This window comes from Micromonospora sp. LZ37, assembly GCF_059359015.1.
Genome location: NZ_JCADBL010000002.1, coordinates 287,500 through 342,689, shown reverse-complemented (window position 1 = coordinate 342,689; position 55,190 = coordinate 287,500). Strand labels below are relative to the sequence as shown.

55 protein-coding genes and 1 riboswitch (2 of these 56 only partly in view) are annotated in these 55,190 nt (G+C 72.4%); of the genes, 30 read left to right on the top strand and 25 right to left on the bottom strand.

The genetic code is table 11. The features are described 5' to 3' along the window. The 5 genes from AC5L3Z_RS05675 to tatC all read left to right on the top strand — a co-directional run. A protein-coding gene (locus AC5L3Z_RS05675; RefSeq protein ID WP_494840067.1) for a helix-turn-helix transcriptional regulator crosses the window boundary here: on the top strand, positions 1 to 458 show its 3' portion. Its footprint begins 541 nt before the window's first position; only the last 458 of its 999 coding nucleotides appear in the window; its start codon lies beyond the left edge, outside the window; the stop codon is at positions 456 to 458. Next, positions 455 to 1,477, top strand: coding sequence for a helix-turn-helix transcriptional regulator (locus tag AC5L3Z_RS05670; protein ID WP_494840066.1), 1,023 nt, complete (start codon positions 455 to 457; stop codon positions 1,475 to 1,477). Before AC5L3Z_RS05675 ends, AC5L3Z_RS05670 begins: the two co-directional genes overlap by 4 nt. Before the next feature lie 10 nt (positions 1,478 to 1,487). Next, the gene (locus AC5L3Z_RS05665) at positions 1,488 to 1,736 is read left to right on the top strand and encodes a hypothetical protein (protein ID WP_494840064.1); all 249 of its coding nucleotides are present in this window, start codon (positions 1,488 to 1,490) and stop codon (positions 1,734 to 1,736) included. A 212-nt stretch (positions 1,737 to 1,948) separates the two neighbouring features. Further along, complete coding sequence (gene tatA, locus AC5L3Z_RS05660) at positions 1,949 to 2,299, top strand: Sec-independent protein translocase subunit TatA (protein WP_494840062.1); 351 nt, start codon at positions 1,949 to 1,951, stop codon at positions 2,297 to 2,299. A gap of 20 nt (positions 2,300 to 2,319) precedes the next feature. Next, positions 2,320 to 3,273, top strand: a complete 954-nt coding sequence (tatC, locus tag AC5L3Z_RS05655) for a twin-arginine translocase subunit TatC (protein WP_494840061.1) — start codon at positions 2,320 to 2,322, stop codon at positions 3,271 to 3,273. A gap of 137 nt (positions 3,274 to 3,410) precedes the next feature. On the opposite strand, the gene AC5L3Z_RS05650 is transcribed toward tatC, so the two are convergent. Continuing rightward, a complete protein-coding gene (locus tag AC5L3Z_RS05650; RefSeq protein ID WP_494840059.1) occupies positions 3,411 to 4,175 on the bottom strand; it encodes a DUF4253 domain-containing protein in 765 nt (254 codons plus the stop codon). A gap of 94 nt (positions 4,176 to 4,269) precedes the next feature. Here AC5L3Z_RS05650 and AC5L3Z_RS05645 point away from each other — a divergent pair, with 94 nt between their 5' ends. Beyond that, positions 4,270 to 4,689, top strand: a complete 420-nt coding sequence (locus AC5L3Z_RS05645) for a hypothetical protein (RefSeq protein ID WP_494840057.1) — start codon at positions 4,270 to 4,272, stop codon at positions 4,687 to 4,689. Positions 4,690 to 4,710: 21 nt separating this feature from the next. Here the strand turns inward: AC5L3Z_RS05645 and AC5L3Z_RS05640 are convergent, their stop codons facing one another. The 3 genes from AC5L3Z_RS05640 to AC5L3Z_RS05630 are packed head-to-tail and all read right to left on the bottom strand — an operon-like array spanning position 4,711 to position 7,131. Further along, positions 4,711 to 5,457, bottom strand: a complete 747-nt coding sequence (locus AC5L3Z_RS05640) for an amino acid ABC transporter ATP-binding protein (RefSeq protein ID WP_494840055.1) — start codon at positions 5,455 to 5,457, stop codon at positions 4,711 to 4,713. After that, positions 5,454 to 6,233 (bottom strand): amino acid ABC transporter permease, encoded by a 780-nt coding sequence (locus AC5L3Z_RS05635; protein WP_494840053.1) that lies wholly within the window; start codon positions 6,231 to 6,233, stop codon positions 5,454 to 5,456. The genes AC5L3Z_RS05640 and AC5L3Z_RS05635 overlap by 4 nt, the downstream gene beginning before the upstream one ends. A 43-nt stretch (positions 6,234 to 6,276) precedes the next feature. Then, entirely contained in the window at positions 6,277 to 7,131 is an 855-nt protein-coding gene (locus AC5L3Z_RS05630) for an ABC transporter substrate-binding protein (protein ID WP_494840052.1), read from the bottom strand. A gap of 283 nt (positions 7,132 to 7,414) precedes the next feature. After that, positions 7,415 to 7,525: riboswitch (SAM riboswitch) on the bottom strand. A gap of 191 nt (positions 7,526 to 7,716) precedes the next feature. Between AC5L3Z_RS05630 and AC5L3Z_RS05625 the strand changes: the two genes are divergently transcribed. Beyond that, entirely contained in the window at positions 7,717 to 9,183 is a 1,467-nt protein-coding gene (locus AC5L3Z_RS05625; RefSeq protein WP_494840051.1) for a pyridoxal phosphate-dependent decarboxylase family protein, read from the top strand. Here the strand turns inward: AC5L3Z_RS05625 and AC5L3Z_RS05620 are convergent. After that, on the bottom strand, positions 9,152 to 9,496 hold the full coding sequence (locus tag AC5L3Z_RS05620; RefSeq protein WP_494840620.1) for a transposase: 345 nt from the start codon (positions 9,494 to 9,496) through the stop codon (positions 9,152 to 9,154). The two genes, AC5L3Z_RS05625 and AC5L3Z_RS05620, sit on opposite strands and share 32 nt — an antisense overlap. Before the next feature lie 60 nt (positions 9,497 to 9,556). Between AC5L3Z_RS05620 and AC5L3Z_RS05615 the strand changes: the two genes are divergently transcribed. Both AC5L3Z_RS05615 and AC5L3Z_RS05610 read left to right on the top strand, forming a co-directional pair. Continuing rightward, entirely contained in the window at positions 9,557 to 10,828 is a 1,272-nt protein-coding gene (locus AC5L3Z_RS05615; protein ID WP_494840050.1) for an RNA-guided endonuclease InsQ/TnpB family protein, read from the top strand. Beyond that, complete coding sequence (locus AC5L3Z_RS05610) at positions 10,822 to 10,944, top strand: hypothetical protein (protein WP_494840049.1); 123 nt, start codon at positions 10,822 to 10,824, stop codon at positions 10,942 to 10,944. The genes AC5L3Z_RS05615 and AC5L3Z_RS05610 overlap by 7 nt, the downstream gene beginning before the upstream one ends. Positions 10,945 to 11,119: 175 nt before the next feature. On the opposite strand, the gene AC5L3Z_RS05605 is transcribed toward AC5L3Z_RS05610, so the two are convergent. After that, positions 11,120 to 12,349 carry a trypsin-like serine peptidase gene (locus tag AC5L3Z_RS05605; RefSeq protein WP_494840048.1) on the bottom strand — a complete coding sequence of 410 codons (1,230 nt, stop codon included), beginning with the start codon at positions 12,347 to 12,349 and terminating at the stop codon, positions 11,120 to 11,122. 374 nt (positions 12,350 to 12,723) lie between these two features. On the opposite strand from AC5L3Z_RS05605, the gene AC5L3Z_RS05600 reads away from it, so the two are divergent. Beyond that, complete coding sequence (locus tag AC5L3Z_RS05600) at positions 12,724 to 12,873, top strand: hypothetical protein (protein WP_494840047.1); 150 nt, start codon at positions 12,724 to 12,726, stop codon at positions 12,871 to 12,873. A gap of 135 nt (positions 12,874 to 13,008) precedes the next feature. Here the strand turns inward: AC5L3Z_RS05600 and AC5L3Z_RS05595 are convergent, their stop codons facing one another. Then, on the bottom strand, positions 13,009 to 13,998 hold the full coding sequence (locus tag AC5L3Z_RS05595) for a sigma-70 family RNA polymerase sigma factor (protein ID WP_494840046.1): 990 nt from the start codon (positions 13,996 to 13,998) through the stop codon (positions 13,009 to 13,011). Between the two features lie 104 nt (positions 13,999 to 14,102). On the opposite strand from AC5L3Z_RS05595, the gene AC5L3Z_RS05590 reads away from it, so the two are divergent. Both AC5L3Z_RS05590 and AC5L3Z_RS05585 read left to right on the top strand, forming a co-directional pair. After that, complete coding sequence (locus AC5L3Z_RS05590; RefSeq protein WP_494840045.1) at positions 14,103 to 14,732, top strand: maleylpyruvate isomerase family mycothiol-dependent enzyme; 630 nt, start codon at positions 14,103 to 14,105, stop codon at positions 14,730 to 14,732. 117 nt (positions 14,733 to 14,849) lie between these two features. Continuing rightward, positions 14,850 to 15,386: an RNA 2'-phosphotransferase gene (locus AC5L3Z_RS05585; RefSeq protein WP_494840043.1), complete on the top strand. Its 537-nt coding sequence runs from the start codon at positions 14,850 to 14,852 to the stop codon at positions 15,384 to 15,386. On the opposite strand, the gene AC5L3Z_RS05580 is transcribed toward AC5L3Z_RS05585, so the two are convergent. The 3 genes from AC5L3Z_RS05580 to AC5L3Z_RS05570 form a co-directional block, all read right to left on the bottom strand. Continuing rightward, positions 15,374 to 16,627, bottom strand: a complete 1,254-nt coding sequence (locus tag AC5L3Z_RS05580) for a hypothetical protein (RefSeq protein WP_494840042.1) — start codon at positions 16,625 to 16,627, stop codon at positions 15,374 to 15,376. The two genes, AC5L3Z_RS05585 and AC5L3Z_RS05580, sit on opposite strands and share 13 nt — an antisense overlap. Before the next feature lie 3 nt (positions 16,628 to 16,630). Beyond that, the gene (locus AC5L3Z_RS05575) at positions 16,631 to 17,707 is read right to left on the bottom strand and encodes a HesA/MoeB/ThiF family protein (RefSeq protein ID WP_494840041.1); all 1,077 of its coding nucleotides are present in this window, start codon (positions 17,705 to 17,707) and stop codon (positions 16,631 to 16,633) included. A 435-nt stretch (positions 17,708 to 18,142) separates the two neighbouring features. Beyond that, entirely contained in the window at positions 18,143 to 18,661 is a 519-nt protein-coding gene (locus AC5L3Z_RS05570; protein ID WP_494840040.1) for an STAS domain-containing protein, read from the bottom strand. Positions 18,662 to 18,962: 301 nt separating this feature from the next. Here AC5L3Z_RS05570 and AC5L3Z_RS05565 point away from each other — a divergent pair, with 301 nt between their 5' ends. Then, positions 18,963 to 19,673, top strand: coding sequence for a GAF and ANTAR domain-containing protein (locus AC5L3Z_RS05565; RefSeq protein ID WP_494840039.1), 711 nt, complete (start codon positions 18,963 to 18,965; stop codon positions 19,671 to 19,673). A gap of 9 nt (positions 19,674 to 19,682) precedes the next feature. On the opposite strand, the gene AC5L3Z_RS05560 is transcribed toward AC5L3Z_RS05565, so the two are convergent. Then, positions 19,683 to 20,441 carry a GAF and ANTAR domain-containing protein gene (locus AC5L3Z_RS05560; RefSeq protein ID WP_494840038.1) on the bottom strand — a complete coding sequence of 253 codons (759 nt, stop codon included), beginning with the start codon at positions 20,439 to 20,441 and terminating at the stop codon, positions 19,683 to 19,685. 499 nt (positions 20,442 to 20,940) lie between these two features. On the opposite strand from AC5L3Z_RS05560, the gene AC5L3Z_RS05555 reads away from it, so the two are divergent. Together AC5L3Z_RS05555 and AC5L3Z_RS05550 are read left to right on the top strand one after the other, a co-directional pair. Then, the gene (locus AC5L3Z_RS05555) at positions 20,941 to 21,774 is read left to right on the top strand and encodes a SigB/SigF/SigG family RNA polymerase sigma factor (RefSeq protein WP_494840036.1); all 834 of its coding nucleotides are present in this window, start codon (positions 20,941 to 20,943) and stop codon (positions 21,772 to 21,774) included. Between the two features lie 220 nt (positions 21,775 to 21,994). Then, entirely contained in the window at positions 21,995 to 26,512 is a 4,518-nt protein-coding gene (locus AC5L3Z_RS05550; protein WP_494840034.1) for a HAMP domain-containing protein, read from the top strand. 45 nt (positions 26,513 to 26,557) lie between these two features. Here AC5L3Z_RS05550 and kynU read toward each other — a convergent pair whose 3' ends face one another. After that, positions 26,558 to 27,820: a kynureninase gene (gene kynU, locus AC5L3Z_RS05545; protein ID WP_494840033.1), complete on the bottom strand. Its 1,263-nt coding sequence runs from the start codon at positions 27,818 to 27,820 to the stop codon at positions 26,558 to 26,560. A 768-nt stretch (positions 27,821 to 28,588) separates the two neighbouring features. Here kynU and AC5L3Z_RS05540 point away from each other — a divergent pair. Continuing rightward, positions 28,589 to 29,728: a tryptophan dimethylallyltransferase family protein gene (locus AC5L3Z_RS05540; protein ID WP_494840618.1), complete on the top strand. Its 1,140-nt coding sequence runs from the start codon at positions 28,589 to 28,591 to the stop codon at positions 29,726 to 29,728. A gap of 19 nt (positions 29,729 to 29,747) precedes the next feature. Beyond that, positions 29,748 to 31,175: a tryptophanase gene (locus AC5L3Z_RS05535; RefSeq protein ID WP_494840032.1), complete on the top strand. Its 1,428-nt coding sequence runs from the start codon at positions 29,748 to 29,750 to the stop codon at positions 31,173 to 31,175. Between the two features lie 88 nt (positions 31,176 to 31,263). Here AC5L3Z_RS05535 and AC5L3Z_RS05530 read toward each other — a convergent pair whose 3' ends face one another. From AC5L3Z_RS05530 to AC5L3Z_RS05500, 7 genes are all read right to left on the bottom strand, one after another. Next, entirely contained in the window at positions 31,264 to 31,824 is a 561-nt protein-coding gene (locus AC5L3Z_RS05530) for a GTP-binding protein (protein WP_334613848.1), read from the bottom strand. 13 nt (positions 31,825 to 31,837) lie between these two features. After that, positions 31,838 to 32,203, bottom strand: coding sequence for a DUF742 domain-containing protein (locus tag AC5L3Z_RS05525; protein ID WP_494840031.1), 366 nt, complete (start codon positions 32,201 to 32,203; stop codon positions 31,838 to 31,840). Next, the gene (locus AC5L3Z_RS05520; RefSeq protein ID WP_494840030.1) at positions 32,200 to 32,634 is read right to left on the bottom strand and encodes a roadblock/LC7 domain-containing protein; all 435 of its coding nucleotides are present in this window, start codon (positions 32,632 to 32,634) and stop codon (positions 32,200 to 32,202) included. Before AC5L3Z_RS05520 ends, AC5L3Z_RS05525 begins: the two co-directional genes overlap by 4 nt. Next, positions 32,631 to 35,012: a sensor histidine kinase gene (locus tag AC5L3Z_RS05515; RefSeq protein WP_494840029.1), complete on the bottom strand. Its 2,382-nt coding sequence runs from the start codon at positions 35,010 to 35,012 to the stop codon at positions 32,631 to 32,633. Before AC5L3Z_RS05515 ends, AC5L3Z_RS05520 begins: the two co-directional genes overlap by 4 nt. A 486-nt stretch (positions 35,013 to 35,498) precedes the next feature. Further along, positions 35,499 to 36,878: a glycosyl hydrolase family 18 protein gene (locus tag AC5L3Z_RS05510; protein ID WP_494840028.1), complete on the bottom strand. Its 1,380-nt coding sequence runs from the start codon at positions 36,876 to 36,878 to the stop codon at positions 35,499 to 35,501. 568 nt (positions 36,879 to 37,446) lie between these two features. Further along, entirely contained in the window at positions 37,447 to 38,151 is a 705-nt protein-coding gene (locus tag AC5L3Z_RS05505; RefSeq protein WP_494840026.1) for a TetR/AcrR family transcriptional regulator, read from the bottom strand. Then, a complete protein-coding gene (locus AC5L3Z_RS05500) occupies positions 38,148 to 39,362 on the bottom strand; it encodes an acyl-CoA dehydrogenase family protein (RefSeq protein ID WP_494840024.1) in 1,215 nt (404 codons plus the stop codon). The genes AC5L3Z_RS05505 and AC5L3Z_RS05500 overlap by 4 nt, the downstream gene beginning before the upstream one ends. 97 nt (positions 39,363 to 39,459) lie before the next feature. On the opposite strand from AC5L3Z_RS05500, the gene AC5L3Z_RS05495 reads away from it, so the two are divergent. The 6 genes from AC5L3Z_RS05495 (at position 39,460) to AC5L3Z_RS05470 (ending at position 45,367) form a co-directional block, all read left to right on the top strand. Next, positions 39,460 to 40,236 carry an SDR family NAD(P)-dependent oxidoreductase gene (locus AC5L3Z_RS05495; protein WP_494840023.1) on the top strand — a complete coding sequence of 259 codons (777 nt, stop codon included), beginning with the start codon at positions 39,460 to 39,462 and terminating at the stop codon, positions 40,234 to 40,236. A gap of 227 nt (positions 40,237 to 40,463) precedes the next feature. Next, the gene (locus AC5L3Z_RS05490; protein ID WP_494840021.1) at positions 40,464 to 41,285 is read left to right on the top strand and encodes an ABC transporter ATP-binding protein; all 822 of its coding nucleotides are present in this window, start codon (positions 40,464 to 40,466) and stop codon (positions 41,283 to 41,285) included. After that, positions 41,282 to 41,998 carry an ABC transporter ATP-binding protein gene (locus AC5L3Z_RS05485; RefSeq protein ID WP_494840020.1) on the top strand — a complete coding sequence of 239 codons (717 nt, stop codon included), beginning with the start codon at positions 41,282 to 41,284 and terminating at the stop codon, positions 41,996 to 41,998. Before AC5L3Z_RS05490 ends, AC5L3Z_RS05485 begins: the two co-directional genes overlap by 4 nt. Positions 41,999 to 42,031: 33 nt before the next feature. Next, positions 42,032 to 42,910, top strand: coding sequence for a branched-chain amino acid ABC transporter permease (locus tag AC5L3Z_RS05480; protein ID WP_494840018.1), 879 nt, complete (start codon positions 42,032 to 42,034; stop codon positions 42,908 to 42,910). Then, positions 42,907 to 44,046: a branched-chain amino acid ABC transporter permease gene (locus AC5L3Z_RS05475; protein ID WP_494840016.1), complete on the top strand. Its 1,140-nt coding sequence runs from the start codon at positions 42,907 to 42,909 to the stop codon at positions 44,044 to 44,046. Before AC5L3Z_RS05480 ends, AC5L3Z_RS05475 begins: the two co-directional genes overlap by 4 nt. A 49-nt stretch (positions 44,047 to 44,095) precedes the next feature. Further along, complete coding sequence (locus tag AC5L3Z_RS05470; protein WP_494840014.1) at positions 44,096 to 45,367, top strand: ABC transporter substrate-binding protein; 1,272 nt, start codon at positions 44,096 to 44,098, stop codon at positions 45,365 to 45,367. A gap of 51 nt (positions 45,368 to 45,418) precedes the next feature. Here the strand turns inward: AC5L3Z_RS05470 and AC5L3Z_RS05465 are convergent, their stop codons facing one another. Beyond that, positions 45,419 to 45,871: a MaoC family dehydratase gene (locus AC5L3Z_RS05465; RefSeq protein WP_494840012.1), complete on the bottom strand. Its 453-nt coding sequence runs from the start codon at positions 45,869 to 45,871 to the stop codon at positions 45,419 to 45,421. Positions 45,872 to 46,043: 172 nt separating this feature from the next. On the opposite strand from AC5L3Z_RS05465, the gene AC5L3Z_RS05460 reads away from it, so the two are divergent. The 3 genes from AC5L3Z_RS05460 (at position 46,044) to AC5L3Z_RS05450 (ending at position 48,433) form a co-directional block, all read left to right on the top strand. Further along, positions 46,044 to 46,670, top strand: coding sequence for a TetR/AcrR family transcriptional regulator (locus AC5L3Z_RS05460; protein ID WP_494840010.1), 627 nt, complete (start codon positions 46,044 to 46,046; stop codon positions 46,668 to 46,670). Between the two features lie 11 nt (positions 46,671 to 46,681). Next, the gene (locus tag AC5L3Z_RS05455) at positions 46,682 to 46,906 is read left to right on the top strand and encodes a hypothetical protein (RefSeq protein ID WP_494840008.1); all 225 of its coding nucleotides are present in this window, start codon (positions 46,682 to 46,684) and stop codon (positions 46,904 to 46,906) included. A gap of 123 nt (positions 46,907 to 47,029) precedes the next feature. Further along, the gene (locus AC5L3Z_RS05450) at positions 47,030 to 48,433 is read left to right on the top strand and encodes an FAD-dependent oxidoreductase (RefSeq protein WP_494840007.1); all 1,404 of its coding nucleotides are present in this window, start codon (positions 47,030 to 47,032) and stop codon (positions 48,431 to 48,433) included. Between the two features lie 187 nt (positions 48,434 to 48,620). On the opposite strand, the gene AC5L3Z_RS05445 is transcribed toward AC5L3Z_RS05450, so the two are convergent. Then, a complete protein-coding gene (locus AC5L3Z_RS05445; protein ID WP_494840005.1) occupies positions 48,621 to 49,007 on the bottom strand; it encodes a winged helix-turn-helix transcriptional regulator in 387 nt (128 codons plus the stop codon). A gap of 101 nt (positions 49,008 to 49,108) precedes the next feature. On the opposite strand from AC5L3Z_RS05445, the gene AC5L3Z_RS05440 reads away from it, so the two are divergent. From AC5L3Z_RS05440 to AC5L3Z_RS05430, 3 genes are read left to right on the top strand one after another with little or no spacing between them, the layout of a single operon-like run. Further along, the gene (locus AC5L3Z_RS05440) at positions 49,109 to 49,732 is read left to right on the top strand and encodes an NAD(P)-dependent oxidoreductase (RefSeq protein ID WP_494840003.1); all 624 of its coding nucleotides are present in this window, start codon (positions 49,109 to 49,111) and stop codon (positions 49,730 to 49,732) included. Then, on the top strand, positions 49,732 to 50,202 hold the full coding sequence (locus AC5L3Z_RS05435) for a nitroreductase family deazaflavin-dependent oxidoreductase (protein WP_494840002.1): 471 nt from the start codon (positions 49,732 to 49,734) through the stop codon (positions 50,200 to 50,202). The genes AC5L3Z_RS05440 and AC5L3Z_RS05435 overlap by 1 nt, the downstream gene beginning before the upstream one ends. A 59-nt stretch (positions 50,203 to 50,261) precedes the next feature. Then, positions 50,262 to 50,396, top strand: a complete 135-nt coding sequence (locus AC5L3Z_RS05430; RefSeq protein ID WP_494840000.1) for a hypothetical protein — start codon at positions 50,262 to 50,264, stop codon at positions 50,394 to 50,396. 128 nt (positions 50,397 to 50,524) lie between these two features. Here AC5L3Z_RS05430 and AC5L3Z_RS05425 read toward each other — a convergent pair whose 3' ends face one another. The 4 genes from AC5L3Z_RS05425 to AC5L3Z_RS05410 form a co-directional block, all read right to left on the bottom strand. Continuing rightward, positions 50,525 to 52,162, bottom strand: coding sequence for a copper resistance CopC/CopD family protein (locus AC5L3Z_RS05425; protein WP_494839998.1), 1,638 nt, complete (start codon positions 52,160 to 52,162; stop codon positions 50,525 to 50,527). A gap of 32 nt (positions 52,163 to 52,194) precedes the next feature. Next, positions 52,195 to 52,662: a Rieske (2Fe-2S) protein gene (locus AC5L3Z_RS05420; protein ID WP_494839997.1), complete on the bottom strand. Its 468-nt coding sequence runs from the start codon at positions 52,660 to 52,662 to the stop codon at positions 52,195 to 52,197. 23 nt (positions 52,663 to 52,685) lie between these two features. Continuing rightward, positions 52,686 to 53,156 (bottom strand): DUF6529 family protein, encoded by a 471-nt coding sequence (locus tag AC5L3Z_RS05415; protein WP_494840616.1) that lies wholly within the window; start codon positions 53,154 to 53,156, stop codon positions 52,686 to 52,688. 203 nt (positions 53,157 to 53,359) lie between these two features. Then, a complete protein-coding gene (locus tag AC5L3Z_RS05410) occupies positions 53,360 to 54,103 on the bottom strand; it encodes a hypothetical protein (RefSeq protein ID WP_494839995.1) in 744 nt (247 codons plus the stop codon). A 265-nt stretch (positions 54,104 to 54,368) separates the two neighbouring features. Between AC5L3Z_RS05410 and AC5L3Z_RS05405 the strand changes: the two genes are divergently transcribed. Further along, positions 54,369 to 55,190: the 5' portion of an ROK family protein gene (locus AC5L3Z_RS05405; RefSeq protein ID WP_494839993.1), read on the top strand. It continues 441 nt past the right edge of the window; 822 of the gene's 1,263 nt are visible here — the first part of the coding sequence; it begins with the start codon at positions 54,369 to 54,371; the stop codon falls past the right edge of the window.

The window sequence follows — 55,190 nt, the reverse complement described above, 5'->3', positions numbered from 1 at the left end:
AGCCGTGGGGCGTGGTCTGCTGGCGCGGCCGCTGGTACGTGGTCGGGCACGACCTGGACCGCGAGGCCACCCGCTGCTTCCGGCTGTCCCGCGTGGTGGGCACGGTCCGGGTGACCGGCGAGCCGGGTGGGTACGCCCCGCCGGAAGGCGTCGACCTGATCAGCCACGTGGCCCGCTGGTCCGGGCCGGTCGAGCGGACCGGCCGGGCCACCGTGCTGGCCGCGCCCGGACGCGCCGCCGGCCTGCGCCGCTGGGCCGTGCGGACCCTGCCCGGCCCCGACGGCGACCGGCTGGTGCTGCCCTACGCCGATGCGGACCACCTCGCCGGCCAGCTCGTCGGGTACGGCCCGGACGTGCGGGTGCTCGACCCGCCGGAGGTACGCGACGCGGTGATCCAACGGCTCAAGGAGATCGCCGCCCGGCACGACGACCTGGCCGTGGCCGGGGGTGCCCGGTGACCCGGCCGGCCGCCCGGGGCGGCTCCCGCACCTCCGCCGACCGGCTGGCCCGGCTGCTGAACCTGGTGCCGTACCTGCTGGCCCGTCCCGGCATCGAGATCGCCGAGGCCGCCGGTGACCTCGGCGTCACCGAACGGCAGCTCCGGGAGGACCTGGAGCTGCTCTGGGTGTGCGGGCTGCCCGGGTACGGCCCGGGTGACCTGATCGACATGGCGTTCGACGGCGACCGGGTGACGATTACCTACGACGCCGGCATCGACCGTCCGCTGCGGCTCACCCCGGACGAGGCGCTCGCCCTGGTGGTGGCGCTGCGGATGCTCGCCGAGACCCCCGGGGTCGCCAACCGGGAGGCCGTCGAGCGGGCCCTGGCGAAGATCGAGAACGCGGCCGGCGACCTGGTCGGCGCGCCGGTCGAGGTCCGGCTGCCCGGCGAGACGCGCCGGGTGCGGGAGTTGCGCGCGGCCGTGGAGGGGCGCCGGGCGCTGCGGATCACCTACTACACCGCCGCCCGGGACGAGAGCACCGAGCGGACCATCGACCCGCTGCGGATGCTGATGGTCGACGGCCGGGCGTACGTGGAGGCCTGGTGCCGCCGGGCCGAGGCGGTTCGGCTGTTCCGGGCCGACCGGATCGACGCGGTCGTCGAGCTGGACGAGCCGGCCGTGGTGCCGCCGCAGGCGCGCCCGCACGACCTCACCGCCGGGGTGTTCCGGCCCTCGCCCGACCTGCCGCTGATCACCCTGCGGATCGGCCGGGGCGAGCGGTGGATCACCGAGTACTACCCGTGCGAGCGGATCGAGGTCGACGGGGACCACTGGCTGGTCTCGCTGCGGGTGACCGACCTCGGCTGGGCCCGCCGCTTCGTGCTGGGGCTCGGACCGGACGTCACCGTGGTCGCGCCGGCCGAGCTGGCCGATCAGGTACGCGCCCAGGCCGCCGCCGCGTTGGAGGCGTACGCGACGCCGGCGCCCGGCGCGGCGCCGTCGGCCGACCCGGCGGTGGCGGCGGTCACCCAGTAGGCTGACCGCCGTGGTGAAGTGGATCGTTCTCGCGGTGGTGCTGTTCGCGCTCGTCGTGCTGGCCCTGGCGGTCCGGCCGGTGCTGGCGCGGCTGCCCCGGCTGCGGCGGGCGGCGCTGGCGCTTCAGCGGCGTCAGGCCGACGCGGAGGCGCTGCGCGAGGCCGCCGAGGCGCTCTCCGAGCGGGCCGAGACGCTCCAGCGGCAGGTCGAGACCACCACCCGGCGGGTGGAGCTGATCAAGGCCAAGCGGGACAGCTGATCGACCTCGGTCGGTGGACCGCTCGCCGGCTGCGCGATCGGTGCCCCTTTCGCGCACGGACGAACGCCCTAGGTGGTTGACGGGACACGCGAGGGTGGTCGAGACTTCACCGGCCGGACGCGTCACCAGCGGACCGGCGGGTGGCAACGGCCCTCGACAGACGTACGATGGGCTGCGACCCACCCCTCGACACAGAGCGACTGGAGCTTCCCATGGGTGCCCTCAAGCCGTGGCACATCGCCGTACTCGTGGTCGTGCTGATTCTGCTCTTCGGCGCGAAGCGGCTCCCCGACGCGGCCCGCTCGCTGGGCCGCTCGCTGCGGATCATCAAGGCGGAGACCAAGAGCCTGCAGGACGACGACCGCGACCTGGCCGAGAAGGCCGACGCGCAGGCCGGCTACCAGCCGCTGCCGCCGTACGCGGGTCAGCAGCCGCCGCAGCAGCAGCAGCCCTACGGGGGGCAGCCCGCCGCCCAGCCGCAGCAGCAGTACGCCCCGCAGCAGGCTCCGCAGCAGCCGGTCGCCCCGCCGGTCGACCCGGTGCAGCGCGTCCGCGACAACTGACCTGAAGGGGCCCGAGCACCGTGGCCTTCGCGCTTCGCAAGCGCGGCCCGAGCGAGTTCGAACGGGCCGCCGACGGCTCCATGACGCTCATGGAACACGTCCGTGAGCTGCGTACCCGTCTCTTCCGCGCCTCGCTGGCGATCGTCGGCGGGCTGATCGGCGGGTTCTGGCTCGCCCAGCCGGCGTTCGACCTGCTCAAGGAGCCGTACTGCCGGTTGCCGGGCGCCACCGACGCCCTCGGCAAGTGTCAGCAGTTCCTGCTGCTCTCGCCGGCGGACGGCTTCATCCTCAAGTTGAAGCTGGCGCTCTGGATCGGTCTGATCATCGGCGCGCCGGTCTGGCTGTACCAGCTCTGGGCGTTCATCGCGCCGGGCCTGCACCGGCACGAGCGCAAGTGGGCGTACGTCTTCGTCTCCATCGCGGCGCCGTTGTTCGCCGGCGGCGCGGTGCTGGCCTACCTGGTGGTGGACAAGGGCCTGGCCTTCCTGTTGGAGGCCGGTGTCACCGGCACCTCCACCCAGCTCGAGGTCACCCGGTACATCTCGTTCGTCACCAACATGATCCTGCTGTTCGGGGTGGCGTTCGAGTTTCCGCTGATCCTGCTGATGCTCAACTTCACCGGGGTGGCCAGCGCGAAGCGTCTGCTCAGCTGGTGGCGCGCGGTGATCTTCATCTGCTTCGCCTTCGCCGCCGTCGCGACCCCGGACCCGGGCCCGTTCGGCATGACGCTGCTGGCCCTGTCCCTGTCCCTGCTCTACTTCGTCGCGGTCGGGGTGGCGTTCCTCAACGACAAGCGGCGCGGGCGGGGCAAGGAGGTCTACGCCGGCGTCGCCGACGACGAGGTGTCACCGCTGCAACTCGACGACGAACCGGTTGTGGCGACCCCGGCGGTCGAGTTCTCCGGGCCGGTCGGCGCCCCGGCGCCGGTGGCCGCGCCCGCCCCGATCGACCGGCGCTACGACGACATGACCTGACCGCGCCGGTCCCGCGCCTCCGACGCCGTCCCCGCTCACCCGGGGGCGGCGTCGTGGCGTTGCCGGGCCGGTGCGGCATCGAGCCGACGGGTGTGCGGCACCGGGACCGGGGTGTCGGCGTCACCGCCGGGAGTCGTTCAGTCCCACCAGAACGCCCAGCCGCGGGTGCCCAACAGGGCCTGCGCGTACTCGCCGAGCGTCGAGTGGTTGCCCTGCCAGACATTGTCGGGGCAGAACGCGAGGTGTTCGGCGGCCACCAGCAGCGTGTCCTCGGTGGTGATCGGGGGAGCGGCGACGCTGACGTACAGGGTGTCGGGGCCGAGCGCGACGACCCGGACGCCGAACCGGGACTGCCAGTCGCGCAGCACGGCGGTGAACCGGGCGGTGTCGTCGTCGTGGTTGAGCGGCCCGGTCCAGGCCAGGGCGGTCAGCGCGTCCGCGCCGGTGGGCGCGGGAACGAGCGCGAGGCGGGTCTCGTCGTCCCGCAGCTGATCGGCGAACCAGTCGGCGATCTCGTCGGCCGGGTCGTGATGAACCTGCGGCGGGGCGGTGCCCGGCCAGGTCGTGCCCACCGGGTCGAGAAAGCGGCGGCGGGACGAGTCGTCCTCCTCGGGCAGGAACTGGTGCCACCACCGGCTGAGCACCGTCGCCGCGTCGTGGTCGTCCGGCGACGAGATTCCCAGGTGGTCGTCGACGAACAGGGACGACGGGTCCGCGAGACCGGTGTCGGGGACGGTGAGCAGGGGCCACAGCCCGGTCTGGCGATGACCGGCCCGCCGGCGGGCCCACTGCCCGGGTCGGGCCGGCGCGGTGCTCAGCCAGTAGCGGGGGCGGTCACCGTCGGTGGGCGTGATCAGCTGGCCCTCGGGAAGGTCGGCCGGCAGTTGGCGCGTCCAGGACATGCCGGCGACTGTAGTGATCACCTGTGACGGTCCTCGGTCGACGCAATCGTCAGGTCGGCTTGACGTCAGGGCGACTTGACGACATGCTGGGGTCATGCACACACCCGACAGCATCGAACGCCAGTTCACACTCCTGACCGCCGCCGCCCGGTACGAGGAGCTGCGCGTGCGGGACGCCCTCGCGCCGGCCGGCCGGGACGGGTCCGACGCGGGCGAGCCGGACGCGGTGTCGCTGAGCGCGCCCGAGGCGCTGGAGCTGCTGGCACTCAGCGAGGTGATCGCGCGCAAGGCCGGCTACGGCCGGCAGTTGGCGGTGCGCACGGCGCGAGCCACCGGTGCCTCCTGGTCGCAGATCGGCGCGGCGTTGGGCACCAGCAAGCAGTCCGCCTGGGAAGCGCATGCCCGGTGGATCGAGGACCAGGCCGAGCAGCAGCGCCGCATCGGGGATGACGACGCCTGGGCCGAGGCCGCCCGGGACCTCGCCGGCCCGCCCGACGAGGTCCGGAACGTCTGAGGGCCGGCGGTCGACCCGGGCTCAGAGCACCTGGGACAGGAAGCGGCGCAGCCGCGGGTGCTCCGGCGCCTCGAAGACCGCGGCGGGTTCGCCGGCCTCGAGGACCACGCCGTGGTCCATGAAGGCGACGGTGTCGGCGACGGAGCGGGCGAAGCCCATCTCGTGGGTGACCACCACCATGGTCATCCCGCCCGCCGCCAGGTCCGCCATCACCCCCAGCACGCCCTTGACCAACTCCGGGTCCAGCGCGGAGGTGGCCTCGTCGAAGAGCATCACCTGCGGTTGGAGCGCCAGCGCCCGGGCGATCGCCACCCGTTGCTGCTGCCCGCCGGAGAGCTGCGCCGGCCGGGCGTCGGCCTTGGCGGCCAGCCCGACCAGCTCGAGTTGCGCCCGGGCCACCTGGACGGCCTCGTCCTCGGAGAGCTTTTTGATCTTCCGCAGCGCCAGGGTGACGTTGCGCAGCACGCTCATGTGCGGGAAGAGGTTGAACTGCTGGAACACCATGCCCACCCGCTGGCGCAGCGCGTCGGGGTCGTCGCGCAGCACGCTGCGGCCGTCCAGCAGCACGTCGCCGGAGTCCGGCTCGATCAGCCGGTTGATGGTGCGCAGCAGGGTGGACTTGCCGGAGCCGGACGGGCCGATCACGCAGGCGGTGCCGCCCCGGGCGACGTCCAGGTCGGCGCCGCGGAGCACCTTGTGCGCGCCGAAGGCCAGGTGCACGTCGCGGACACCGAGGCTGACCGAGGTGGTGGTGGCGGTGACCGTCATCGCGGGTCCTTCCGGGTCGGGTGCTTCGGTGGCAGGGCGGTCTCGCCGTCGTCCTCGGGGGGTACGGCAGCGGCGCGGCCCTGCCGCAGGCGTCGGTCGATCCAGTTCACCGCGTGGGTGAGCGGCACCGTCAGCGCCAGGTAGAACAGACCGGCCAACAGCAGCGCGGACTGGTTCCCGGTGTTCGCCGCGTAGTCCTGCCCGATCCGGAACAGTTCCCGCTGACTGGCCAGGAGTCCGAGGAAGTAGACCAGGCTGGAGTCCTTGATCAGGGCGATCAGCTGGTTGACCCAGGCGGGCAGCACCCGGCGTACGCCCTGCGGGACGATCACCAGGCGCATCGCCTCGCCCCAGGAGAAGCCGAGCGCCCGGGCCCCTTCCAGCTGGGCGGCCTCCACGCTCTGGATACCGGCGCGGAAGATCTCACCGATGTAGGCGGCGGCGATCAGCGACAGCGCCAGGATGCCCAGCGGGTACGGGTTGGGTCCCCACAGCCGCATGCCCAGCGGCGCCAGGCCGACGCCGATCAGCAGGATGGTCGCCGCGGCCGGCAGGCCCCGGAAGATGTCCGTGTAGACCCGGGCCGGCCAGCGCAACCACCGGGTACGGGAGATGCCGGCGATGGCCAGCAGCATCCCGAACACCGAGCCGAGCAGGGCGGCGGTGACCGCCAGGATCAAGGTGTTGGGCAACCCGACGGTCAGCATCTCGGGCAGCGCCTCGCGCATCGAGTCGCCGTCGAAGAAGGTTTCCCACAGCGTGCTCCACGTGTCCATCAGGCCATCACCGTCCGCCCCGCTCGCTGGTCATCCGTACCGGTCAGGAGGCGGCCGACGCCGACGGCGCGGCCACCGTGCCGCTGCCCGGGGTGAAGTCCGCCGGGATCGGCCGGCCCGGGTAGTACCGCGCCTGGAGCTTCGTCCAGGTGCCGTCGGCGATGACCTCGTCGAGGCCCTTGTTCAGCGCCTCGCGCAGCTTGTCGTCGCCCTTGGCGAACGCGTACGCGGTCGGGGCGGGGCTGAGCTCCTTGGCCGCCACCTTGATCTTGCCGTTGCTGTCGGCGGCCGACTTCTCGCCGATCTCGGCCGGGGCGATCCACGCGTCCGCGGTGCCGGCCTTGAGCTGGTTGATCGCGGCGTTGTAGTCGGGCACCCGCACCGGGTCCAGACCCTTGCCGGTGGCGTAGTCGTCCTGCACCGTGCCCTGCACGACCACGACCCGCTTGCCGGCGAGCTGGTCGAAGCCGCTGATCGGGGAGCCGGCGGGCACGTCGAGGCCGAAGTAGCCGAAGTCGTAGCCGTTGCCGAAGTCGACGGTCTTCTTCCGCGCCTCGGTGATGGTGATCGAGGAGCTGCCCACGTCGAACTTGCCGTTGTTGACCTGGGACAGCAGCGCGGAGAAGTCGGTGCCGACGAACTCCACCTTCAGGCCGGCCTTCGCGGCGACCGCGGTGAGCAGGTCGTTGTCGAAGCCGGTGAACCGGCCGTCCTTGAGGTACACGTTCGGCGGCGCGTCGGTGAGCGTGCCGGCGCGCAGCACACCCGGCTGGAGCAGGCCGTACGGGTTGGCGGCGGTCGGGGCGGAGTCGTCGGCGCAGGCGGTCAGCGTGGTGGCGGCCAGCACGGCGGCGGCGCCCAGGGCGGCCACCTTGGACAGGGCAGGAAGGAATCGCACAGGTGTCTCCGGGTTGATCGGCGGCGGGCGCGCGGGCACGCCGGGAGACGGCGCGCCCGCGCAGGGGGCGCACCGCTGAAGTGGTACGGGGAAGAGGGTTCGGTTACCGCGTGGCGGGGCGGCGACAGCCGTCGCTGCAGACCCGCATCAGGTCGACGTGCCGCCGCCGGACCAGCGCGACGCCGGTCGGTCGCCCGGACGACGCCTCGGGGGCGCCCACGACGGGCGGAGCGGGACGATGAGCAGACATGGTTCTCCCTCGGCCGGAAATGACCTGGGAACCAGGCCACGCTTGCACCGACGACTACCGGTGCCTGGTCCTCACCCGGAGCACCCCACCGTGGAGGAGGGTTGCCGGCCAGCGAGCCGGGGCTTGACGCTGGCGCTCATGACCTGGACAGAAGGCTAGCAGCAACCCCGGCCGGATCGTCCAGCCGTTATGACGGCCCTCACGTCCGCCCCTTACCCGGCCGGACGGGGGAGGTCCACGACGACGGAATTGGCCGCCGCGCGGTGGCGCACCGGGATGCCAGGGTGGGATGCCGTGCGCCGCCGGCGTCCGGTCGCCCAGCCGAGGAGGACCCGATGACCGATCCGCTGCGGGACACCGGCGGGGACGACGCGCTGCGCCAGGTGTACGAGGCGGCCGGGCCGTACCTGTCGTCGCTGGCGGACCGCCCGGTGCTCGATCCCGCCAGCCTGGCGCTGCTGGGCCAGCTGTGGGAGCCGGCCGCCGGCGGGCCGCTGCCCGAGCACGGCGACGGCGCGGCGGCCGCGCTGGACCGGCTGCTGCGCGTCGGCACGGCCGCCGCCACCGGATCGGCCGGTCCGCGCTTCTTCCACTTCGTCGTCGGCGGGGTCACCCCGGCTGCCCTCGCGGCCGACTGGACGGCCGCGCTGCTCGACCAGAACGCCGCGTTCCGCGCCTCCTCACGGCTGGCCAGCGAGGTGGAGACCATCGCGCTGACCTGGCTGCGGGAGCTGTTCGGGCTGCCCACCACCTTCGGTGGCGCACTGGTCGCCAGCGCCACCTTCGCCAACGTCACCGGCCTGGCCGCCGCCACCCACTGGTGGGGCGAACGGCACGGCGTGGACGTCGCCGCCGACGGGCTGGCCGGGCTGCCCCGCATGCCCGTGCTCTCCGGCGGCTACCTGCACCCCAGCGACCGCAAGGCGTTGCAGCTGCTCGGGCACGGCCGTGACGCCGTCGAGGTGCACTCCCGCGACGCGGCCGGCCGGGTCGACCTGGCGGCCCTGGACCGGCGCCTCGGCGAACTCGCCGCCCCCGCCGTGGTGATCGCCATCGCCGGTGAGGTGGACACCGGGGACTTCGACCCGGTGGCGGAACTGGCCGACATCGCCGAACGGCACGGCGCCTGGCTGCACGTCGACGGCGCGTTCGGGATCTTCGCCGCGCTGTCGCCGCGGACCGCCGGGCTGGTCGCCGGCATGGAGCGCGCCGACTCGATCGCCGGGGACGGACACAAGTGGCTCAACGTGCCGTACGAGAGCGGCTTCGCCTTCCTGCGGGACCCGGCGCGTCTGCCGGCGGCGTTCGGCATGCCCGGGGCGGCGTACCTGCCCGGGCAGGGCAGCGCCCTGCCGACGCCGGGGGAGGGCGCGGACTACGCCCTGCTCGGCCCGGAGTCGTCCCGCCGGGCCCGGTCGCTGCCGATCTGGGCCACCCTGGCCGCGTACGGCCGGCAGGGGTATCGGACCATGGTGGAGCGTCACCTGGACCTGGCCCAGCGCCTGGCCGGCCGGGTGGACGAGGCGCCCGAGCTGGAGCGGCTGGCCGAGGTGCCGCTCTGCGTGGTCTGTTTCCGCGCCCGCCCCGCCGGTCTGGCCGAGGAGGCGCTCGACGAGGTCAACCGGCGGCTCGGCGCGGCGCTGCTCGCCGACGGCCGGGTCTACGTCGGCACCACCATCCACGCCGGACGGGTCGCGCTGCGACCGGCGATCGTCAACTGGCGTACCACCGAGGCCGACGTGGACCTGCTGGTCGACGTGGTCCGGGAACTCACCGCGAAGGTGGTCGCCGAACTGGGCTGAGAACGGTGCATCCGCCGGGCGGAGTCGGTGCGAAGCAATTGGTCGTGACGACAGTCACGGATCTGGACGCACCGACGAAGGGTTCGCCGCGATGACACGCCTTTGAGGCTTTGACGAGCTTCGTCAGGGCAACCTTCGGTGGGAAGCTGATCAGCAGATGGACGTGCTGGCCTTCACCGTTGCGCTCAACCAGTTCGCACTCGAAGTCGGCGCGCATCGCCGGCATGATTTCCTCCGGGCGGGTCAGGTGCCGGTCGCTGGACACCTTTGTGTCGGAACTTCGCCACGAAGACCAGGTAGGCGTCGGAGACATGGTGCCTGCCGGTCCGGATGCCCTCAGTCTCACCCATAGACCAATGGTAATTTGTCCGGTGTGCAGCTCCGGTACAACTACCGCGTCTACCCGACGCCCGCGCAGCAGGAGGCGCTGGCGCGGGCGTTCGGGTGTGCGCGGGTGGTGTTCAACGACGGGCTGCGCGCACGCCGGCAGGCCCATGAGGCGGGCGAGCCCTACCTGTCCGACGGTGAGCTGTCGAAGCGGCTGATTACCGAGGCGAAGAAGGCGCCCGAACGGGCATGGCTTGGCGAGGTGTCGGCAGTTGTTCTCCAGCAGGCCCTCGCGGACCTGAGCATCGCGTACCGGAACTTCTTCGCCTCGGTTAGCGGCCAGCGCAAGGGTCGCAAGGTGGCCCCACCCCGGTTCCGGTCTCGCAAGGACAACCGGCAGGCCATCCGGTTCACGAAGAACTCCCGGTTCAAGGTGCTGGACAACGGACGGTTGCGGCTGCCGAAGGTCGGCGACCTGAACGTGCGTTGGTCGCGCAGTCTTCCGGCGGATCCGTCGTCGGTGACGGTGATCAAGGACGCGGCGGGCCGGTACTTCGCCTCGTTCGTCGTGCAGGCGGCCGACGAGCCCTTGCCGCCTGTCGAGTCCGAGGTAGGTATCGACCTGGGGCTGACCCACTTCGCGGTCCTATCCAACGGCAGGAAGATCGCGGCACCGAAGTTCCTGTGCCGGGCGGCCCGCAAACTGCGCCGGCTGCAGCAGCACCTGTCCCGCAAGCAGCGGGGCAGCAACAATCGCAAGAAAGCCGTCAGCAGACTCGCTCGTGCGCACGCTCGGGTAACCCACACGCGGCGGGATTGGCAGCACAAGCTCTCGACACGGATCATCCGCGACAACCAAGCGGTGTACGTCGAGGACCTGTGCGTGACCGGTCTCGGCCGCACCCGACTGGCGAAGTCCGTGCACGACGCCGGCTGGGCGTCGTTCACGGCGATGTTGGAGTACAAGGCCGCACGGTACGGGCGCACCTTCGCCAGGATCGACCGGTTCGCGCCCACGTCCCGGACGTGCTCGGCGTGTGGCCGGCTCGACGGACCCAAGCCGCTGAACGTCCGGTCGTGGACCTGCCCCTGCGGCGCGGTGCATGACCGGGACGTCAACGCGGCGATCAACGTGCTCGCCCAGGGACGCTGGGAGAGCCTAAACGCCTGTGGAGCGCAGGTAAGACCGGCACCCGTGCCGGCACCGCGCCGAGAAGCAGGAATCCACCCGGACGCCGCGCGGTCCACGCGCAGCGCGGAGGGAACCTCCGTCCTTGAGGGCGGGGAGAACGTCAATGGTTCCACAAGCAGGTGCTGATCGACGTCGACACCGACGACCGCAACCCGCGGGTTGCGGCGTACGACATCAACAAGGGCAACCGGCAGATCGCTCACGCGGTCGACCGGGTCCTGCGCCCGATCGACCTGCCCTGACCCGGCACTGACGCCACGGCGCCCGGCTGCTGCCGGGCGCCGTGCGCGTCGAGGTGTGGAGGCAGGCGGCTCTTCGCGCCGTCCACAGCTCAGCGGCGAGTGCCGGCGGGCCACGGAGGCGGGCGAGGGGCCGCCGGAGCGCGAGGCGCGCTCCGGCGGCCCCTCGTCGTGCTCGTCAGCCGTTGTCGATCAGGCTGGCGATCTCGTTGTAGATCAGGTGTGCCTTCGCGCCCTGGTTCGACGGGCAGCCGCCGAGATGGTGCAGGGCGACAACCCGGTGGTTGGCGTTGAGTACCGGCGAGCCTGAGTTGCCGCCAGAGGTGTCACAGCTGTAGCTGATGTTCCAGGTGTTGTAGTTCGCGTTTCGCACGGTGCACGTCGTGCCACCCTGGGTGTTCTCGTAGATCGACAGCCGCTTGGGGCTGCCGTCGCCGTGCCCCGGGATGTAGATCCGCGTGCCGGTGGTGGTGGCGGTCGTTGCCAGGTACAGCGTGCCGAACCCTTGGATGCTGGTGAAGTTGTTCACCGAGTACAGGGTGTAGTCGAGTTCGCCCGAGCCGCCGGTGCTCACCTTGTAGAGGGTCGCGCCGCTCACCTTGGTGCCGGGACCGGGGTTCGCGCCGCCGCAGGTGGCGCACTGGTAGTTGAACTGCATCTCGCTACCGCTGACGGTGGACTGCGTCGACATGCAGTGCTTGTTCGTCAGCATGCGGTTCGAGTTGCCGACCCGCCAGGTGGTGCAGAGCCCACCGCCACTGATCAGCAGCCGCGCGACCGCCGTGCCGCGGGCGTACTCGTTGGGGTGGCTGTTCTGGTAGCAGACCACGTCGCGGCGGGCGTCGGTGCTGCAGACGGACTGCGTGGAGAGGTTGTGCTGGGTGATCTCCATGCGGTCGTAGCCGCGCCAGAACCGGTCGATGGTGGCGGCGTTGCGACGGGAGGCGCGGTTGCTGTGCAGCGTCACCACGGCGGTGTCACCCTCCACCGACATGGCCCAGAAGCCCGGCCGCCCGTCGGTGGTGTAGTCGGAGCCGGTCGCCCGGTCCAGGTGGCGGTCGTACCGGTAGCTCTCCTCGCCGTCAGGGCTCGACACGGTGACGTAGTCGCCCTGGGCCAGCCGCAGTGAGCTGAAGTGCACCTTGACGTACGCGGCACCGGGATGCCGGATGATCTGCGTCCGGCCGTCCCGGGCGTAGGACAGCGAGCCTTCGACGGTGCGGAGTTCGCCCACTGTGGGGATGCCCTCCGCCGAGAACTGGTCCGACTCGGGTGCCCGTGCGGAGTGTGGTGCGACAGGTTGACCTGAGTACGCCTCGGCGGCGGGTGCCGACAGCAGGCTCAGCCCAAGTGTGCAGGCGCCGAGCGTGACCGCCGCCGTTCGCAGGCGGCGCAGGGGTCGTTTCATCGTCGCTCCTCCCCAGGAACCAGCACCTGGACGTGCTTTCAGCCTTCATACCCGAAGGCAGCAATACATGCAAGTATGTCTATGTGATGCTCACCCGGACGATCACGCCCCTCGCCGAGGTGGAGGACGCCCGGGCCCGCTCCGACGCCAGGGGAAGCGGCACACCCCGGCCACCTCGCCCTTTGCCTTGTTCATCCCTCCGAGCGAGGTAAGAGGAGCAGGGTTGGAGGTACTGCGACGGGCGGCTGATCGACCACTGCGGCTCCACGCAGAAACACGCCACCGGCCGGCCGAGGCAGGCGTTCACCCTGGACAGCGACGGCGGGCACAGCCACGAGGTCTACGGCGTACCCCAGGACAAGTCGTCCACCCCGGTGGCCGGATCACGCCGGGCCATCTGGAACGACGGCGGCGGGAACACCGGCTCTGCCGGCTCACACCAGCACTTCATCACCTCCGGCGGGGACGCGGAGACGCGTCCGGACAACGCGTACGTCAACTTCATCATCCGCTACCGCACGTGACAGCCCGGCTCTCGCAGGCAGCTGAGCCGGCGCATCGAGCCGCAGGTGGCTGTCGAGGCCCGCGGCGAGCGTGTGCCAGGAGTTCTCCAGGCGCGCCACGATCATGGTGCCGTGGGCGGCATCGCCACCGGAGCGTCACACCGCCGGCACCGGGTCGGTGGAGCGGGTCGGCGGGCCGAACAGCGGCAGCAGCCGGTCCGCGTCGAGGTAGGTGGTGATCCCGCATACCTGCCGGCCGGACAGCTCCAGGATGACCAGCCCGAACGGCCGGTGGATGCCGTCGGGACCCGGCCGGGTCTGCCAGAACGCCGGTGACCCGTTCGCCGCGGTGGGCACCAGCCGCGACCCCGCGCACGAGGCCGCCGGATCGGACAGGGCCTGCGCGATCCGCTCACGGCCCCGCAGCCACCAGCGGAACGGCGGCATCGACATGGTGGCGTCCGCGTGGAGCAGGGCCACCAGGGACGGCACGTCATGGCGCTCGAAGGCGGAGCAGTAGCGGGTCAGCAGCTCGCGCTGGGCCGCCTCGGTGGGCGGGGACGCCTCCCCGGGCGTCGGGCCGACCGCCCGCAGGGTGGACCGGGCCCGCTGCAACGCGCTGTTCACCGACGCGACGCTGGCCTCCAGCAGACACGCCACCTCGTCAGCCCGCCAGCAGAGCACGTCGCGCAGGATCAGCACGGCCCGTTGCCGGGGCGGCAGGTGTTGCAGAGCGGCGACGAACGCCAGCCGGATCGTCTCGCGTCGCAGCGCCACCTCCGCCGGGTCGCCGTACCCGGGCAGCACCCGGTCGTCCGGGACCGGCTGGACCCAGAGGTGTTCCGGCGCCGGCGCGCCGATGGCCGCACCGCTCTCCGCGGCGGGGCCGAGGTCCATCGCCCGCGCCCGGCGTTGCGGGCTGCGCAGCATGTCCAGGCAGACGTTCGTCGCGATGCGGTAGACCCAGGTCCGCAGCGACCCGCGCGCCGGGTCGTGACGGTCCGACGCGCGCCAGGCCCGGGTGAACGTCTCCTGCACGGCGTCCTCGGCCTCGAAGCCGGAGCCGAGCATCCGGTAGCAGAAGCCGGTCAGCTCGGTGCGCAGCATCTCCACCGGGACGTCGTGGCCGGCCGGTCTCTCCCGCACCCGCCGACCATACGCCCGCCCAGCGATGAGTTCTCCGCCTCCGGTCCGTATCCCCTCCGAGGACCCCGTGGACGGGGTCGCGGACCGGACGGAAGGAACCCCGGATGACCGACGACGAGCTCCGCGCCGCGGTGGCGGCGGAACGGACGGAACAGGCCGAGCTGCTGGCGGCGTTGCCGCCGGAGCGGTGGGACGCGCCGACGCTCTGTGACGGGTGGCGGGTGCGGGAGGTGATCGCCCACACCACGATGCCGTTCCGGACCTCGCTCGGGCGGACGCTGGTGGAGCTGGCCAGGGCGCGCGGGAACGTCAACCGGATGGCCGACCGCACCGCCCGCCGCGACGCCGCCGCACTGTCGGCCGGGCAGTTGCTCGCGGCGGTGCGGGAGAACATCGGCCACCGGTGGACGCCGCCGGGTGGAGGTGTCCACGGGGCGCTGTCGCACGACGTCATCCACGGCCTCGACATCACCGTCGGTCTCGGGCTGGACCGCCGCGTCCCACCGGAACGGGTCGCCACGGTGCTGGCCGGCATGTCGCCCCGGAACGTCGCGTTCTTCGGTACGGACCTGACCGGCGTCCAGCTCCGGGCGACCGACCTGGACTGGAGCCACGGCGAGGGCGTACCCGTGCGGGGTCTCGCCCAGGATCTGCTGCTGGTGATCTGCGGGCGCCGGCTCCCGCCTGGCCGGCTCGACGGCCCGGCGGCGACCCGTTTCACCCGACCGGGATGACGCCGGGTGCCGTGGCGGAGAAGGGCGGGCGCCTCGACCCGGCCGCCCAGCCCGGTGCCTCCGGGCGCGGCGACAATCCCGTCGCCGCCACGCACGACCGTGGTCGACAATGATCCGATGGACCATCGGGCGCTGACGCGGCTGAGCAAGCGGATGTCCCTGGCGCTGCGGCACGAGCCCGGCCGGTTCGGTCTGACCCTGGACCGGGCCGGCTGGGTCGCCGTCGACGAGCTGCTCGCCGCCCTGCGGATCGGGCGGGCCGAGCTCGACGCGGTCGTCGCCGGCAACGACAAGCAACGCTTCGCCGTCGAGCGCGGACCCGACGGGGTGGAGCGGATCCGGGCCAACCAGGGCCACTCCGTACCGGTGGACCTCGGGCTGGCCCCGACGCCCCCGCCGGAGCGGCTCTACCACGGCACCGTCGCCGCGGCGCTCGACTCGATCCGGGCCACCGGGTTGCAGCGGGGCGGCCGGCACCACGTACACCTGTCGGTGGACGTGGAGACGGCCCGGCGGGTCGGTGCCCGCCGCGGCGGCGCGGTGGTGGTGTTGACCGTCGACGCGGCGGGGATGGCCCGCGACGGGCACGTCTTCCACCGCAGCGCCAACGGCGTCTGGCTGACCGAGGCGGTGCCGGCGGCCTACCTGAGCTGAGCCCCTGCCGGGCGGGCCCGGCGCCGCGCCGCGGTGGCCACCACCCGCACCCCGCTGCGGGCCGCGCCGACCAGCGCGAGCAGCGAGGGTACGACGGCGATCGCCAGCGCCGCCGCTCCCTGCCAGGCCGCCGGGGTGGTCAGCCCGTCGGCGCGGATCGGGTCCAGGCACAACGCCAGCAGGTGCGGCACGCTGGGCAGCACGAAGTACACCAGGTACCCCAACGCCACCGCGATGCCGGGCACGTACAGCCACAGGTAGCGCCGCGCCCAGAGCACCTCGCGGGGATCGGCGGCGGCCAGCTGCCGCTCGTCGTCCGCGGTGGCCCGGCGCAGGTACCGGCGCAGCAACGCGCCCTTGGTCGCCCAGAGGGTGGTGCAGCCGGTCGCGTTGACCAGCAGCGCGTACACGTCGGTGCGCATGAAGACCAGCGTCTGGGCGATCAGCGCGGTGAACTGGAGCAGCACCAGCGCGCGCAGCAGCCGCACCGGGACCGGGCCGAGCTGCTCGGCCAGCGTGGCGGTCAGCAGCAGGGCCAGCGCCATCACCACGGCGTCCCAGGTCACCCCGGCCAGCAGCGGTCCGTAGCGTGCGCCGCGCGGGACGCTCCACAGGCGGGTCAGGTCGGCCTGGAAGGTGAGGAAGTACAGCCGGCGGCTCACCGACAGCCGGCTGCGCAGCCCGTGCTTCGCCGTGGCAAGGACGTGGGCGCCCTCGTGCACGGCCACCGCCGCCATCCCCAGCGCGCTGACCGCCAGGATGTTGAGCAGCTGCGTCGAGAAGGGGAACCCGTCGCGGTACGAGGGCCGCAGCTGCGGCATGGTCAGCAGCAGCGCCGGACCGACCAGCGCGATGATCGCGTACGCGACCCAGGCGACCCGGTGGAACAGCAGCCGGCCCAGCCGCTCCCGCAGCGTCCCGGCGAGCTGGTGGTCGGCCTCCGGCTCCCCGCCCGGCCCGTCCGGGTGCGCTGCGAAGAGCCCCTCGTCGGCCAGCACGGTCAGGAAGTCCGCGACGTCGACCGGCTCGCCGGCCAGCTCGGCCGCGCGGCGTTCGCACTCCGGCACGGGCAGGCCCTGCTGGAGCCAGCCCACGATCCGCGCGCCGAGCTCGGGGACCTCCACGTACTCGGCGGTGCGGGGACTGCCCACGATGAAGGTGTCCCCGTCGGCCACCACGGTCAGCGCGGCGAGCTGCCCGGCGGAGGGCAGCGCGATCGTCCGTACGGTCTCGTCCGACACCGGTCAACCCGCCGTGCTGAGCGCGGCGGCGCTCCGGGCCGGCGCCACCCGGGCGCACAGGGGGCAGTCCGGGTGCCGGGGCCACGGCGAGCGGACCGTCGCCATCCCGTCGGCCAGCTCGACGGTGTGGTAGACGCCCGCCGCCACCGGCGGATCGGTGCGGGTGAGGTAGCGCCCGGCCTCCAGCGTCACCAGACCGGCGAGCAGCTGCGCGACCGGGCCGGTGGCCCGGTTGACCCGCCCGGCGGGCAGCACCACGGACCGGTCCAGCAGCGCCGGCATGGTGGCGGCCTCGTCCTGCCGGTTCAGCTCCAGGCAGCGGCGGCACGCGCTCACCCCGGGCTCGACGGACCAGTAGAACATCGTCGAGTACTGCAGACCGCCGGTCACGAACGGCACCCCGAGGTCGAAGCAGGCCTCGTTGACCAGCAGGTGCACGTCGTCGGGGGAGTCGATGGCGCAGATCACCAGCGAGGCGCCCGCGCCCAGCCGACGGATCGACGCCACGTCGGTCACCCGCTCGTGCACCGCCTCCACCACCGTGCCGCCCGGCGAGTAGCGCGCCGCCCAGTCCCGCGCCGCGTCCACCTTGGTGCGTCCGACGTCGTCGCGCCCGTACGCGAACTGGCGGGCGAGGTTCTTCTCCTCGACGGTGTCGAAGTCGACCAGCCGGACCCACCCGACGCCGAGGCCGATCAGCGACTGCAGGATCCCGCTGCCCATGCCGCCGGCGCCGAGCAGCAGCACGTCCGCCGCGGCCATCGCCCGATGGAAGTCGGAGCTGGTGCGGTGGAGACCGGCGAACAGGTCGTAGAAGCGCAGGTTGCTCTCGTGCCGACGGCGGGTCGCCGGGTCGAGGTCGTCGTCGGAGCCGGCCCGCAGCAGCACCCCGACCTCGTCGAGGGCCCGGACGGCGTCGGCCACCTCGGCCTCGCCCACCTCGAAGCCGAGGGCGCGCAGGGCGGCCGGCAGCTCGGCGACGGTGTGGCGCCCCTCGGCCAGCAGCCGCAGCAGGGCGGTGACGCTGCCGTCGACGTCGTCCAGGTAGGTCGCCTCCAACGCCCGCCCGACGAGGATCACCTCCGCCGGCCGTTGTATGACGGAGATCGGTTTGAGTTGCGGCCGGACGCGCACGGAAGACCCCTCTCTCGGGTAGCGCCGGTGGTCGGTGGGGACGAAGGGGCCGGCCCGGCGTGGCGCCGGGCCGGCCCAGAGGTTCGACGCTTACGCGGCGCCCTGCGGCGGGTCCGGGTCCAGGTGCGGCCGGGTCGCCTCGATGCGCTCCACCTTCTTGACCTTGATCTTCACGCGACTCTCCCTGTTGTGGGGGCTTGTCCTTCCGGCAGGCGGTCGCCCACCGGCTGAGAACCATGCTGTCGTCACGCCCGGTTGGCGTCGTTCGGAAATCCAACGCGGTAGATATCGGCTACTGGACCGCGCGACACCGCGCGGTGTGCGATGGCGAGCCCGCCGGGAACACCGCGGCGACGCGGCCGGGCCGGCGCGGCCCCCGCCTCACGAAGGGTCGGCGGCCAGGGCGGCGGACGGCGTTCGCGCTCCGTCGGGGCGGCCGGCGTCGGTGCGCCCGCCGGATCGGGGTGTCACCGGCCTCGGGTGGACGGCGCCGCCGCCGGTTGACGACTGCCGGTCCACCGGGGCGGGGGAGCGGTCCCCGGCCCCGGCGTTCGGTCCTGCGGTGTTCCCGGTCGCCGGTTCGGCGGTGTTCCCGGCCGCCGGTTCCGCGGCGGGCAGGGTGCAGCCGGTGAGCTGGAGCAGGCGGGTCAGGCAGGGCGGTAGCTGCCGCAGGACCAGGCGGCCCCCACCCCGGCGGACCAGCGCCCCCGCCTCGGTGAGGGCGGTCAGCCCGTGCAGGTCCACGAAGTCGACCTGGGACAGGTCCAGCACCACCAGCGGCGCGCCCTCGTCACCGAGGCGCCGGGCCAGGTCGACCAGGAGCGACGCACTGCCCATGTCGATCTCGCCGCGGACCCCGACGACCGTGGCGCGGCCCTCGCGGCTCCAGCTCAGGGTCATCGCGGGCGCGATCGTCGTAGGGTCGTGCGACGCCGTGCCGGACATCACGCCCCCTCGCGGGATACCGGGACTTCCGGCACCGTCGTGCGGTGCCGGCCGTGGGCGCGTGTCTTGACCCGGCCCTGACGCTACCCCTGTCAGAGCCGCTCGCGCACGTGTCGGGCGATGCTGGTGCACGCGTGCTCCAGCGGCACCGACCGGCCGCGCGGGGGCGGGCGGTAGGGTGCGAGGTGCCGCGCCGCCCCGGGTGACCGGCCCGGGCGTGCCTCCTTCCTGTCCGCCCCGTCGTGAAGGGCCTTCCATGGCACAGGCTTCGCTGCCCCCGCAGGACGCGCTGGCCGCGCTCGGCCGCATCCGGCTCGACGCCGCCGGCGTCGACGACGTGCTGAACACCGTCGCCGACCTGGCCCGGCGGAGCATCCCGGGAGCGGCCGAGGTCTCCGTGACGCTGTTGCGGGACGGGACCGCGCAGAGCGTGGCCGTCACCGGCGAGCTGGCGTTGCGCCTGGACGAATGGCAGTACGAGCAGGGTCGGGGCCCCTGCCTGGACGCCTCCGTCAGCGGCGACGCGCTCAGCGTGCCCGACACGGCGGGGGAGGACCGCTGGCCGGCCTGGAGCTCGCGGGCGGCCGAGGCCGGGGTCGGCAGCTCCCTGTCGATCGGCCTGCCGATCCAGGAGGCCGTGGTCGGCACCCTGAACGTCTACGGCAGGACGCCGCGCTCCTTCGACGAGGATTCGATCGGCCTGGCGAAGACCTTCGCCGCGTACGCCGCCGTGGCGCTGTCCAACGCCCACCTGTACTCCGACACCGCCACCCTGGCGGAGGAGATGCGGGCGGCGATGGAGACCCGGGCGGTCATCGAGCAGGCCAAGGGCATCATCATGGGCGAGCGCCGGTGCGGCCCGGAGGAGGCCTTCTCGCTGCTGGCGAAGATTTCCCAGGACACCGGCCGCACGCTGCGCGACGTGGCCGCCGCGCTGGTCACGCGGGCCACCGGGGAGTCCCGCTGACCCGTCCCGTCAGCCGGGGGTGGGTGCCGACTGGCCGGGGGTGGGCGTCGCCTGGCGCGGCGCGGCGGTGCCGACGGTGACCTGCCGGACCAGCGACTCGGCGACCTCCCGGACCTTGCGGTTGGAGTTCTGCGACACCTTGGCCAGGATGGCGAACGCCTCGTCGGCGGTGCACCGCCGCTGACCCATGATGATCCCCTTGGCCTGCTCGATGACCGCCCGGCTGCGCATGGCCGCCTGCATCTGCTGGGCCATGGTGGCGACGCCGTCGTAGAGGTGCGCGTTGGCCAGGGCCACCGCGGCGTGGTCGGCGAAGGTCTGCGCCGCCTCGGCCATCTCGTCGAAGGCGCGCGCCCGGGCGCCGTAGACGTTCAACGCGCCGACCACGGCCTCCTGGATCGGCAGGCCGATCGACATGGAGCTGCCCGCCCCGGCGGCGCGGGCCCGGGCGGCCCACTCCGGCCAGCGGCTCTCCTCGGCCATGTCGGGCACGACCATCACGGTGCCCGTGGTGGCCGCGTCCAGGCACGGCCCGCGGCCCTGCTCGTACTGCCACTCGTCCAGGCGCAGCGCCAGCTCGCCGGTGTACGCGGCGGTGTGCGCCTCGGCGCCGTGGACCAGGGTCACCGAGACCTCCTCGGCGCCGGGGATGCTGTCCCGGGCGATCTCGGCGATCCGGGACAGCACGGCGTCGAGGGGTGTGTCGCCGTGGCGGATCGTGCCCAGTTGGAGGGCGGCCTCGGTGAGGTCGAGCGGTGACTGCGGCATGGCGGCTGACGTCCTTGCGAACCGGCGCGATCGTTCCGGCGGGGCCGGGCAAGCGCATGACGGGACGGTCCGTGCCCCGTTTGTGTGTGTGCCGGGTGCGGCTGCGGGGGGACCGGATACCAGCGCCGCTGCTTGACGCTCGCCCACGACTCCTCGGAGGGGTCGGATGCGGATCACCACTTTACCGGCCCCGCCGCCGTGGTGCCCGGGGGCACCGCGACCGATCCGAGGCCGTCGGGCTGCGCGGGCGTCCGCCCGGCGGCGACCCGTACGGCCGACGCGGACGGTGCGGCGGGACCGCGCCGGCCGCCCGCCGGCGTCACCGTCGACGACCGGACGTTCCGGTCATCGAGGGCCCGGCGGTGGGGTTGATCATGCTATTCATCCCTTTCGTCCATCGTCCTTTCGGTTGATCCGTGACAACTGTTGGTCTAGGGTGGGCTCATCTGCGGGTGGCACCTCCGGGGGTCGTTCCGCGACGCGGCACAGGAAGGGCAGCATGATCTCCACGACCAGCACCACCCGTACGACCACCTCGGCGGCCGTCGACGTGGCGGTCACCACCGCCCCGGCGCCCAGCACCGAGTCCCGGGCCAGCGAGCTGATGACCGCCCTGGCCGCCATGCCGGCGCACCACCCCGACCGGCCCGCGCTGCGCAACGAGGTGATCGAGGCGTGGCTGCCGCTGGCCAACCACCTCGCCGCCCGCTACAGCGGGCGTGGTGAGCCGAACGGCGATCTCGCCCAGACGGCGGCCCTCGGTCTGATCAAGGCGGTGGACCGCTTCGACGCCGCCCGTGGTGTCGACTTCGCCGGTTTCGCCATCCCGACGATCCTCGGTGAGATCAAGCGCCACTTCCGCGACCGCACCTGGAACATCCGGGTGCCCCGTCGGCTCCAGGAGCTGCGGCTGCGCATCTCCGAGGCGAACGGCACCCTCACCCAGACGTTGAACCGGGCCCCCACGGTGGCCGACGTCGCGGAGTACCTGGGCGTCACCGAGGAAGAGGTCCTCGAAGGCCTCGAGGGCGCGCGGGCCTACAACGCGGTGTCCCTCTCCACCCCCATCGGCGACGGCGAGGGCGCCAAGGAGCTGGCCGACACCCTCGGCGCGGAGGACAGCGAGTTCGAGCTGGCGGAGCTGCGCGTCGCCCTCGGTCCGGCACTGGCCACCCTGGATGAGCGGGAACAGAAGATCCTGACGCTCCGCTTCTACGGCAACCTCACCCAGAGCGAGATCGCCGCCCAGGTCGGCGTCTCCCAGATGCACGTCTCCCGGCTGCTCGCCCGGGCGCTGACCAAGCTGCGGGGACAGCTGATCGACGCCCGCTGAGCGTCCCACGGCTCCCCGCCTCCCGCTCCGACACCCGCCCCGGACTCCGGCGGCGGGTGTCGCCGTATCGCCAGCTCAGGCCGGTCCGTGCCGGGTCCACCGGCCAGCGGCCGGCCGGCCGCCGCCGATGCTGCGGGTCGACCGACGGGTGTGCATACTTGCGCGGTTGATGTTGTACCGGCGGGTAGGCCCCTCCGGTGGCTGCGCATAGGTGGTTCTGGTGCTCGAGAACACGGCGACCCGACGGTCCGGGGCGAGCGGAACCGGCTCACCGGTGGCCGACCCGGGGTTGCGGCAGTTGCTGGCGGGTCTGACCGCCGTACGTGACGGTGACTTCGGCACCCGGCTGCCGGAGGACGCCGACGGCCTGCTGGGGGAGATCGCCACCGTCTTCAACGGCATGGTCGACCAGCTGTCGCTGTTCACCTCCGAGGTGACCCGGGTCGCCCGGGAGGTCGGCACCGAGGGGCAGCTGGGCGGTCAGGCCGAGGTGCCCGGCGTGTCGGGCACCTGGAAGGACCTCACCGACTCGGTCAACGCCATGGCGGGCAACCTCACCGACCAGGTGCGCGACATCGCGGAGGTGGCCACCGCGGTGGCCCGGGGCGACCTGTCGCAGAAGATCACCGTGGACGTCCGGGGCGAGATCCTGGAGCTTAAGGTGACCATCAACACGATGGTGGACCAGTTGTCCAGCTTCGCCGACGAGGTGACCCGGGTGGCGCGCGAGGTGGGCAGCGAGGGCCGCCTCGGTGGTCAGGCCGAGGTGCCGGGCGTGGCCGGCACCTGGCGTGACCTGACCGACTCGGTGAACTTCATGGCCGGCAACCTGACCAGCCAGGTCCGCAACATCGCGCAGGTCACCACGGCGGTCGCCCAGGGTGACCTGTCGCAGAAGATCACCGTGGACGCGCGGGGCGAGATCCTGGAGCTCAAGAGCACCATCAACACGATGGTGGACCAGTTGTCCAGCTTCGCCGACGAGGTGACCCGGGTCGCCCGGGAGGTGGGCACCGACGGGCGACTCGGCGGGCAGGCCCAGGTCACCGGAGTCGCCGGCACCTGGCGTGACCTGACCGACTCGGTGAACTCGATGGCGGGCAACCTCACCGACCAGGTCCGCAGCATCGCGCAGGTGGCCACCGCGGTGGCCCGGGGTGACCTGTCGCAGAAGATCACCGTCACCGCGCACGGGGAGATCCTGGAGCTCAAGAGCACCATCAACACGATGGTGGACCAGCTCTCCTCCTTCGCCGACGAGGTGACCCGGGTGGCCCGGGAGGTGGGCACCGAGGGCCGCCTCGGCGGTCAGGCCGACGTCAAGGGTGTCTCCGGCACCTGGAAGGACCTCACCGAGTCGGTCAACGTGATGGCCGACAACCTCACCGCCCAGGTGCGCAGCATCGCCGAGGTGACCACCGCCGTCGCCAAGGGCGACCTGACCCAGAAGATCCGGGTCGACGCCCGGGGGGAGATCCTGGCGCTCAAGGAGACCATCAACACGATGGTCGACCAGCTCTCCGCGTTCGCCGACGAGGTGACCCGGGTGGCCCGGGAGGTCGGCACCGAGGGCCGCCTCGGCGGGCAGGCGCGGGTGCTCAACGTCGGCGGCACCTGGAAGGACCTGACCGACAACGTCAACGAGATGGCCAACAACCTGACCAACCAGGTGCGCTCGATCGCCCTGGTCGCCACCGCCGTGGCGCAGGGCGACCTGAGCCGGCAGATCACGGTGGAGGCGAAGGGCGAGGTCGCGGTGCTCGCCCAGACCATCAACACGATGGTCGGCACGCTCGGGGCGTTCGCCGACGAGGTGACCCGGGTGGCCCGGGAGGTCGGCACCGAGGGCCGCCTGGGCGGTCAGGCGCGGGTGCCGAACGTGGCCGGTACCTGGAAGGACCTGACCGACAACGTCAACTCGATGGCGAACAATCTCACCGGCCAGGTCCGCAACATCGCGCAGGTCACCACGGCGGTCGCGCAGGGTGACCTGACCAAGAAGATCGACGTGGACGCCCGCGGGGAGATCCTGGAGCTCAAGACCACCATCAACACGATGGTGGACCAGCTGTCCAGCTTCGCCGCCGAGGTCACCCGGGTGGCGCGCGAGGTGGGCAGCGAGGGCCGCCTCGGCGGTCAGGCCGAGGTCGAGGGCGTCTCCGGTACGTGGAAGCGGCTGACCGAGAACGTCAACGAGCTGGCCGGCAACCTGACCCGGCAGGTCCGCGCGATCGCCGAGGTGACCAGCGCCGTGGCCACCGGCGACCTGACCCGCTCCATCACGGTGGACGCCCCGGGCGAGGTCGGCGAGCTCAAGGACAACATCAACTCCATGGTGGAGTCGCTGCGCGAGACCACCCGCACCAACCAGGAACAGGACTGGCTCAAGACCAACCTGGCCCGGATCTCCGGGCTCATGCAGGGCCACCGCGACCTCGAGGTGGTTGCCGGTCTGGTGATGAACGAGCTCGCCCCGCTGGTCTCGGCGCAGCTGGGCACCTTCCTGCTGCTCGACGACACGGCCGACGGGGCGGCCCTGCGGGTCGTCGGCGGGTACGGCCACGACGCGGTGCGCCGCCGCTACGCCCTCGGCGACTCGCTGGTGGGACAGGCGGCGGTGAGCAAGCGGCCGATCGTGGTGGACGCGGTGCCGGCCGACTACGTCACCGTCTCCTCCAGCCTCGGCGCCGCCGTGCCGTTGCACCTGGTGGTGCTGCCGATCCTCTTCGAGGACCAGGTCCTCGGCGTCATCGAGCTGGCCAGCATGAGCCGCTTCAGCGAGATCCAGCGGGACTTCCTCGACCAGCTGACCGAGACCATCGGCGTCAACGTCAACACGATCGTCGCCAACGCCCGCACCGACGTGCTGCTCACCGAGTCCCAGCGGCTCGCCGCGGAGCTGCAGGCCCGCTCCGAGGAGTTGCAGGCCCGGTCGGAGGAGTTGCAGCGCTCCAACGCCGAGCTGGAGGACAAGGCGGCGCTGCTGGCCCGGCAGAACCACGACATCGAGACGAAGAACTCCGAGATCGAGCAGGCCCGCCAGGAGCTGGAGGCCCGGGCGCAGCAGCTCGCGCTGGCGTCGAAGTACAAGTCGGAGTTCCTGGCCAACATGAGCCACGAGCTGCGCACGCCGCTGAACTCGCTGCTGATCCTCGCCCAGTTGCTGGCGCAGAACCCGGCGCGGAACCTCTCGGCGAAGCAGGTCGAGTACGCCACGGTCATCCACTCGGCGGGCACCGACCTGTTGCAGCTGATCAACGACATCCTGGACCTGTCCAAGGTCGAGGCCGGCAAGATGGACATCAACCCGGAGACGTTCGAGCTGTCCACCCTGCGCGACTACGTCGACGCCACGTTCCGCCCGTTGACCACGCCGCGCGGGCTGGCACTGGACATCGTCACCGGTCCGGGCGTGCCGACCGAGCTGCACACCGACGAGCAGCGGCTGCGGCAGGTGCTGCGCAACCTGGTCTCCAACGCGGTGAAGTTCACCGAGGCGGGTCGGGTGCAGCTGCGCATCGAGCGCGCCCGGGCCGACGAGCTGCCGGACACCTTCGCCGGGCACGACGAGGTGATCGCCTTCCGGGTCGTCGACACCGGCATCGGCATCGCCGAGCAGCACCTCACCGCGATCTTCGACGCCTTCCAGCAGGCCGACGGCACCACGAGCCGCCGCTACGGCGGCACCGGCCTGGGCCTGTCCATCAGCCGCGAGATCGCCCACCTGCTCGGTGGCCGGATCACCGCGCAGAGCGTCCTGGGCGAGGGCAGCACCTTCACCCTCTACCTGCCCGCCACCGGCGGCGCCGGTGCCACGTCGGTCGCCGGGGAGGCGAGCGCGCCGCTCGCCCTCACCGGACCGCTCGCCGTCGCGTCGGCGACGCACCCGTCCTGGCTTACGGGGCAGCGGCGGCTGCTGGTGGTGGAGCACCACGAGATGGGTCTGCTCACCCTGCTGGCGCAGGGCGTCACGCTGGGGTTGACCCAGCCGTCGGTGGAGGTGGCGACCGCGGTGGACGTCGCGTCGGCCGTGGAGGCCCTCACGTCGCGCCGCCACCACCTGCTCGTCCTGCACCTGGAGATGCTCGACGACAGCGGCCACGAGCTGCTCAGGGCACTGCACGACGACGAGGAGCTGCGCGGGCTCCCGGTGCTGGCCTACCACGGCCAGCCGCTGAGCCCCGGGCAGGAGACGCTGTTGCAGGCGTTGGGCGGCGACCGGCCGCTGGAGGTCCTGCGCAGCCTCGACGACCTGCGCGAACGCATCGCGCTGCACCTGTCGGCGGAGGCCCCGGAGCGGGTCGTGCCCTTCACGCCGTCGATCGCCGACGTCGCGCCGCTCGGGGATCCCGTCACCATGGCGCTGACCGGTCGCAAGGTCCTCGTGGTCGACGACGACGCCCGCAACGTCTTCGCCCTCACCAACATCCTCGAACTGCACGGCATCGACGTCGTCTACGCCGAGGACGGCCGCAAGGGCATCGACACGCTGATGCGCCACGACGACATCGACCTGGTGCTGATGGACGTGATGATGCCGGAGATGGACGGATACGCGGCCACCGCCGCGATCCGCGCCATGCCCCGCTACGCCGACCTGCCGATCATCGCGGTCACCGCCAAGGCGATGCACGGCGACCGGGAGAAGAGCATCTCCTCCGGGGCCAGCGACTACGTCACCAAGCCGGTGGACGCCGACGACCTGCTGCACTGCATCCACCGGTGGCTGAACTCCTGACCCGCCCCTCCGCCTACCCGGGCTCCGCCGCGCGCGGCGGAGCCCTCAGGTGACCCGGGAGGCGTCGCCCGACATCCGCTCGTAGGACCGGCGCGCGGCGATGTCGCGGAGCCGGTCCATCGCGTCCCACACGTCGACGAAGCGGGTGTAGAGCGCGGCCGGGCCGAGCCGTAGCCGGTCGGGCACGCGGTGGTCGCCGACCACCCGACCTTCGGTGGCCAGCGCGCGGGAGATCCGCAGCGCCTCCGGGTGGCGCAGCGAGACGTGCCCGCCGCGGCGCCGCGCGTCCCGGGGCGAGGCGACGGTGAAGCCGTACGGCGTGAGCCAGGCGTCGGCCAGCGTGACGATCGCGTCGCCGAGGCGCCGGCTCTTGTCCCGTACCCGGGCGATGCCCGCCTCGGCGAGGACGTCCAGCGCCGGGTCCAGCGCCGCCATGGACAGGATCGGCGGGGTGCCCACCTGGAACCGGTCCAGCCGCGGCGCCGGGTCGTAGTCGGGGCCCATCCGGAACTGGTCCCGCTGGCCGAACCAGCCCTGGATCGGCTGCCGCAGCCGGGACTGCAGCTCCTGCCGGACGTAGAGGAAGGCGGGAGCGCCGGGGCCGCCGTTGAGGTGCTTGTACGTGCAGCCCACGGCGAGGTCGCTGCCGGTGGCCGTCAGCTCGATCGGGACCGCCCCGACGGCGTGCGAGAGGTCCCACAGCACGTACGCCCCGACCTGCCGGGCGGCGGCGTTGACCGCCGCCATGTCGAGCAGCGCACCGCAGCGGTAGGAGACGGCGGAGAGCACCACCAGGGCGACGTCGTCGTCCAGCGCGTCCCGCAGCGTACCCAGGTCGAGGCCCTGGTCCAGGTCGGAGGCGAGGAGCCGCAGGGTGAACCCGCGGTCGCGGGCCAGCCCCTGAAGGATGTACCGATCGGTGGGGAAGTCCTCGGCGTCGACCAGGATGGTGCGGCGGTCACCGGCCGCGTCCAGCGCGGCGGCGGCGAGCTTGTAGAGATTCACCGAGGTCGAGTCGGAGACCGTCACCTCGCCGGGCCGGGCGCCCAGGGCGTGCCGGGCGAGCCGGTCACCGATCCGCCCGGCCCACTCGATCCAGGTCGGCCAGGCCCGGACGAGCTGCCCGCCCCAGCCGTCGCGGACCAGCCGGGCCAGGTGCTCCGGCGTGGCCGCCGGGAGCCGTCCCAGCGAGTTGCCGTCCAGGTAGATGAGGTCCTCGTCGCCGACCACGAAGCGGTCCCGCAGCTCGGCGAGCGGATCGGCGGCGTCCATCTCCTTGAACAGGTGGCGGGGATACTCGTCGCGCACGGCGCTCCTTCCGCTGACGGTCACCGCGGTGCCGCCGACCCGCCCCGGTCGGCCGGTCCCAGGGTAGGCGGCGCGGCGGGGAGCGTCCTGGTGCGTCCCACCGGCGCGGGCGGGTCCCCTGCTGCGGCGTGGGCGGCAACAGGGGCCCGGGGTGCCGGTCAGGCGGGCGGGCGCCAGGCCTGGTTAGGCACCTGTTCGCCGGCCGGTGCAACCGCAGGATGAGCGCGGTCGCGGACGAGCCCATGAAAAATGTGACGGTCGGTGGGGAGGATCCTCGCCGTCGACGGCTTGGTGCGACGGTCGCCAGCCGCGTTCAGGTCAGGCGGCGGAGCTGACGTACGCCGGACAGACCCGCACCTGCACCGTCGGTTGCCACCGGCCCCAGGTGAGCGGCCTGTCCTAAGTACTCACGGTGACGCCGGTGCCCGGGCTCCCTGGTCGCCTCGAGCAATGAGGAAGTGCTGTTCCGCGCCACCGCCCGGGGCGATTTCAGTCCTGAGTGGTTACTCAGCGAAGCCACCGACTCGCTTGTGACAATTGTCTCACTCGACAGGGCCCGGCTTGATGATCACTATGTGGACTCATGGTCGTTGCCCGCACCGACTGTCCCGCTGGCAGAGCTGCGGCGGAACTACCGGAGCGGGCATCCAGCGAAAGGGTCGAGCGGCGGTACGGATGGCTTTTCGGCAACTGACGGTAACGCATCCCTCGATGCGACGAAATGTCGCCGGCCGCTCACTGCGGAACGACCTTACCGATGAATGTGAGATGGGAGAGCGAATGGGCGGCGGGTCCCTTCTCGAGCACCTGAACGGTCAATTGACTCGCTTGTGCGAGGTCGTCGGAACTGATTCGGGCATACCTTCGGAGATGCTCGCGAATCTTCTCGGATCCGCTGGCTCGCGATCGTTGGGCGGCCCGCCGGCGTGGCCGTCCAACGTCGCGGACGACCACACGCCGGTGGAGTTCTCCATCGCCTTCAACGAGGGAGAGCCACCCACGTTGAGAGTTCTGGGTGAGGCGCTGGGGTCACCCCCGGGGGCGCTGGCGAACCTGTCGGCGGCGTACGACTTCATCGACGCGCAGACCCACCGTCTCCAACTGTCGACCGCCCGGTTGGATCCGGTGCGGGACCTGTTCGCCACCGACGACCCGCAGGGAGAGTTCGCGCTCTGGTTCTCGCAGGTGTTCCGCAGCGGTCGGCGGCCTGAACTCAAGGTCTACCTCAATCCCGAGCTCCACGGTGTCCAGCGGGCGCCTGACCTGGTGGCCGAGGCGCTGCGCCGGCTCGGGCTCGGCGAGTCGTACCAGACGTTGCTGGACCACGGTGTCCGCCCGGGGGAGCTGGGGCGCAGGGATCGGCTGACGTTCTTCGCCTTGGATCTGCACGACACGCCGCAGGCGCGCGTCAAGGTCTATCTGACGCACCACGACGCCGGGGTGCGGGACGTGGTCCGGGCGGCGAGCGCGGTCGGCGGCATCGACGGGTCGGAGCTCGCCGAGTTCTGCGTGGCGGCCGGTGGGGGCAGGGGCCCGTTCAGCGGCCGGCCCCTCGTGGGCAGCTACACCTTCACCGAGGGTGTGGAGAAGCCGGTCGGGTACAGCGTCTACGTGCCGATCCGTAGCTACGTCAATGACGACGAGGAGGCCCGTGCCCGGGTGCTCGGGTTGCTGGCACGCTACGGTTTCGACGGCGCGCAGTTCGACCGGGCGATCCGCGCCGTGACGCGCCGGCCGCTCGGCGACGGTGTCGGGTTGATCGCGCACGTCTCGCTGCGGCTCGGCCCGCCGCGGCCAGGTGTGACCGTCTACCTGTCCTCCGAGGCGTATCGGGTCCAACCGCCGCGTCGACGGCAGGTGCCAGCCTCCCGTGACCTGTCCGGCCGCTCCGCGGCCGGACACCTCTGACCGTTTTCAAGGAGTGAGTGTGCCCGTGGACCCGCGCAGGACGTTGCCGCCGTACCGGATCAAGGTGGTGGAACCGATTCCCATCCTCGGTGCCGAGGAGCGTCGGCTGGCCCTCGAGCAGGCTGGCTACAACCCGTTCAACCTGCGCGCGGACCAGATCACCATCGACCTGCTGTCCGATTCGGGCACGGGCGCGACCTCGTCCCAGCAGGAGGCCGCCGCGGCGCTCGGTGACGAGTCCTACGCCGGGGCGCGGTCATGGTTCCGGTTCCTCGACGAGGTTGGCGACCTCACCGGATATCCGCACATCCTGCCGGTGCACCAGGGCCGCGCCGGCGAGCGGATCCTGTTCACCAGCCTGCTCAAGCCGGGCCAGATCTGCGTCAGCAACACCCATTTCGACACCACCCACGCGAACGTCAAGCTGGTGGGGGCGGAGCCGCGGGACCTGCCGTGTCCGGAAGCGGCCGATCTCGGCAGCTCCGAACCGTTCAAGGGCAACATCGACCTGGCCGCGCTGGAGAGCCTCCTGGCCGGGCCGGACGGGCACCGGGTCGGCCTGGTCCTGATGACCATCACCAACAACGGCCTCGGCGCGCAGCCGGTCTCCATGGCCAACCTCGAAGCTGTCGGGGAGCTGTGCCGGCGCCACCGGGTGCCGTACTTCCTGGACGCGGCCCGGTTCGCCGAGAACGCGTGGCTGGTCGGTCAGCGGGAGGCCGCCTACCGGGACTGGACGCCGCGGCAGATCGCCAACCGCGCGTTCCAGCTCGCGGACGGCTGCGTCGTGAGCCTGAAGAAGGACGGCCTGTCGGCGATCGGAGGGTTCATCGGGCTGCGCGACGGGGACCTGCACGCCCGCTGCGAGGCGAACCTCATCGCCACCGAAGGTTTCTCCACCTACGGGGGACTGGCCGGCCACGACCTCGAACGGCTGGCGCAGGGGGTACGGGAGGTGGTCGACCCGGCCTACCTGGGGGCCCGTGCCGCATCAACCGCCCGGTTCGCCCAGCTCGTCAACGAGGCCGGGGTGGAAACGGTCCAGCCGGCCGGCATCCACGCGTTGTACCTCAACGCCGGCAGGCTGCTGCCGCACCTGTCCCCGGACCAGTTCCCGGGTCACTCCCTGGGGTGCCAGCTGTACCTCGACGGTGGCATCCGCTGCGCCGAGCTCGGGTCGCTCTACCTCGGCGGCCTCGACGAGCAGCACCGGCTGGTGACCCCCGCGCCGTTCGAACTCGTCCGGTTGGCCATTCCGCGCCGGGTCTACACCGACACCCACCTGGAGTACGTGGCCGCGGTCCTCGCCGACATCGCCAAGGATCCCGAGCGGGTCTCCGGGTACCGGATCGTCTCGTCGCCGCCTCTGCTGCGTCACTTCAAGGTACGACTCGAGCCGCTCGCCGCGGCGACCGGACCGACCACGCGGGTCGGCCCGAAGCCCTGATCCGGCGGGCGGGTCGCCCCTACCCACGCACCCCTGGCCTCGACGCCTCGCGCGTCGAGGCCAGGTGCGTCTCCGGCGAGCCGGCCGATCAGGTGCCGACCGGCAGGCGCGACATGGCGTGCCGTACCAGCGCGATCAACGCCGCCGTGCTGGACGACCTGTCCCTGGCGTCGCACCACAGCAGTGGAACGGCCGGATCCAGCTTCAGGGCCGCACGGATCTCCTCTTCGTTGTACAGGCACTCGCCGAAGAACCGGTTGACCGCCGCCACGAAGGGGATGTCCCGTCGCTCGAAGTAGTCGATGGCGGCGAAACTGCTGTCCAGCCTCCTGGTGTCCACCAGCACGATCGCGCCGATGGCGCCCTGGGCGAGCTCGTCCCAGATGAACCAGAACCGGTCCTGCCCCGGCGTGCCGAAGAGGTACAGCACGACATCAGGGCTGATGGTGATGCGTCCGAAGTCCAGAGCGACCGTCGTGCGCGTCTTGTCCTCCACGCCCGTCACGTCGTCCACGCCGACGCTCTCCTGGGTCAGGATCTCCTCGGTCGTCAACGGAGCAATCTCGCTGACCGACCCGACCAGGGTGGTCTTGCCGGTGCCGAAGCCGCCCGCGACAACGATCTTTACCGACCTGCGATCCACGTGTATCTGTCCCTCTTGTCTAGAGTCCCTGGAGACCTGCGAGAACCGCTTCCAGCAGCCGGCGATCCGTGATCTTCTCCTGCGCCGGAGATCCGACCGCCAGGAACCCCTGGTCCAGGAGCACGTCGACCATGATCTTGGTGATGGTGAGCGGCCGATGCAGGTAGGCGCCCACCTCGGCGATGGAGATCCACTTGTTGCATCGGCTGACGATCTCCCGGTACTCCGGCTCCAGGCGCGCCGTGTCGACCGGAAGGGCGATCAGCTGAGTGGCCAGGTCCAGGTTCATGTTGCGCGGACTCGTGCGCCCGTTGACCAAGATGTACAGAGGCACGAGCTTGCCGGCCTCGACCTCGTCGTCACCGTCCCACACGTCGTAGGTCATGTCGTGCGCGCCTCGTACCGGTCATCCGAGGCCAGGCCGGCCGTTCGCGCCTCGGAGCCGAGATACTCACCGATCCGGGTGACCAGGCGGCTCATCTCGTAGGCGACCGTCCCCATGTCGACGCCCTGCTCGCAGAGGACGGCCAAGCGCGCGTTCTGCCCGGCGGCGGCGACGAACAGGGTCTGACCGAGATACTCGATGATGACCTGCTGCACGACCCCGCTGTCGAAGCGCCTGCCCATTCCGGCCGCGACGCTGTGCAGGGACGACGCGCCGGCGGCCAGCAGCTCCGCCGCGTCCTGCGGCAGCGACGTCGATTTCTGAACGATCAGCCCATCTGTGGACAGGACGACTGCGTAGAGGACGTCGGGCACCTCTACGAGGCCGTCCAACATCCAGGTCAGATCGTTTCGCCCAGTCGAGTTGGTCACGCTTTTCCACCTTGATCGTTTCTGGTTTTCGTTTCCCGACCCGCGGCCCAGGCCTGCTGGTACGCCGCGAGCCGGTCCCGAGCCTCCTCGGGAGACCGGGTGCGACCCGCCAGCCCGGGGGACGCGGTGCGCGCCTCGCCGTCATCCCGCAACTGCGGCACGATGTGCTGTTGCGGATCCCGCTGCGGCAGGGCCGGGCGGGCAGCGGTCTGTGGGCCGGACGGGCCGGCGTCGACCACAGTGGCCGCCGAGGATCCTGACTGGCGAGGAATGCCGGCACTGCGGCTTGCCTGGTGACCGCTCATCACACCGCCCGTCCTTTGTCGGCTCTCGCCATCGCGTGGGGTAGGTAGTGCCGGGCGCGCTTCGGCCGGGCCGGCGCCGACGGCAGCGGGTGCCGGAGCCTGGACCCGGGGGCCGCCACCAGCGCCATTCGGCACGGTGCGCGCCGCTTCCGGCGCGGGACGGCGTACGCCGGCATCGGTGCTGTCCACCACGGGCCCGGCGTCCATGACGCGGTCGGGCAGCAGCACGATCGCCAACAGTCCGCCGTACGCCGAGGTACGAAGGCTCACCTGGATGCCGTCGCGCTTGGCCAGCTCCGCCACGACGTGCAGGCCGACCTGTGCGCCGTCCTTGAGCGCCGTCACATCCGGCGTGGGCGCGGTCGCCAGCAGTTCGTTCGCGCGCTCCAGAGCATCGGGTCGCATCCCCATGCCGGCGTCTTCGATCTCCACCGCGACCCCGCGCTTGACCTGGTTGCAGGTGACCCACACGGTGGTCGTCGGCGGGGAGAACGCCAGCGCGTTGTCCAGCAGTTCGGCCAGCAGGTGGATCGTTCCGGCGACCGCGTGCCCCGCCACCGCCATGTCGGGCGCGCTGCGCAGGGTGATCCGCTGGTACTGCTGCGCCTCGGCGAATGCCGCCAACAACACCCGACGCAACGGCACCGGCTTCTGGAACCGCCGACCGATCTGCCCACCCGCCAGGATGACCAGGTTCTCCAGGAAGCGTCGGGTCTGCGCGAGCTGGTGGTTGATGTCGAAGAGGTCCGTCAACAGCTTCTCGTCACCGACCCGGTTCTGCAGGTCCTCGATGACCTTCAGGCCACGCTGCAGGGGGCGCTGGGGACGCCGCGCGACGCCCATCAGCATCGCCATGCCGGCCGCCCGGGTCTTCGCCTCGTCGACCGCTGCGGCGGCCGCGGCCTGCATGGACCTGTTGATGACGTCCGCGACCTCGCCGATCTCGTCGCTTCCGTAGTCCTGGTTGGGAAGCTCGACGGCGAGGTCGACGCTCTCCCGTCGGCGTAGGCGTTCCATGATGGCGGGCAGGCGCTGATCCACCACCGCCGCGGCGTCCTTGCCCAGTTGCGCCAGGCGCACGGACAGCGCCTGGTCCACCAGCACCTGCGACTGGCGCATCGCCCACACGATCGCGGCGATCGCGATGGCCAACGCGATCAGACTTCCCAGGGACGCGGCCAGCAGCTGGTTGTTGCCGGTACGCAGCGCCTCGGCGGAGACCTCGTTCGCCTGCGCGACGGTCAGGCCGATCAACTCGTCGGACACCTCACGGGTGAGGGTCTCCCAGGTGGCACTGTCGATGGGCAGGTTTCGGGGCACCTTGTTGTTGCGCCACTGGCCGGCGGAGACGAGCGCGTCCTCCGCGACGGCGAGCCTCTTCCACGACTCACTCGCCACGAGCTTGTCGTAACGCGCGCGCGCGTCGGGCCGCAGGTGCGTAGCCACGTGCGACAGGCTGAAGTGGTAGGCGGACACCAGTCTGGCGAATTCCAGATGGTCCTCCGGGGTCAGTGTCCGGGATCCGAAGGCGACGTCCATCGTCGACCCGGCCCGGGACATGAGGTCACTGGCCTGGAAGGTTTCGGTGGCCACGATGCCGCCCTGGGACGCCGTGGCATCGGGCACGATCCGCGCCTGGGTGTCGAAGAGGTCGGTCGCGGTGTTCAGCAGCCCGTTGTAGAAGTCGTAGACCCGCTGCTGATCGGCCGACCGGGCGTCGACCCGGCTGCGAATGCTCGGGATCTGGTCCAGTTGGTCCGTCAGGGTCTTCCATTGGGTGGTGATGGACTTCGGAGCGTTGGCCAGCGCCGAGTCGGCGACCGCGCGAAGCGCGGCCAGCCGCTGATCGGTCTGCTGTCGCTGTTCGAGCAGGCCCTGCAGGTCTTTCGACGTCTGGGCCAGGTAGGCGACACTCAACCGCCGTTCCTGCTGGATCGAGGCCAGCGCGGGAACCGCGGGGATCGACACCTTGCGGACCCCGTTGGCCACTTCCCGGTTGTAGAAACCCTGGAAGACAAGGTATCCGGACGCCACGAGCCACAGCGCCAGGGCGACCACACTGGGGATGAGCACCAGCCTGATGATGCGCCGCTTGATGGATCGCTGCCGACCACGGCGTCCACCGGAGGTCCCTGTCCGAACGCCGCTGTCCGGGTCGCGCTGCACGCCCGCCCGGTCTGGCTGATTTTGCACTACTGGTATCCAATCACGGGCAGCCCAAAGTAGACGGCGAACCGATTCTGCCGTCGACGCCGTCGCGTACGCGACCATACCGGTGTGTCCGCTTTCGCACTACCCCGCCCGGCCCGGTGCTTGAAAGCCGTTTTGAGGTGCACTAGTTGTCAACTCTCGGTCACCGCGTGCTCGGGTCGGTGTGCGCCGTCGCGGCTCACTTCCCGAGTCGTGTCAGGGCGACCACTGTGGTCCAGGCCAAAGTGGACAGTCGGCTCGCGCGGGTCTGGGCCGCCAGTGGGTCTGACGGGCCCGTTCCGCGCGTACCACCGGCGCGGGCGGGCCCCCTGCTGCGCCGTGGCGGCAACAGGGGGCCCCGGGTACCGGTCAGGCGGGCAGACGCCAGACCTGGTTGGCGCCGCCGAAGCAGTCCCAGATCTGCAGCCGGGTGCCGTCGGTGGAGCTGTTGCCGGTGGCGTCCAGGCACTTGTTCGCCTGCGGGTTGCGCAGCGTGCCGTTGGACTGGGCCTGCCACACCTGGGCGCCGGTGCCGTTGCACTCCCAGAGCTGGACCTTCGCGCCGTTGACGGTGGAGCCGCTGGTCACGTCGGCGCACTTGCCGAGGGCGCGCAGGGTCCCGTCGGTCGCCACGGTCCAGTTCTGCGCGCCGGTGCCGTTGCAGGTCCAGAGCTGGACGGCGGTGCCGTTGGTGGTGCCGGCGCCGGCGACGTCGACGCACTTGCCGGCGATCCCGGTGATCGGGCCGGTACGGCCGCTCGGCGGCGGGGTGGTGCCGCCCATGACGGTGTCGTAGATCGCGCTGACCAGGGAGGTCGAGCCGGTGGTGTCCTGGGACAACTCCCAGTTCATCATTCCGCCGGCGTTGGCCAGCGCCCACTGGGTCTTGCGCTTGACGGTCGGGATGCCGTTGTAGCACTGCTGCGTCCCGGCGACCGTGGTGCAGTCCCGGTTGGCGTTGGCCGGGTCCATCGCGACCAGCGCCGAGTAGGTGTAGTAGCCGGGCCGGCTGTAGAAGGGGACCCCGAACACGGCCTTACTGGCGGGCAGGCCGCGCGACTTCCAGAGGTTGATGCTGGCGACCGACCAGTCGTAGTTGGCGTGCGGGCTGCCGCCGTCGTACGCCATGATGTTCAGCCAGTCGACGTAGCCGAACACGGCGGTCGGCACGCCCTGCACGTAGGTGCCCTCGGAGACGACGGCGGCGGTGAGCAGCTTGCCCCGGCTGTGCAGGGCGCTGCTCAGCTGCTGCATCAGCAGGCTGTAGTTGGTGGCCGAGGCGCCCGGGTCCGGGTACTCCCAGTCCATGTCGACGCCGTCGAGGTTGTACTGGTTGACGAAGTTGACCACGTTGTTGACGAAGTTGCCGCGGCTGCCGGCGTTGGCGGCGAGCGCCTCGAAGGCGGAGTCGTTGCCGTCGTTCCAGCCGCCGATGGCGATGGAGACCTTGACGTTGTTGGCGTGGCCGAGGGAGACCAGCGAGGAGAGCTTCCCGGGGTTCTCCACCGGGCGCAGGCTGCCGTCGTTGTTGGGCAGTACGAAGGCGTAGTTGATGTGGGTCAGCTTGCCGTACTGGACGGTGTTGACGTCGCCGCTCCAGGAGGGCATGTAGCCGACGCTCTTGAAGTTGTTCGGCAGTACGACGGCCTCGGCGGCGGCCGGGGTCAGGACGAGGGTGGCGCCGGCGGTGACCAGCGCGAGCAGGCCGGCGGCGAGGGCGGAGCGGCGGCGGGGACGTGATGAGGACATCGAGGGCCTTCCCGTGGACGGGGCGCGGTGCGGTGCCGCCCGCAGGCGGCTGGCTCGGCCAGCCGCCGGACGGGACGTACGGCGGGAGAAGGGACGGTCTTCCTCGAGGAAGCCAAATCTTAAAGAGTGTTAACTATCGGCGTCAACGAGGACTCTCGATGAAATGGCGAGGTCAGCCGCGCGTTCACCCCTTGGCCCCGGCGCGCTCCCGCATCGACGGCGGCCGACCGGGCCGCCCCGAACGGCCGTGACCGCCGTGGTCGTACCGGACACCTGGGCGAGTGATGCCTCAGCGGCATATTGATGCCCCTGAGGTATCACACTTGCTCGGACATCCGCCCTCCGACGCCGCCGACCCGACCTGCGACACCGCCGTGACCAGCAGCCCGGGTATCACACGATGTGCTCGGAAGAGCGCGGCGACGCCGTCGAGCCGGCCGAATTCGATGACGACGCCGTCGGCGGGGTCGCCGCGGTGTCCGCGAGCGCCACGTCGCGCAGGGCGACCCGGCGCGCCGGCACCTCCGCCGGTGCGGCCGCCGCCCGGCTGGCGGGCCGCCGCGGGGCGCTATTCCGTCGCGGGCCGGGCGGTGTCGTCGCCGCGGCGACCGGTCGGCCGGTGGCCGGTCGGCTCCGGTCCGGTCGGGGGGCGCAGGCCACCGACGAAGAGCGCGACGAGCTGCTGACCGACCTCGGCGAAGCTCAGCGGCCCGTCCGGGTGGAACCAGGTGTGGATGTTGCCCAGGGCGCTGAGGAAGGTGTGCGTGATCACCGTGGCGGAGACGTCGGTGCGGACCACGCCGCTGGCCTGGCCCTCCCGGACCAGGTCCCGGAACAGGTCGTGGTAGCGGCGGCGTTCCCGGCGGGTGGCCTCGGCGTGCTCGCCGTCGAGCAGGTGCGCCGAGCGGGCCCAGACGGTGAGCTCGTCGAGGTGCTCGGCGGTGTGCGCGACGACGTCGAGGGCGGCGGCGCGCAGTCGTTGCTCCACCGGCCCGGCGCCACCGGCGATGTCGCCCAGCCGCTGGGTCTGCTCGGCGAGCAGCTCCCGGTAGATGCTGGCGAGCAGCTCCGACTTCGACCCGAACCAGTGGTACAGCGCCCCCTTGGTGACCGCCGCGGCCGCCACGATCTCCTGCACACTGGTCGCCTCGTAGCCGCGCCGGGCGAAGAGTTCGGTGGCGGCCGCGACGATGCTCTGCCGGGCCGAGCCGCGCGGCGCCCGCCGCCGCTGCGCCGCGGCGGGGGTGGGCGGATCGGTGGTCGTGACGCTCACCGCGACTCCAGCTGGCGGCGGATCTCCCGGCGGGCGACGTCGCGCACGTGCACCTCGTCCGGGCCGTCGGCGATGCGCAGGGTACGGGCGCCGGCGTACATCGAGGCGAGCGGGAAGTCGTCGGAGACGCCGGCCCCGCCGTGCACCTGGATGGCCCGGTCCAGCACCTCCAGCGCGACCCGCGGCGCGATCACCTTGATGGCGGCGATCTCGGTGCGGGCGGCCTTCGCGCCGTATTTGTCGATCATCCAGGCGGCCTTGAGGGTGAGCAGCCGCGCCTGCTCGATCGCCATCCGCGACTCGGCGATCTGCTGCTGTACCACGCCCTGCCGGGCCAGTTCCTGACCGAAGGCGACCCGGCTGCTCGCCCGCCGCACCAGCAGGCTGAGCGCGCGCTCGGCCAGGCCGATGGCGCGCATGCAGTGGTGGATGCGTCCGGGGCCGAGCCGGGCCTGGGCGAGGGCGAAGCCGCCGCCCTCCTCGCCGAGCAGGTGCGACGCGGGCACCCGGACGTCGGTGAGGACCACCTCGCCGTGGCCGTGCTGGTCGTGGTAGCCGAAGACGGGCAGCGAGCGGACCACCTCGACGCCGGGGGTGTCCACCGGCACCAGGACCATCGACTGCTGGCGGTGGGTGTCGGCCGACGGGTCGGTCTTGCCCATCAGGATCATGATGGCGCAGCGCGGGTCGGCGATGCCGGTGGTCCACCACTTGCGGCCGTTGATGACGTACGAGTCGCCGTCGCGGACGATGCGGGTGGAGATGTTGGTGGCGTCGCTGGAGGCCACGTCCGGCTCGGTCATCGCGAACGCCGAACGGATCTCCCCGGCGAGCAGCGGCCGCAGCCAGCGCTCCTGCTGCTCGGCGGTGCCGAACATGTGCAGGATCTCCATGTTGCCGGTGTCCGGCGCCGCGCAGTTGGTGGCCTCCGGAGCGAGTTCGATGGAGCGGCCCATCAGCTCGGCCAGCGGGGCGTACTCCAGGTTGGTCAGCCCGGAGAGGGCGGGCAGGAACAGGTTCCACAACCCCCGGCGGCGGGCCTCGGCCTTGAGCTCCTCCACCACGGCGGGCAGGTGGTGCCGCCGGCCGGCCGCCGCCAGCTCGGCCCGCTGCGCCGCGTAGACCGGCTCGGCCGGGTAGACGTGGTCGTCCATGAACTCCTGGAGTCGCTTGAGGTGCTCGGTGGCGCGGGCGCTCGGTTCGAAGTCCATCGCTGCCTCCCCATTGACGCGCGTGTCGGCGGCTCGCTACCGTCGCCGGACGCCGAACATACCGGCTGGTCGGTACGGCGTCCAGAGCATCGCGAGCGTGAGGAGCACCAGGGTGAGCGTGATGGACCGGTTCCGCCTCGACGGAAAGGTCGCCGTGGTGACCGGCGCCTCCTCCGGCCTGGGGGTGTCCTTCGCCCGCGCGCTCGCCGAGGCCGGCGCCGACGTCGTGCTCGGCGCCCGCCGCGTCGAGCGGCTGCCGGAGACCGGCGCGCTGGTGGAGAAGGCCGGTCGGCGGTACGCGTACCGCGCCACCGACGTCAGCCGGCCCGAGGACTGCCAGGCGCTGGTCGCCACCGCGATCGAGCACTTCGGACGGGTGGACGTGCTGGTCAACAACGCCGGCGTCGGCACCGCCGTGCCCGCCACCCGCGAGACGCCGGAGCAGTTCCGCTCCGTCGTCGAGGTCAACCTGATGGGCAGCTACTGGATGGCCCAGGCCTTCGCCCGGGCGGCCACGAACGGTGGGTCGATCGTCAACATCTCCAGCGTGATCGGCCTGCGTCCCGGCGGCATCCCGCAGGCCGCGTACGCCTCCAGCAAGGCCGGCGTCATCGGGCTGACCCGCGACCTGGCCGCGCAGTGGACCGGCCGCAAGGGCATCCGGGTCAACTGCATCGCCCCCGGCTTCTTCGCCTCCGAGATGAGCGACCAGCTGGAGCCGGGCACCTTCGAGCTGGTCAAGGCGCTGGCGCCGGCGGGCCGCCTCGGCGAGCACGAGGAACTGGCGGCCACGCTGATCTGGCTGGCCAGCGACGCCTCGTCGTACGTCACCGGGGTGACCGTGCCTGTCGACGGCGGTCTTGTCATGCCGTGACGCCGCAGGGGGAGGGGAACGATGCACAGCGAGTGCAACAGCCGGGACCCGCGCGCAGCCCGCCTCGCCGCAGAAGTCCTGGCAGGACACGTCAAACGTCACATCGCCGTAACGAAGTCATTGACCGACGCCGCTTGAAAAGTACACTCCCGGTGTAATAACGAGCCCCATGCTTCGCCCGAGCCGCCCAGCGAACCCCCGTCGCCGCGTCCCCGCGAGAGGTGAAGATGAGCCCTCCACCCGCCGCCGGCATCGAGTTGGCCCTCCACGACGTCGGCGTACGCTTCGGCGGGCTGGTCGCGCTCGACGACGTCTCCCTGCGGGTGCCGCCCGGCCGGATCGTCGGGGTGATCGGCCCCAACGGCGCCGGCAAGACCACCCTGTTCAACGTGGTCTGCGGCTTCGTCACACCGACCAGCGGCTCGCTCACCCTCGACGGCCAGCCGTTCCGGCCCCGCCCGCACCGGCTCACCCGGCTCGGCATCGCCCGCACGTTGCAGGGCGTCGGCCTCTTCCCGGGCCTCACCGTCTGCGAGAACGTCATGGCCGGCGCCCAGCACGCCGCCCGCGCCGGCTTCGCCGCCGCCCTGTTCGGCCTGCCGCGCAGCGACCGGGACGAGCGGCGGCTACGGGCCGAGGCGCTCGACCTGCTCACCGAGCTGGGCGTCGCGCGGCACGCCGCCGCGGCTCCCGCCACCCTGCCGTACGCCGTGCGCAAACGGGTCGCCCTCGCCCGCGCCCTGATCGCCCGGCCCCGCCTGCTCCTGCTCGACGAACCGGCCGGCGGGCTCAGCGCCGAGGACATCACCGAGCTGGCCGATCTCATCTCAGCGCTGCCCGACCGCGCGGACGGCGCCTGCTCGATCATGCTGGTCGAGCACCACATGGACCTGGTCATGGCCGTCTGCCACCAGATCGTGGTGCTCGACTTCGGCAAGGTCATCGCCACCGGCACACCGGAGCAGATCCGCGACGACCCGCTGGTGACCGAGGCGTACCTCGGCGCCGACGTGCCCGCCGAGGCGACCGGCACGGGGGCCGGGTCGTGACGGCCATCCTCGAGGTCGAGCGGCTCAGCGCCGGCTACGGGCCGGTGCCGGTGCTGCGCGAGGTCACGCTCGACGTGCCCACCGGGACGATCGCCGCCGTGCTCGGCGCCAACGGCGCGGGCAAGACCACCCTGCTGAGGACCCTGTCCGGCCTGCTGCGGCCCACCGGCGGCCGGGTCCGCTTCGACGGCGAGGACCTGCGCGGCGTACCTGTCGAGCGACTCGTGCGGCGGGGCCTGGCGCACGTGCCGGAGGGACGCGGCGTCGTCGCCGAGCTGACCGTCGAGGAGAACCTGCGCCTCGGCGGGCTGTGGCGCCGGGACCGGGCCGACGCCCGGCGCGCGCAGGACGAGGTGTACCAGCTCTTCGAGCCGCTGGCCCGGCGGCGGCGGCACGCCGGCCACCAGCTCTCCGGCGGGGAGCGGCAGATGCTCGCCCTCGGCCGGGCGCTGATCGCCCGTCCCCGGCTGCTGCTGCTCGACGAGCCGTCGCTCGGCCTCGCCCCCCGGGTCACCGCCCAGATCATGGCGCTGCTGCGCCGGCTCTGCGACAGCAGCGGCCTGACCGTGCTGCTCGTCGAGCAGAACGTGCGCAGCGCCCTCTCCGTCGCCGACCAGGGCGTGGTGATGTCGCTGGGCCGGATCGTCATGGCCACCCCGGCGGCGCAGCTGCGCGACGACGAGCAGCTCCGCCACGCCTACCTCGGGTTCTGACCGCCCGCCCCGTCCCGCAGGAAGGATCCGCGCTTGGACCGGTTCTTGTTCCTCACCTTCGACGGGCTCTCCACCGGCGCCGTCTACGCGGCGTTCGCCCTCGCCCTGGTGCTCATCTGGCGGGCGGCCCGCCTGGTCAACTTCGCGCAGGGCGCGATGGCGGTGGCGACCGCGTACGTCGGCTACGCCGTCGTCTCCGCGACCGGCTCGTACTGGCTGGGCCTCGGCGCGGCGGTGCTCGCCGGACTCGCGTTGGGCGCCCTCGTCGAACGGGTGCTGATGCGCTTCGTCGGCCACGCCAACCCGCTCAACGACGTGATCGTCGCCCTCGGCCTGGTGCTGCTGATCCAGGCGGTGCTCGGCATGGTCTTCGGCAACGAGTACCGGCCGACCACGGTGCCGTTCGACACCGACGCGCTCACCGTCGGCGGGATCACCGCCGTGTCCCCGTACGACCTGTGGGTCCTCGGCGCGGTCGTGGTGGTCGTGGCGCTGCTCGCCCTGCTGTTCACCCGTACCCCGATCGGCCTGCGGATGCGGGCGTCCGCCTTCGCTCCCGAGGTGTCCCGGCTGCTCGGCGTGGACGTCTCCCGGATGCTCACCCTGGGCTGGGCGCTGGCCGCCGCGGTCGGCGCCCTCGCCGGCATGCTGGTCGTCCCCACCGGGCTGGGACTGCACCCGCACGCGATGGACCTGGTCTTCGTCATCGCGTTCACCGCCGCCGTGGTCGGCGGCCTGGACAGCCCCGCCGGCGCGGTGGTCGGCGGCCTGCTGGTCGGCCTGATCCTGTCGTACGTCACCGGCTACCTCGGCCCCGACACCACGCCGCTGGCCATCCTCGTCCTGCTGCTGGCGGTCCTGCTGGTCCGCCCCGGCGGGCTCTTCTCCAGCGTGAGAGCGAGGCACGTGTGACCGCGACCCGGCCCACCGACGTGTCCACCACGGACCGGCCCTCCGACGGGCCGTCGCCGCTGCGTCGCCTGCTGCCCGGCCCGCCGGGCACCGCCGCGGGCGGGTCGACGCTGCTGCGCCACCTGATCCTGGCGGTGCTCGCCGGCACCCTCGTGGTGCTGCTGACCAACCAGCTCCCGCCGTACCAGAACCTCCAGGTGGCGCGGGTCTGCGCGTTCCTCTGCGTCACCGCCGGCTACACCGTGCTGGTCGGGCTCAACGGTCAGCTCTCCCTCGGGCACGGGGCGCTGATGGCGACCGGCGCGTACACGGTGGCCCTGGCGCGGCAGGCCTTCGACGAGCGGGCAATGCAGGGTCGGTGGATCCTGCCGCTGGCCCTGCTGCTCGCGGTCGTGGTGACCGCGGCGGCGGGTCTGGTCATCGGGCTGGCCGCCGCCCGGCTGCGCGGGCCGTACCTGGCCGGCGTCACCCTCGCCGTCGCCACGCTGGTCCCGGCGATCACCACGATCTTCACCGGCGTCTTCAACGGGGAGCAGGGCCTGCGCTTCCCGGCCGAGACGCCGCCGGCGTTCCTCGGCCCGTACTTCCAGCCGGAGCGCTGGCTGGCCTGGGTGGCGCTGCTCGCCGCGCTGACCACCATGCTGCTGATGGCGAACCTGGTGCGCAGCCGGTTCGGCCGGTCGCTGCGCGCCGTCCGCGACGACGAGGTGGCCGCCCGGCTCGCCGGCATCCAGGTGGCCGGCAACCAGGTGGCCGCCTTCGTGGTGAGCGCCGCCTGCGCCGGCCTGGGCGGCGGCGTCTACGCGGTGCTGACCGCCACCGTCGCCCCGGGCAAGTTCTCCCTCGAGCTGTCGCTGTTCCTGCTGATGGCGATCGTCATCGGTGGGCTGGGCAGCCTGGCCGGCGCGGTCTGGGGGGCGGTCCTGCTGGTGGCGTTGCAGGACCTGCCGAGCCTGCTCACCGAGACCTTCACCCTGCCGTCGGGCCTGGCCCAGCGGCTGGAGGGCAACCTCGCCCTCGCCGTGTTCGGTCTGATCCTCATCGTCGTCATGCTCGCGGCCCCGGGCGGTGTGCAGGGCGCCGTCCGCAGGCTCACCGCCCGTCTCGGGCCGCGTCGGCGGGCTCCGCGCCGCTGACCCGCCCCGGTTCCATCCGTTCGCACCGTCGCACCGGACAGGAGAACCAATGCATCCCATCACCCGCCGCGGTCTCGCGGCTGCCGCCGGCCTCGCCGTGCTGGTTGCCGCGTCGGCCTGCGCCAACGACGCCCAGCAGGCGGCCGAGAACGTCCCGGGCGTCTCCGACACCGAGGTCGTCATCGGCACCCACCAGCCGCTCACCGGCCCCGCCGCCCCGGGCTACTCGAAGATCTCCGCCGCCACCAAGGCGTACTTCGACCACGTCAACAGCAAGGGCGGGGTCAACGGGAGGAAGATCGTCTACAAGGTGCTGGACGACGGCTACAACCCCGCCAACACCGACAACGTGGTCCGCAAGCTGGTCCTCCAGGACAAGGTCTTCGCCCTGCTCGGCGGGCTCGGCACCCCCACCCACACCAACGTGCTGGAGTTCGTCAAGACGCAGCAGGTGCCGGACCTCTTCGTCTCCTCCGGCAGCCGCAACTGGAACCAGCCCGACAAGTACCCGACCACCTTCGGGTGGCAGCCCGACTACACCGTCGAGGGCAAAGTCCTGGCCACCTTCGTCAAGACGGAGTTCCCCGGGAAGAAGGTGTGCCACTTCGGCCAGAACGACGACTTCGGCCGCGATTCCCTCGTCGGCGTCGAGAAGATCCTCGGACCGGTGGCGGCCAAGCAGACCTACACCACCACCAACCAGCAGGTCGGCCCCGCGATCGGGGCGCTGAAGGCGGCCGGGTGCGAGGTGGTGATCTCCGCGACCATCCCCGGCTTCACCGCGCTCGCCATGGGCCAGGCCGCCGGCCAGGGTTTCCGGGCCCAGTGGGTGGTGTCCAACGTCGGCGCCGACTACACCACGCTGGCCAAGCAGCTGGGCGACAAGAAGGCCATCCTGGAGGGCTTGATCGCCGACAACTACCTGCCGATGGCGAACGACGCCAGCAACCCGTGGATCCAGGAGTTCACCAAGATCCACCAGCAGTACAACGCGGCCAATCCGATCGACGGCAACGCCGTCTACGGCTACTCGATGGCGTACACCTTCGTGCAGGCGCTGCTGGCAGCCGGCAAGGACCTGACCCGGGAGAAGCTGGTCGAGGCGGTGCGCCGGGGCGGCTTCAAGGGCCCCGGCCTGACCCCGTTCCGGTACGCCGACAAGGTGCACGCCGGCTACAGCGGCGTCCGGATGAACCGGGTCACCAACGGTGTGCAGAGCTACTTCGGTCCGACCTGGACCACCGACGACGCTGACGGTGCGGTCAAGGAGTTCACCGAGGCCCCGAGCGCGCCCCCGACCGACGCCATCCCGACCAGCTGACCGCCGTGGGGGAGCGGGCCACCCCGTCGGGGGCGCCCGCTCCGCCGTGGGTCAGAAGTGGAGCCGGGCGAGCGTCCGGGCGACGCAGCACGGCTTGTCGCCACCCTCGCGTTCGAGCGTCACCTCGTTGGCCACCTGGAGGCCGCCCTGGACGGGCTGGACGTCGAGCAGGGTCACCCCGGCCCGGACGCGGCTGCCGGTGGGCAGCGGGGCGGGGAAGCGGACCCGGTCCAGGCCGTAGTTGACGCCCATGCGCACCCCGTCCACCCGGTAGACCTCGGCGCCGAGGGTCGGCAGCAGCGACAGCATCAGGAAGCCGTGCGCCACGGTGCCGCCGAAGGGCCCGCTCCTGGCCCGCTCGGGGTCGACGTGGATCCACTGCCGGTCCCCGGTCGCCTCGGCGAAGGCGTCGACCCGGTCCTGGTCCACCCGGTGCCAGTCGCTGTGTCCGAGGTGGTCGCCGACCGCCTTGGTGAGGTCCTCGGGAGTGGTGAAAACCCGCATCGTCAGTCCTCCGCTGCCGTCCAACTGGTGCACGTAGCGTGCACATTCACGGCGTGCGCTGTCAACGGAGACCGCTGGGCGACCGGCCACGACCCCTCCGATGGCGGGCATCGATACACTGCCGGTGCAGATTTCTCCGGCGGGGCCGGTCGTACCGACAGGGGGTCGTCACATGATCGACGTGGACGCCGAGGTGCCGACGCGGACGGACGGGCGGACGGCCCGCGCCGCGCGTACCCGCAGCGCCATCGTCGAGGCGCACCTGGCGCTGATCGACGAGGGGGACCTCAGGCCGACCGGGGAGCGCATCGCCGAACGCGCCGGGGTGTCGCTGCGTACCCTGTGGACCAACTTCAAGGACATGGAGGGGCTGTTCGCCGCGACCGGGCAGCGGGTCGACCAGCGTCAGGCCGCGCTGTACCGTCCGATCCCGCCGGAGCTGCCGCTCGCCCGGCGGATCGCGGAGTTCTGCGCCCAGCGCGTACGGCTGCTGGAGGTGCTGGCGCCCTCGGCCCGCGCCTCCGCGCTCCGCGAGCCCTTCTCCCCGCAGCTGCGCCGCAACCGCGAGGCCGCCATCGCCGGGGTGCGCGCCGAGATCGAGCAGGTCTTCGCCCCGGAGCTGGCCTACGCGGGACCGGGGCGCGGGCAGCTGCTCGACGCCCTCACCGTGGCCGCCACCTGGTCGACCTGGTCCATGATGCGCGACGCGATGGGGCTCGACGTCGACACCGCCCGGGACACCCTGGCGCGGACCGTCGGCGCGCTGCTCGTCGACGCCGTCGCCGCCGGCCTGCGGTGACCGGCCACCGGGTGCGGACCGCGCCGGTGGTCGCGGACCGGTCGATGCTGGTGGACGACCTCGAAGGGCTGCCTGGCAGCGCCGCCGGCTGCGTGCTCGCCCTCACGCTGGCGTCGGCGGTGTGGATCCGCGCCGGCGACCTCTGGTGGGTCGAGGACGACGTGCTCCACGTCCGGCGGTGCCAGCGCCCTCCGGCGGCGTACGTTGGCAGCCTGGAGTGGCGCCGCAAGTGGTAGGCCGGCCCGGCGCGAGATGACCGGCCCGCTCGTTGCATGGTGGTAGTGGCTCCACCTGTGCCTGGCCGGCGACGCAGCGGTGCACCGCGGCCACGCACCAGGACCGTCTCTTTCGGAGGTCGCGTGTACCAGTCATCCGCCCGGGTCTTCGCCCGGATCGGCGCCACCGGGGGCACCACGGCCCCGTCGGTCGTCCTGGGCCGGGCCGTCGTCCTCGGCGCGAGCGTGGCCGGACTGCTGGCGGCCCGGGTGCTCGCCGAGCACGCCGACAGCGTGCTCATCCTGGACCGCGACGAGCTGGACGCCGGCGCCGGGCACCGCAGCGGAGTGCCGCAGGGCACCCAGATGCACGTCCTGCTCCCGGCGGGCATGCACCAGATCGAACGGTGGTTCCCGGGCTTCTCCGGCCAGGCCCTGGCCGACGGGGCCGCCCTGCTCACCGCCGCCACCCGCCGCAGCTACCTGGACGGCCGGCGCAAGGTCGGCGGCTCGGACGTCGACATGATCGCGGCCAGCCGGCCCTTTCTGGAGGAGCTGCTCCGGCGGCGCACGCTGGAGCTGCCCAACGTCACGCTGCGGCGCGCGCGGGTGACCGGCCTGACCTTCGACGGCGCGGCGGCCAGCGGGGTGTGCCACCAGAGCGCCACCGGCCCGGCCGTCGTCCCCGCCGACTTCGTGGTGGACGCCACGGGACGGTCCAGCCGGCTCGGCGACTGGCTGGAGCAGGGCGGCTGGGAACGCCCGCCGATGCGCCGGATGCTCATCAACCTGCACTACGCGACGGCGACGTTCCGGCGTACCGAGGCCGACCCGGTGCCCTCGGCGGTCCTGGCCGGGTGCACCGCGCGGCGCGGCGGGGACATCGCCGGCGCCGCATTCTCGGCCATCGAGGGCGACCGCTGGATCGTGATGCTCGGCGGTTACGGCGACAGCCGGCCCGGCCGCGACCTGGACGACCTGCTGCGCCGGTGCCGTGCGGACTTCCCCCCGGAGTTCGCCCGGGTGGTCGACAACGAGCTGCTCGGGCCGGTGCGGACCTACTCCCAGGCCGACAGCCGGCGGCGGGACTTCCACCGCCTCGGGCGGGTGCCGGGCGGGCTGGTGGCCGTCGGTGACGCGGTCTCCTCGTTCAACCCGATCTACGGGCAGGGGATGTCGTCGGCGGCCCTGCACGCCTCCTGCCTCTCGGCGTACCTGCGCTCCGGCGGCGACCCGCGGCGTCCCGCCCGGGACTTCCACGCCCTGCAACGCGTCGTCGTCGACGCCGCCTGGGGCATGTCGACCTCGGCCGACCTGGCCCGGCCCTCGGTGCCCGGTCCCCGGCCCCGGGGGCACCGGATCTCCCGATGGATCTCCGACCAGATCGTGGCCGCGTCGGTGACCGATCCGACGATCGCCCGCCGCTTCGACGCCGTGGTCGAGATGCGCAGCCATCCGACCTCGCTGGCCCGTCCGGGCACCCTGGCCCGCGCCGTGCGGATCAATCGGCAGGCGGCAACTCGATCGGTTCCGTCCCGTGCGGATTAGCCCGCCCCGGTGGCTTCCAGACTCTCAGCTTGGGAATTGCCGAGGAGCGCCTGGTCGCCGCGCCTGCGGCCTGGTCAAGGCGGTCCTTGATCGCCTCGGTTGGCCTTGCTTGTCCTGGCCCAATGCGCGCTGATGGCACGCCGGGAGCCGGACCTTGCTTGCGGCGTCGAGCCCGCAGCACACCATGTCATCCAGCGTGGTCGAGGCGGGTGGCGTTGTCGTACGACTCGCGCGCGTCGAGCAGTTCGTTCCAGTGCTGTTCGGCCCAGGCGCAGGCGACCGCCATCGGTTCGAGCATGCTGCGGCCCACCGGCGTCAGCTCGTACTCGACACGCGGGGGGACCTCGGCGTGGACGGTGCGCTTGACCAGCCCGTCCCGTTCGAGGGAGCGCAGCGACCGGGTGAGGACCTTGGGGGTGACGCGGCGCAGCGGCACGCGCAGCTCCGAGAATCGGCGAGGCCCGTGCTCGAGGCAGCGGATGATGAGCGCTGCCCACTTGTCGCCGAATCGGATCGGATTGAGCGAGGACGGGCACAGCTCGTCGAACATGTCGGCGGGCAGGGGTTGCCTCATGGCCTCACGATAGCTGGTATCCCAGTGGTAACCGCGGCCCTCGATAGCGTCGGCGAACCGGCCGGGCGCACGGGCTCCGGCCCTGGCGAGAGGCGTTACTCATGAACATCGTGGTCTTCGGCGCGGGCGGCCGGGCCGGGCGGCAGGCCGTCGCCGAGGCGCATAGGCGCGGCCACCAGGTCACCGCCGTGGTGCGCAATCCCGCAGGCCACAGCGACCTGACCGACGTGCAGGTGGTGGCAGGCGACATCACGAACGCCGTGAGCATCGCGCATGCAGCCGCCGGGCAGGAAGCCGCCATCAGTGCCGCGGTGGACCTGTCCGTGCCACCGCACGACTTCTTCACCGCGTCGTCCCGCGCCCTGGCCACCGGCCTGGCGAAGGCGGGCGTGCGCCGCCTGGTGGTGGTCGGCCTCGCATCGATCCTGCCCGGGGCGTCCGGTGCCGCCCTGATGGACGAGCCCGACTACCCCAACGAGTACCGCTCCTTCTACCTCGGCCATGCAGCAGGCCTTGAAGAGCTTCAGACCTGCGATCTCGACTGGGCGTACCTGGCCCCCGCAGGCGACTTCGACCACGACGGCACGCGCACCGGCTGCTACCGGCTCGCCGATCACGGCGATCCGGCCAGTCGGATCAGCTACGCGGACTTCGCGATCGCACTGCTCGACGAAATCGAGGCACCCCGCCACCGGCGCGCCGCCGCGAGTGTCCGGGAGGTGTGATGCCCAAGGTCCACGACAGCCCGAACGCCTGGGTCGCCGAGCATATCCGCCGTTTCGAGGAGACCGGAGGCCGACCACGGCCAGGCGTGAACGACCTGCTCTTGACGACTCGAGGCCGGAAGACCGGCGAACTGCGCCGCACCGCACTCGTCTACGAACGCGACGGCGAGCGCTACGTGCTGGCCGCCTCCAACCGCGGCTCGGACCACCATCCCGCGTGGTACCTCAATTTGCTCGCCGACCCGTACGTCACGGTGCAGGTGGGTACGGAGACCTTCACCGCACGCGCGCGCCCCGCCACCGCGGACGAGCGTCCAGACCTGTGGCGCCTGATGGTGTCGGCCATGTCGGAATACGCGGCCTACCAACAGCGGATCACCCGGGAGATCCCCGTGGTTCTCCTGGAACGCGTCCAGGACCTGAACGATGACGCGCTGGGCGACCGCAGCGCAGTTCGCGGCGGGACCTGATCTCTGAGGAGGGTCGGGGTTGGAGCCCTGAGGTCTTCAAGCCCCTGCCGTCCGTCAGTGTGGCGGGCACCGGCGGAAGCTCCCCGGCCGCCGCCCTCGCCGCCGGCTACGACCGGGTCTTCCTCATGGGGGCCGGGCTCGGCCTGGCCATCGAGGCGGTCAGCTGGCTGCTGCCGCGGCACGGGCGCGGCTGACCACCGGTGCGCACGTCGCCACCGCACTCAGGGCACGGGGTCCGCGCGCGCCCGTGACCTGGCCGCCCTGCTGGGACACCGCTCGCCAGGCGTGGCGGGAAGCCTGATCGGCGAGCGGGGAGCGCGGCTCACCGGACCGGCACGGTGGCGGTGACGGTGGCCTGGTCGATCTCGCTGGTCCGGACGGTGAACCGCACCGTCCAGTCGCCGGCGACCGGAAAGGTCACCTCCGCGCTGCCGTGGTGCGGTTCCGGCGTGTCGACCGGCACCGTGATCGGTTCGATGCCCGCTGACGGCAGGGCCAGGGTGACCGTCCACTCGGCGACCGGCAGCGCCTGGGCCTGCGGTGTGTAGACGTAGGCGTGCAGGGAGTTCGGCGCCCCCACCCGCACCGGGTACACGTCGAACTGGAGGGTGTACAGCTCGGTGGTCAGGGTCTGCGCGACGCCGTCGCGGACGGCCCGGGCCGCCTCGGCCCCGGCGGCCCGCCCGGGCGGGGTCTGCACCAGCACGGCGGTGAGCGCCAGCACCACCGCGGTGGCGGCGAGCTCTACCCCGGCCGCCCGGGAGACCAGGCGGGGCCGCGTCGCCCCGACGCCACGCGCGACGAGGCGGCGCTGCCATCCGGCGACGGCGAGCATGCCGCCGAGCACCGCCGCCTTGGCGCCGAGCAGCAGCCCGTACCGGGTGTCGAGCAGGGCGGCGGGCCGGCCGAGTTCGATCGCGGCCTGGGCCACCCCGCTGGCGACCAGCCAGCACACCGCGACGGTCGCCCACCGCGACCAGGCCGGCAGGATCCGCGCGAGCACCCGCTCGTGGGTGCCGCGCAGCAGGAATACCACGAGGGTGAGCAGTCCGCCCAGCCAGACCGTCACCCCGGCGAGGTGGACGACGCCCACCGCGACGCTCACCGGCGGCAGGGGCGACGCCACCGGGTGCCCCGCCAGTGGCCAGGTGACCAGCGCGGCCAGGCCGACCCCGGCCAGGGCGGCCCGCTGCCGTCGACCGGCCCGGCCGGCCAGCACGGCGGGCAGCAGCGCCGCGGCGACGCCGACCAGCGCCAGCCGGGCGGCGAGCGCCACACCGACGGCGCTGCCGGCGACCGCCCGCAGGTCCGCGCCGGACAGCTCGTCCACCGGCACCCCGACGAGCTGCGCCGCCTGCCCCACCCAGCTCCCGGCCGTCGCCACCACCAGCAGGGCCAGACCGGTGTACGCCATGACGGCCGCACCCCGACGGGACCGGCGACGGGGCCAGATCGTGGCCGCCAGGAGCACCGGGCCGACCGTGACCACCAGCCCCAGGTAACCGAGGTACTTCGCCACCGGCACCAGCGCGTCGCGGGGCGCGTCGTCAGCGTCGGCCCGGGACGGCGGGGGTGTCGCCGACGGCGCGCCGGCCGAGTAGGTGAAGCTGCCCGCGACCGGGTGTCCGTCGGCGGAGAGCACCCGGTAGCTCACCAGGTAGGTGCCCAGTGGTCGTTCGGGCACCCGCACCGGGATCCGCATCGTGGCGCCCTCGACGACGGGTTCGCCGGTGTGGACCTGCCTGCCGTCGGGGCCCAGGACGCGTACCCGTCCCGCCACGGGGGAGACCCGTTCGGTGAAGGTCACCAGCACCTCGCGCGGCGCGGCGCCGACCACCGCGTCGCGTATCGGGCTGGTGGCGACCAGCACGGCGTGCGCGGCGGCGGGGCGCGCCGGGGTCAGCGGCACGCAGAGCACCGCGAGCAGGAGTCCCAGCAGGACAGCGGTTCGGCTTGGCACGACAGATGGTTCGGACGCGGGGTCCGGAAGGTTCAACCGAGCCGGATGTCGGTGCCGTCGACCGACACGGCGGCCGGGGGCAGCGGCTGCCGGGCCGGCCCGCCCTTGACCGAGCCGTCGTCGATGTCGAAGGCGCTGTTGTGGCAGGCGCAGACGATCGCGCCGTCCCGGACCGAGGTGACCGTGCAGCCCTGGTGGGTGCAGGTCGCCGAGAACGCCTTGACGCTGCCCTCCGTGGGCCGGGTCACCACCACACCCTCGGCGGCGAAGATCTTCCCGCCGCCGACCGGAATGTCGGCCACCGCGGCCAGCGTCCGGGGCTGCCCCGCCGCCGGCGTCGCGCCGCCGCCTCCCGCCGAGGGCGGCGGGCCGCCGGCGGCCGGGGTGGCCGGTTCGCCGTAGGTCTGGCAGCCGGCGAGCAGGGCGGTGACGCCCGCCGCGCCGGTCCCGGCCAGCACCGCCCGCCGGGACGGGCAGCGGACGCCGCACTGGTCGGCCATGCCAATTCCTCCGTTCCGGTCCGTCACGTCCCCACCCCGAAGGTGGTGAAGTACCACAGCGACGAGGTCAGCCAGATGCCCATCAGGGTGGTGAAGACCAGCCCGCCGACGACCGGCAGGACCCAGCCGGCGAGCCCGGGCCGGGGCAGGGCGAGCATCTTGGTGGTGAAGGCGCCGAAGAAGAGGCAGCCGAGCAGCGAATGGGCCAGGGTCCGCAGGTCGTGGTCGGCGAAGCCGAGGGCGTACAGGCAGTGCACCGCCACCGGCACGGTCAGCAGGAACGCGACCCGGCCGGACCAGCGGTGCACGGTGCCGGCCCAGGACGGCGAGAAGCCGCCGAGCCGGCCCCACATGGCCAGCGCGGTGAGCAGCTGGACCGTGGCGAGGACCGCGGCGCCGCTGCCCAGCCACGCCTTCACCGCCAGCGGACCGGAGAAGCCGGCCAGGTTGACCGCGATCCCGGTGGGGGTGTGCAGCCGCCCGTACACCCCCATCGCCACGGCGACCGCGGCGCCGGCCAGCAGCGGGACGACCAGGCTCGCCGGCGGCGCGCCCACCCCGAAGCGCGGGAACTCCACGGCCGGGGGCGGGGCCGCGGCGGGCGGCCGGTCGGGCAGCACCGTCATTACCGGCATGGTGACCTCCGGTCCGTCGGCGTCGGGTCTCGTGTCGGTCCCGAACCTCCGGCGGGCCGTCATCACTCACCCGCGCCGGGGTCGGTGACCACCGGCTCGGCCGTGACGGTCGTCCCGTCGACGATGGTGGTGCCGAACGCGGGGTCCAGCGGTGGCGCCGCCGCCGGGGCGCCGTTTCGGGTGACGACGCCGATCTGCCCACCGTCGGGCAGCATGATCCAGCCGCCGTCCAGGCCGGCTCGGCGCTGCGCGGCGGTGGCCCGGTAGAGCACCGGGGCAGGGCCGGCGCTCGCCCTGGCCGTGAAGCTCCACCGCTTGTCGCCGACGACGAGCTCCCCGGAGGCCGTCCCGTCGCCGAGGTCGCCGGTGAGGGTGGCGTCCTTCTTGCCGGTCAGCTTCAACGTGCCGTCGGCCGCGGTGCCCCGCAGCCAGATCTCCAGCCGTCTGCCGTCGCACACGTACGCCACGGCCTGGCCGTCCTTGGCCGTGATGGCGATGGTGGCGCCGCCGTCGAGCCGGCCGGTCCAGTTCCCGGTCACCTTCGCCGGGGCGGGCGCCGTGGTCGGCGGGGCGGGTGGCGCGGTCGGCGGGGTACCCGCCCGGCCTCGCTCCTGCGACGGCTCCGCGGGGGTGGACGGCTGGCCCGGGCCGGCGCCCGGCGGGGCCGGGGCGGTGGTGGGCGCGGCGGCGTCGGCCGCCGGCTTCGGTGCGGCCGTACGCGGCGCCGCCTGGGCGCTCATCGCGAACAGCACGGCGGCCGTCCCGGCCCCGGTCAGCAGCGTGAGCAACGGGGTGATGCGCTTCATCAGCAGCCTCCTTCACCCGGTCGTACGGCGCGCGGGCCCCGGTCGTTCAATTCCGGGCGACATCGGTGTGACTTTCGCCGGCGGGCGCGGTGCGCGGGTCCTGGCTCCGGGCCGCGCCGTCGACCCGGTATCGGCCGCGCCGGGCCTGTCGGCGGTCGCCGATCCACCGCCATGCCAAGGCTTGATTCATGGCATAAATCGTGGTGTTGATGCATCCTGGGTGGGGCCGCCGGCCGGTGGCGCCCAGGAGAGGACGGCGGCGGACATGGACGCCAGACGCACCACCGTGCGCGACATGCGCCGCGCGAACCGTTCGGTGCTGCTCACCCGCATCTGGTTGGACGGCCCGCTCAGCCGGCATGAGCTCGGGCAGACCACCGCGTTGAGCCTGGCCAGCGTCAGCAACCTGGTCGGCGAGATGATCGGCGAGGGAATCGTCGAGGAGGCCGGCTCGGTCGAGTCCGACGGCGGGCGCCCCCGGGTGCTGCTGCGCGTCGCCCCCGGCTACGGCTACCTCGTCGGCGCCGACGTGGGCGAGACGCGGGTGCAGGTCGAGCTCTTCGACCTGGCGATGACCGCGCTGGCCAAGGCGGAGTACCCGATCGCCGCGGCCGAGCCCGACCCCGACGACGTGGCGGCCCACCTGCTGCACGGGCTGCGGGCGGTCGTCGAGCAGGCCGGCGTCGACCCGGGCGCGGTGCTCGGCTTCGGTGTGGCGGTCTCCGGCACGGTGGAACGGACCGCCGACGCGGTCGTGCACGCCCAGACCCTCGGCTGGGACGGGGTGCCGCTGGGGGCCATGCTGCGGGCCGGGACCGACATCCCGGTGCACGTCGACAACGGCGCGAAGACCCTCGGCCAGGCCGAGATGTGGTTCGGCGCCGGCCGGGGCGCCCGGCACGCGGTCATCGCCCTGGTCGGCTCCGGGATCGGGGCCAGCGTGGTCGCCGACGGGGTGGGCTACCGGGGCGCGCACAGCAGCGCCGGCGAGTGGGGCCACACCACCATCGTGTACGGCGGACGCCGCTGTCGCTGCGGCAACCTCGGCTGCCTGGAGGCGTACGTCGGCGCGGAGGGGGTGCTGGAC

Excerpts from the sequence above, each read along its gene's own strand:
- tatA (WP_494840062.1), top strand. The coding sequence starts at position 1,949 with ATGGGTGCCCTCAAGCCGTGGCACATCGCCGTACTCGTGGTCGTGCTG.
- AC5L3Z_RS05650 (WP_494840059.1), bottom strand. The coding sequence starts at position 4,175 with ATGTCCTGGACGCGCCAACTGCCGGCCGACCTTCCCGAGGGCCAGCTG.
- AC5L3Z_RS05645 (WP_494840057.1), top strand. The coding sequence starts at position 4,270 with ATGCACACACCCGACAGCATCGAACGCCAGTTCACACTCCTGACCGCC.
- AC5L3Z_RS05640 (WP_494840055.1), bottom strand. The coding sequence starts at position 5,457 with ATGACGGTCACCGCCACCACCACCTCGGTCAGCCTCGGTGTCCGCGAC.
- AC5L3Z_RS05635 (WP_494840053.1), bottom strand. The coding sequence starts at position 6,233 with ATGGACACGTGGAGCACGCTGTGGGAAACCTTCTTCGACGGCGACTCG.
- AC5L3Z_RS05625 (WP_494840051.1), top strand. The coding sequence starts at position 7,717 with ATGACCGATCCGCTGCGGGACACCGGCGGGGACGACGCGCTGCGCCAG.
- AC5L3Z_RS05620 (WP_494840620.1), bottom strand. The coding sequence starts at position 9,496 with ATGTCTCCGACGCCTACCTGGTCTTCGTGGCGAAGTTCCGACACAAAG.
- AC5L3Z_RS05605 (WP_494840048.1), bottom strand. The coding sequence starts at position 12,349 with ATGAAACGACCCCTGCGCCGCCTGCGAACGGCGGCGGTCACGCTCGGC.
- AC5L3Z_RS05590 (WP_494840045.1), top strand. The coding sequence starts at position 14,103 with ATGACCGACGACGAGCTCCGCGCCGCGGTGGCGGCGGAACGGACGGAA.
- AC5L3Z_RS05585 (WP_494840043.1), top strand. The coding sequence starts at position 14,850 with ATGGACCATCGGGCGCTGACGCGGCTGAGCAAGCGGATGTCCCTGGCG.
- AC5L3Z_RS05570 (WP_494840040.1), bottom strand. The coding sequence starts at position 18,661 with ATGACCCTGAGCTGGAGCCGCGAGGGCCGCGCCACGGTCGTCGGGGTC.
- AC5L3Z_RS05565 (WP_494840039.1), top strand. The coding sequence starts at position 18,963 with ATGGCACAGGCTTCGCTGCCCCCGCAGGACGCGCTGGCCGCGCTCGGC.
- AC5L3Z_RS05560 (WP_494840038.1), bottom strand. The coding sequence starts at position 20,441 with ATGCCGCAGTCACCGCTCGACCTCACCGAGGCCGCCCTCCAACTGGGC.
- AC5L3Z_RS05555 (WP_494840036.1), top strand. The coding sequence starts at position 20,941 with ATGATCTCCACGACCAGCACCACCCGTACGACCACCTCGGCGGCCGTC.
- AC5L3Z_RS05540 (WP_494840618.1), top strand. The coding sequence starts at position 28,589 with ATGGGAGAGCGAATGGGCGGCGGGTCCCTTCTCGAGCACCTGAACGGT.
- AC5L3Z_RS05525 (WP_494840031.1), bottom strand. The coding sequence starts at position 32,203 with ATGACCTACGACGTGTGGGACGGTGACGACGAGGTCGAGGCCGGCAAG.
- AC5L3Z_RS05510 (WP_494840028.1), bottom strand. The coding sequence starts at position 36,878 with ATGTCCTCATCACGTCCCCGCCGCCGCTCCGCCCTCGCCGCCGGCCTG.
- AC5L3Z_RS05500 (WP_494840024.1), bottom strand. The coding sequence starts at position 39,362 with ATGGACTTCGAACCGAGCGCCCGCGCCACCGAGCACCTCAAGCGACTC.
- AC5L3Z_RS05490 (WP_494840021.1), top strand. The coding sequence starts at position 40,464 with ATGAGCCCTCCACCCGCCGCCGGCATCGAGTTGGCCCTCCACGACGTC.
- AC5L3Z_RS05470 (WP_494840014.1), top strand. The coding sequence starts at position 44,096 with ATGCATCCCATCACCCGCCGCGGTCTCGCGGCTGCCGCCGGCCTCGCC.
- AC5L3Z_RS05465 (WP_494840012.1), bottom strand. The coding sequence starts at position 45,871 with ATGCGGGTTTTCACCACTCCCGAGGACCTCACCAAGGCGGTCGGCGAC.
- AC5L3Z_RS05460 (WP_494840010.1), top strand. The coding sequence starts at position 46,044 with ATGATCGACGTGGACGCCGAGGTGCCGACGCGGACGGACGGGCGGACG.
- AC5L3Z_RS05445 (WP_494840005.1), bottom strand. The coding sequence starts at position 49,007 with ATGAGGCAACCCCTGCCCGCCGACATGTTCGACGAGCTGTGCCCGTCC.
- AC5L3Z_RS05440 (WP_494840003.1), top strand. The coding sequence starts at position 49,109 with ATGAACATCGTGGTCTTCGGCGCGGGCGGCCGGGCCGGGCGGCAGGCC.
- AC5L3Z_RS05435 (WP_494840002.1), top strand. The coding sequence starts at position 49,732 with ATGCCCAAGGTCCACGACAGCCCGAACGCCTGGGTCGCCGAGCATATC.
- AC5L3Z_RS05420 (WP_494839997.1), bottom strand. The coding sequence starts at position 52,662 with ATGGCCGACCAGTGCGGCGTCCGCTGCCCGTCCCGGCGGGCGGTGCTG.
- AC5L3Z_RS05415 (WP_494840616.1), bottom strand. The coding sequence starts at position 53,156 with ATGGGGGTGTACGGGCGGCTGCACACCCCCACCGGGATCGCGGTCAAC.
- AC5L3Z_RS05410 (WP_494839995.1), bottom strand. The coding sequence starts at position 54,103 with ATGAAGCGCATCACCCCGTTGCTCACGCTGCTGACCGGGGCCGGGACG.